This window comes from Leptolyngbya sp. FACHB-321 (genome assembly GCF_014695975.1).
In the GTDB taxonomy this organism is placed as follows: domain Bacteria; phylum Cyanobacteriota; class Cyanobacteriia; order Leptolyngbyales; family Leptolyngbyaceae; genus Stenomitos.
Genome location: NZ_JACJPI010000081.1, coordinates 288,357 through 346,027 on the forward strand (window position 1 = coordinate 288,357; position 57,671 = coordinate 346,027).

Below are 57,671 nucleotides of genomic sequence, written 5' to 3' on the forward strand. Positions count from 1 at the left end.
CTGGGTAATACAGGTGTGAATCCTGACGATGAAGAATCAGCTCACCCTCAAGTGCGAGGAACGATCGCCCGTAACGTTTGTTTTAAGCCTAGCAACTGGCGATCAACTCAATCCCTGCCTGATTATTTGAAGCAGCACAACATTCTGGCAATTTACGGCATTGATACCCGTGCCCTGACCCGTAAGCTTCGTTCTGCTGGAGCAATGAATGGGGCAATCTCGACGGAAATGCTAGATCCCGCAGAACTGCTGGCGTATGTGCAAGATGCACCTAGCATGGCAGGGCTAAACCTTGTGCGCGAGGTCAGTACTAAAGCTAGTTATGAGTGGTCAGACAGCACAGATGCAATTTGGGAGTTTGGACCGATTACCGAGTCTACCGATGCGGCACCACTTACCGTCGTTGCGATCGACTTCGGCATTAAGCGTAATATTCTGCGCCGTCTTGCCAGCTATGGTTGCCGTGTAATTGTCGTGCCAGCAAACACTCCACCAGAGGAAATCCTCAAGTACAACCCAGATGGCATCTTTCTTTCTAACGGACCGGGCGACCCTGCGGCTGTAAGCGAAGGCATTGCGACGACCAAAGCACTGCTAACCAGCCAAAAGCCCATTTTTGGCATTTGTATGGGACATCAAATTTTGGGGCTTTCGCTTGGGGCAGAGACGTTTAAGCTCAAGTTTGGTCATCGGGGGTTGAATCAACCCTGTGGACTGAATCAACAAGTGGAGATTACTAGCCAGAACCACGGCTTTGCGATCGCCGCCGAGTCTTTAACTGCTGCCGATGTCGAAATTACGCACCTGAATCTGAACGATCAGACAGTAGCTGGATTACGCCACAAATCGCTTCCCTTATTCTCGGTGCAGTACCACCCCGAAGCCAGCCCTGGACCTCATGATGCTGACTACCTGTTCGATCGCTTTGTGCAAACAATGCGTGCTCAAGTACCAATAAAAGCAACATAACAGCAGTGAGCAAACCTCCCTGCCGTCGATCGTAGCTGTGTAGTTCGTAGCCGTGTAGTTAGCTTTGCCCGTTGCCGCTCCATTTTTACTGTCAGCCTTGAATCTGAGTGGTGTGCCTGCTGACTTTCACCAGCTTTTCTTCGTTAATCCAGGCTTTTGTGTCTCTGATCTGCCACTATTCGCTAAAATATTGGCATTTAAGCGCCATATCCGCAGTAGCAAACTTGCTAGCCAGGATGTATACTTAAACGTCGAATCAAGGACTAAACAGCTAGGAGGGCTTTATTCCGGAACCACTAACCCTGACAGTCAGCTTAAGAGGCACGCGCGAAGTTAGGGACAATAACTACCAGTTATTTCGCCTCACCGGTCTTTTGGATGCTTTCTCAGAGCCTACCTTTCGTAAGGTGCTTACCAAATGTATTGAGGAAGGACCAAAACACATCATTTTGGATCTATCAACCATCGATTTCGTTGATAGCTCTGGTTTAGGTGCCTTAGTGCAGCTTGCCAAAAAAGCTCAAACGACCGAGGGAACATTGCAGATTGTTACCAATCCTCGTGTTACTCAGACGGTAAAGCTTGTACGTTTAGAGCAGTTTCTGTCACTTCAAACGTCGGTAGATGTAGCGATCGAAAACGTCAAAGTCAATTAATTGCCCGTTTCTCAATTGCTTCAACGGCATGGAGCTATGAGCTAGGCTCTTCATTAAGATGGAGTAAAGCAGTGGCTTTCTAGTCTCTGCCATTTTGATGCGGACAACGATTTGCCTGAATCGAAAGTCTGGACAACGTTAAAACCCTTTTGTAAACCAACTGTGTCTACTACGGTTTTTGGCAACTAGGCTTGTAAGGCTGGTTAACCTGATAAGCCTAGAGCAACATTGCCGCCGTCTCTCGACTTGGTGCCCAGATGTTCAGCGCTTATCGACCTCAGCACGAATGAAAGCAATGTCGATTTGCCACTCTTTTCACCAAATGCGGCAACAAAGCCGACCCAGGCTTATTAACCTCGCTCTAGGGTTGGTAGCGGCGATTGCGTTAATGGTTTGCCCAACCGCTGCTGCGATCGCAAATCAATCAACTGTTCCAACAACGCCTACACATGACGCTATGGCTACTCCTGCCCCATTATCTAAAGAAGAACTAAATGTGGCGTTGAGCCAAATTAGCGACTGGAGTATTAAGGATGGTAAGCTTCATCGTCAGTTTCAATTTGCGTCCTTTGTTGAAGCGTTTGGCTTTATGTCAAGCGTTGCGTTAGTTGCAGAAGCTGCTGGGCATCATCCAGAATGGTTTAACGTCTACAACCGCGTCACGATTGACCTGACTACTCATGATGCTGGTGGAATTACAAGCAAAGACATTGAGTTGGCTAGTAAAGTAGACAAACTGGCAAAGTGAGATCAGTGCAATTGTCTCCTTACTTACGGCTAACAAAATTGACTTGTACCGAGGGTAATGGCTCTGCCCAAAACATAACGGCTATAGCAGAGTATGCGAAGGTTGTAGCTACTGTCGGTTGACAGCAACGATCGCCAAAAACAAGAAAGAAGCCCCCGGAGGTCGCTGGGGGCTTTTGTGTGTGAAGAAGTAATGAAGCGAGTGGTTCAAATGTACTAAATTCGCTTGTACTTGTCAACCTTCTGTAAATTTTGAGGGGCAGTGCAATTTTCCAGGCAGGATGAAAAAACTGCGGAATGACTGCTACTGGGTGTGGAGAATTGAGAGACGGATTTCTTTCTGTTGTGATCGCTCTGCTTGCCCCCATCAAACTTTTTATGTCGTACCCCTCTTTTCAAGCCTCGCAGAATTCAGCGCTTCCAGTAGTAGCCGTGTCACCCCAGCCTGTACCCAATGCTCCTCTAATCGGCTTTCTCGTCATCGCGTTTGCTCTCAGTCTTGTGCTTACATCCTTTGGCTATAAGAAGTATCGTGCTTATCGGCGATCGCGTTTGCTAAAGCGACAGATTGCCATACTAGAAGCAATGTGGCGCATTAGCTCAGCGAAACGAGAGCGCTGAAACCTCTGACGCAAGTTTTACTACAGCGACACCTTAGTGTTCTGTCAAGCGTTTTGAAGGGTAGATGCCAGTGATAAAACGGTTAGTAACATACTGAATTCTATAAGAATGAAGGCTTTAAGCCTAAGCAGCCTTTGCCATTGCTAATCCAGTTTAGATTCGCATTCCCTTTATCCTGCATTGTTTAGTTAAGCATCTCTTGGTTAAGCATCTCGACAGTGGCTCTTGACGAGAACTGCTTACGTCGAAGCCTCACCCTAAGTTGTTGTAACGCTTTCCATTAGGAAAGGCGGTGGTACATTGGTTGCCCCTAACGAGGTTCGCTAGCTTCAGCTTTTTGTGGCAGGCTGATCACATAACGGTAGCCTGATTCAGGAGAGCTTTGAATAGTAATTTGTCCATTGTGCATTTCAGCGATTTGACGACTGAGCAGCAAGCCGAGGTTTCGATGGGGATTGGCTACTAACACTTCTTCCTGGGCATCGTGCAACCGAGTAACAGGCTCTGCTGTCTTCATGATCGATACCTCACTGATAGCAGCTTCTTTTTCTACTAGACGAGACGCACGGTGAATTTCTGGTGATTCTACAGTAGTGCTGCTAGCGATCGACAGAGGCAAGGGTAGCGAGGCACCATTCACCTCGCTGTACGGCAGACCTTCTCCTAACCAAGGATGGGACACCCATACAGAAATAGTAAGATTGCCACTCCGGTAGGACACATGGATACGAATATTGCTGCTAGTACTGGAGGCTTGAATCACGCTAAAGATCAGATGGTAAAGCATCTGACGGACTTTATCTTTGTCCAACATCCAAATGCGACGACCAGGTTCAACTGAGAGACGAATCTGCTGTTCGCGGCGACGCGCTGCCTGTTCTAGTGTGTTGATTGCCTGCTGACAGAGCATTTCAATATCTACAGAGGCAAGCTGTAGCTGATTGCTATCTCTAGAATTTGACAATTCTAAAATCTCATTGACTAGCGACAGTAGGTATTGTCCACTATGGTGAATGATGCCTAAATACTCTTTTTGTTTGCTTGTGAGGGGACCATAAATTTCACTAGTTAGCACGCTTGCCATGCCCATGACTGATGTCAGTGGCGTGCAGAGTTCTTGCGTCAGTTGGCTCAGGAGTTCTGCTTTAAGCTGACTGGCGATCGACGGACTGGCAGCAGTCGTAGTTGTGACAGTCGTTTTAGCTGCCTGCTTGCGAATATCGCTTTTGGCAACCGCTAATGCCATTGCCGCTCGGCTCACTGCTTGCTGGCGCTCAAATTCGCTGATGCTCCAGCGGGCAGTCAGCACTAAAAATTCGATTTCCTGATTAGTAAAGCTGTGGGGTCTTAAGTCCATTACAGCAAGAGTCCCAATGCATACACCACCCGATGTGATAAGCGGTACCCCTAGATACGCTCGTACGCCATATTGTTGCGTTAGGAGGCTATGAGCAAAAGCGGGATGGGCAAACGTGTCATCGATTGCTAAGACCTGGTGACTATCAACTACATGAGCGCAGAAAGACTCAGAACGGGGAAACTGGCGGGAGGTTGCCAAGTCATTCATTAGCCCTAGCCGAGACAAGCCAACAGAAGCCTTAAAATGTTGCTGCTGCTGATCCATCAAGCTCAGGATGCAGATGGGCGTATTGAGCGAGTGGACGGCTGTCTGAGTGGCTTCGTCGAAGACAGGGAGGGTTACGGTTTCTAAGAGATTTAATGCTGCGATCGCCAACATACGTCGCTGCTCTCGTGTTGAGACAGTTTCACCATCAAGGCGACAAAACAACCGATTGTCAGGATGTATCATTCCGACCTCTATCCCCCGTATGTCACCGTACAGCCCTCGCTAAACCTGAAGGGCTTTTAACTATACTCATCGTTCCCTAACATTTGCTGGGATGAACGCTGGTAAGGCAACGGAGATTACTGAACTTTCGACCTCATCGCTGTTTTCGGGCGGGAAGGAATACGGAGGGGACAAGAGATGGTGAATGTGACAAGCAAAGTAAAAGGTGGCGCTTAGAGTACAAGATAGCGCTCAAAATATGTGTAGTTACTCTCTACTGCCGCTATTTGCAATGTCTACTTCTTTAACGGATCGTTAAATCTAAAAGCGGTTGACCTGTTAGGCAAGCCCAATGGCACGCAAACAAATCAGGGGTTTGAACCTTGAGGCTGGCAATCGCTGGTGCTGCTGGAAAGGGAAATAGGCGATCGAAGCACACCGCGCCATCCTGCCAGCCAAACTGCATCAGGTAAACGGCAGGCAACGCATTAAGCGATCGCAACAATCGCTGACCGAGCGCATAAAGAGGTTGCCGTTGGTAATCTGAGAGATGGACAGGTTGTATGTATCCTGACGCTGATGCCGCGTTTACCAAGTCTGCACCCTGAGCGCTGCCGATCACTTCGCCATAGAGCGCGCCTTTTGCCGTAAGGACGATGGGTAGCCAGAATGTACCGTCACCCGTAATGTATTGCCACGCCTCAAGCTGTTTGCGTAAGCCAGCTACATCACGGCAGGCTGCATAAAGTGTCTGTGCTGGAAACACTAACTTCTCTGGTACAGAAAGTGTCAGTGGGCAAAGGAGATGAACGCCCACTATTCCAGCATCAACAGACAGATCAGAAGCTGAGATCACCTTCACATCTGTTGTCTCTAAACTAGTACTAGACCCAACACTTATGGCGCGTTCCAACGCAGACACTATCGTTGTAGTCTCTGCTGAACCGACAGACTCAACAACAATTAGCACCTGAGTCATTAAACCTTAAGCATTCCCAAAGCTGGGAAAAGCAGCATCCATGCCTTTTGGAAAGCTAGGTAGGTCAAGATGAGTTTGACGACGGGTTCTTACTGCCAGACGGTAGCTAACGCTTTGTAGCTCGGCATGAAGCTGACGATTTTCGCGCTGAATTTGAGTTACTTTTTCGCGAATGGGCACCATCCGTTCGGCAAATTTTTGACGATAAATTTTAGGCAGTTCCTGGACAACCTGCTCCAACATGCGGGAGCGATCGGTCAGTTCTTGCACCGATTGCCGTAACTGATAGACTTCTGCATCGCGATCGGCAATCTGTTCCTGATAGAACGTTACTTGTTGTTCTACACCTTGCAGTTGTTCGCGCAGGGCACGCACTTCGGATAAGTGGCGCTCTGACACTTCAGGGCTAGGCATAAAGCTAGCGTTGCCTTTGACTAGGCGAAAAAGCTCCTGGGATAGCTGCTGCACAAGGTTATCGCGCATCTGTAGCTCTTCGCGGAGGCGGGCTGCCTCAGTTTGCAGATTGGGTAGTGTTTGACTCTCAGAATAGGTCACAGCTTTAGAACTCCGGTTTCAATAGCATCAGGTTGGCTCAAGTTAGATTCCCAACGGCGCGGGGCAGAGGTGCGGCGAATCTCCCGCCAAATTGCGGTTGCAGCTAATGTACCATCTGCAACTGCAATTGATACCTGATTTATGCCTTCTTTTAAATCACCAACAGCAAAGAGGCGAGGATGAGAGGTGCGACACATCGTATCGGTAACTAAGTTCTCACCCTTCCACTGCAAGTCCAATTCTTTGAGATACTCGTTGAAGTAGTGCGAACCCATAGCCACAAGCCCTGTTTCTAGCTCTACCGTTGAGCCATCAGTAAGCGCAACACCTGTCATTTCGTGGTTATGCCCGAGAAACTTGGCGATCGGTATCTCTACTAATGGGTAGCCATGCTCTTGCAATTTTTGACGCATCGCTTCGCCCACCTCACACAGTCCTTGCGTAAAGACAGTGATGTAGGGTGTAAACCAGTTCAACACAAACGCTGTATTAATAGCTGCTTCAGACCCAACAAACAGTCCGCACTGCTTGTCGGCAATCTCATAGCCATCACAAATCATGCAGACGTGCAGATTGTAGCCTGCGTAGTCGTACACGTTTTGCATATCGTCAAGGTGGGGCAGTTGATCGATAATGCCGCTTGCTGCCACCACATACTTACTGCGAAACACAGGGTAGATGCTGTCTTGCTTGCCGACCTTTACCTTGACTGCAAAAGTTTCACCTTCATCGCGTACTGCTTCAACAAAACCAGCGAGGTAGTCACCCCCTAAAGAGAGTACGTGCTGCTGCCCCTGCTGCAAGAGTGTACGCCCAGGCGTATCAGGGGAAAGCCCCAGATAATTTCGTAAGTCCTGCATCCAGAACGATCGCCCTCGACCTTTCTCAATGACTAAGCAAGAAAGCCGATAGCGTTGCAAATACATTGCCGCCGCCAGCCCGCCCGCACCACCGCCCACGATAATGACATCATAGAGGTGGTCCAGCCGCTGATCCAGATTCTTTTTGGAAAGCTTCATGGGCTTACTGCATTTGAGAGACTGATTACGTTTAAAGACAATGAAGGTGAGGATTTCCCCTAACCTCTCCAGTGTAAGCAGTTTACAGCGATTTTGGGAGGCTAGAACTATGCCTCTACCGCTTCTGATTCAACTTCTGGAACTTCTTGCTTAATCGTAAGAAAACGGATCACTTCCTCGCTCAAACGCATGGCACGTTCTAGTAAAGCAACCTGGCTCCCATCACTCTGATAGTTGATTTGAATATAGATGCCTTCACGGTTCTTTTGAATTTCGTATGCGAGACGGCGCTTGCCGCGATGCTGTGTTTCTAGGACGTTCGCACCATTTTCACGCAGAATGGTTTGATACTTTTCGATCGCCTGATCAACGGCTTCTTCGTTCAGGTCGGGACGAAGAATATACATCGTTTCGTAGAAATATTCCATGTTCGTTAATCTCCTTATGGACTAATGGCTTCTTTAGACACGGCGAAGGCGCGAAGGCGATTCAGTGCAAGCACCACATAAGCGATCGCTGATTCCTGTTTTAGAAGCAAGGATCCATAATTCTATCGCCTTTCGGGCTGAATGGGGCAAGACGACAAACATCAGCTTAATGATGCATCACGAATACCACCATGCCGGAAACTGTAGTGATAGGTTTAAATACGAGTCTGCTAAGGCAGAGTGATCGAGCGATTCTGTCGTCAGTGTCGAACGAATAGTTTAAAGTTTTTCTCGATGTGTGAGGAATCGTCTGAGTTATGGCACAGCGCTACGTTCGGGTTCAAGCGGCAGATGGGCAGATTCACTACGGGCTACTCCAGCTTGGACGAGAAGTACAGGTGCTAGATGCGCCACCCTGGCTGAATGGTCATTTAACAGATTTAGAGCTGGCGGCGGAAACTTACAGCCTTCTAGCACCCTGTGCGCCCTCAAAAGTAGTGGCTGTTGGTAAAAACTATGCGGATCATGCAGCCGAAATGGGAACGCCTGTGCCTGACGAACCGCTGTTGTTTATGAAGCCATCCACCGCTGTCATTGCTACAGATGGCATCATTCTTTATCCCTCGCAGTCGCGTCGCGTTGATTATGAGGGCGAGTTAGCGTTGGTGATTGGCGAACGTTGTGTAGACTGCACGCCCGAACAGGCGCAAGGGAAAATTTGGGGCTACACGATCGCCAATGATGTTACTGCCCGCGATCTACAGCGCAAGGATGGTCAGTGGACACGCGCTAAAGGGTTTGATACGTTTTGCCCTTTAGGTCCGTGGATTGTGCGAGATGTAAGTCCTGGCGCTCGGCTACAAACGTTTGTGAATGATGCATCCAAACCTGTACAGTCTGCTTTTATCGATCAGATGGTTTTTCCACCAGACGTTTTGGTGTCTTACATCAGTCAAGCGATTACTTTACTGCCAGGAGATGTGGTACTAACGGGTACGCCTGAAGGTGTGGGAGCGCTGCAAGTGGGCGATCGCGTTCGTGTTGAGATCGAAGGCATTGGCTACCTTGACAACACTGTTGCGCTGCGATCGCCCGAGCCTCTGCTAGATTCTCAGCTACAAGCGGAAGACCTCTAATCGCTAAAGCTTTCCGCTTGTAAGCCGACTTGTTTGATTCTGACAAACCCTAACCCTTAACGAACCTGAGTATAAGCCGCATCCGAAATGGTTGGAATTTCAGCGTAGCGACCCATTGCCGACTGCACGACCGAGTAACCCACAGCCGCTACTACACCTAGAAAGATCGTGTTAAACAATGTCTGTTCTAGCAAGGTGCCTTGTAAGATCCCCGAGAGAGCATAGCGCCAGAGGATCGAAATTAAGCTCAACACGATGCCAAACAGAATTGACTGCATCGCATTAAAACGAATGAAATGCACGATCGACTCGTTTCTGACTACCAACAAAAAGAGTGCAAAAAAGATGATCAGGGGCATGAAGCCGCCAAAACCATAGTAGGCGCTTAAAAGCGGTGCAAGCGGCAGCGCAATGGCATTGAAAATTGGACTGAGGAAGGAGCCAGATCCAACTACTCTATAGACCATGCCAATCACGTCTAGCAGCGGTAACAAGTAAACTAAGCAAGCAAAGATCCGGTCTGTGGGAGAAATAGACCCGCGCCAAGCCATGTTGCATTCTCCAGAAATGAGGTGATTTTTGAGGCTTTGTTTCAAACTTCAGATATTGCTCAGGATAGCGTAATTAGCAATGGATGCCCAATTTTGACGGCTTCCTGAACAGTCTCACAAAGCTCGCTCCTACTGCGATTGTCCTTCATCATGCTGTTTGATTTTGAATGAGGCGATCGCTCCATTGACACTCTTGAGCGAGAGACGCGATCGCTCTAGCAGCAGTCTAACCGGGTCGCGCCAAGATACTTGGTCAGGTATGGCGAAAAGACCTCATAAATGAGCGTCAGCGGTTGACCGTGATGCCAGAACAAATAATGTCGCCCCCAGAGTGGTCCCGTTTGCCCAAATGCTAATTCCAACGGCGCTGAATGACCGTAGTAGATACCCTGCACATCGCGATACAGTTCTGTGCGTAGACGTGCGAGGCTTGCCCAGATGGGGAGCGATCGATTTTGCAAGTAGTCATCCACATGGCTGGCTTCCCACCAGGATGTAGCATAAGCGAGACGTTGCCCTGAAGCGGTTCGCAACCACACCTGCCGCCGTACACGCGGACCCGGCACTACCTGAAGTTGCCTTGGAGCATTGTCTTCATCCATCCCAATGGCTGACATATCAATTACGTCAACTTCTGTTGGTTCGCCAGTCAGGAGTTGCAAGTGGCGTGTGGGTGAACCGTCGCCCAGCATCAGCATTTGCCAGGTTGGTGCTAACTGGTGATGAGGGAGACCCTGCTGCACCACTTTGTCGTCTCCTTGCCAAAGGGGGTCGATCGGGTGCCAGATTGTTGGCAACGCAACGCTGTCAGGAGACTCAACCGTTGTAGACAATTTTCTTTACACAACTTAACCTCATTATAATCATAGCGTCCTGGGTAAAGAAGTTTTGGGAGGAGGCGATCGGAGTTATTTATTATTGATTCTTAGAGGAAGCGGAGAGGCAAGAGAGCAGGGGAGGCAGAGGCAGCAGCTACAAAACTAAAACTTTTCCGTTCCCTCAGTTCCCTACTTCCGCTCTGCCCAAGCTCGCATCTTGCCGGGATTCAGCAACCCATAGGGATCAACCCTTTCCTTAAAGCGCAACTGTTCTACGTCAACCGTCTTCCTGCCACCATCTTCTAAAACGAAGGTGTGTGGATTGGCAATGAAGGCACCATTGTCTTCGTGGTAGCGAATAATTTCTGCTAGGCGCTCTGGAGTGGTGTAACGAACAATCTGCAAGGCGGCAGGTATTGCTTCGCCACCCATCCGAATAAACTCCAGATGCATCATCACCTCATCGCCAAAATGCTGATACATCCGCTCCACCAACTTCAATTCCTTATCGGACGGAAACATGGTTTGCAGGTAGGTGAGAGATGGATCAACGCTGCGGGCATGGAGCGTGGTGTGATTCCAGGAGTACTCAACCAGTGTGCTTCCCCTGCTCGCTTCTTGGGCGCTTTTTTGCAAACAGATAGTGCCGTTGTACTCGCTCACCAGGGCTGCAAAGGGTTCTAGAGACGATTCTGCAACTAAAACTAAAGCGCAATGACTGCCAGCAGGAATCATATTGCGAAACGCGGCGAAATAGGTGGGGATGGGATCGGCGCAGATGCAGACGAGCTTTTTGATCATGCCATCACTATCGCTAAAGACTTGCCCAAACCGAGCCGCTGTCATGAAATCGGGGAAGGCTACAATTGCCTCTGCCCAGGCATAAGCTGGTGCAAGGGGAATTTCTAGCTCTGTGATGATGCCGTTGGTGCCATAGGCGTGAGCGACTTTGTAAACATCATCGCCGCGTAGCTCAATCACGCGAGGTTCATCTTCTACCGTAACGACTCGTACTGCAAGGAGGTTGCCGCGATCGCGAATTTGCCCATAAGTGATCGAGCCAATGCCCCCGCTGCCGCCACCAATAAAACCGCCAATCGTCGCTGTACGGTAGGTAGAAGGCAACATCCGAATCTCCCAGCCGCTACTTCGTGTCTCTTTATCCAGAGCCGCTAGCTTCACTCCTGGTTCCACACACGCGATCCCTGGTTTGACCCATTTCACTGCCTGCATTCTCGATAAGTCAAGAATAACTCCACCCTGAAGTGGCACACACTGTCCGTAATTACCTGTCCCTGCACCACGCACCGTCAGGGGGAGCCTCCGTTTAACGCAGGCGGTTACCACCTGTATGACCGCTGCTTCTGTTGTTGGGCGCACCACAACATCGCCTCGCTTGCCGTCTAGTAGCGGTTGCAGAATAGGGCTAAAAGTGTAGTAGTCCTGCGAAAGTTTTGTGAGTTGAGCCGGGTCAGTAATGATCTCTAGTCCAGTTAACTCGGCAGAAAAGCTTTCCAGATCAGCGGGTTGAGCGGTTGTAGAAGTCATTGGCGATCGTGCAAACGTCTAAAGAGCGTGATGGCAATTCGCTTTTGCTGATTCATTCCCAGCCCCATTAACAGCAGTAGGGGATTTTTTACCAGCATTCAGCATGACACAAAGCAATACAGGGCAGGTTGCTAGGGGAGCAAGTCTATCTAAGTCTTCCAGTATGTGCCTCTGTCCATTGTCTTTAACGATACGGTCTGGGCAAGCAGTACTCTTTTGACCCGCATAGGCTCTGAAGCTTGCTGCTGTTTACACAGAATATCCTGTCTTCCAGCTTAATTATCTGTAACGCTTCACCGCTTAAGACCCACACCAAAGGAGTTACACACTGCGGTAATGTGGAGGGAGTGACTTTTGAAGCTCGTTTCAAGCCCTGGAATTTATGTCGCCTACCGTAACTCCGATTGCCGCTCGTACGATTCGCATTGGTTCCCGCAAAAGTCAGTTAGCCCTGGTGCAAACCTATTGGGTGCAAGAGCAATTGCAAAAAGCCTTTCCAGAGAGAACCTTTGAAGTACACACTATGAGTACTCAGGGCGACAAGATTCTGGATGTAGCGCTGGCAAAAATTGGCGATAAAGGTTTATTCACGAAAGAGTTAGAAGTTGGCATGATCAATGGTGACATTGATTTTGCTGTTCATTCCCTCAAAGATTTGCCGACTCACTTGCCAGAAGGTCTGGTTCTAGGCTGCGTCACTGAGCGCGAAAACCCTGCCGATGCGCTGGTAGTTCACGAACAGCACAAAGACAAGCAGCTAGACACATTGCCACAGGGGGCGATCGTCGGTACGTCTTCGCTCCGACGCTTAGCGCAACTGCGACACCACTATCCCCATCTCAGCTTTAAAGATGTACGGGGAAACTTGAATACGCGGCTGGCGAAGCTGGATGCAGGCGAGTATGACGCGCTGATTTTAGCGGCGGCAGGCTTGCAGCGGTTGAACATGGCAGACCGCATTCATCAATTTATTCCTGCAGAAATCTCGCTGCACGCGGTTGGGCAAGGGGCGCTTGGTATTGAATGTCGAGGCGATGATGCTGAAGTATTGTTACTGCTTAAAGCACTAGAGCATAAGCCAACAGCCTACCGTTGCTATGCGGAACGCTCTTTCTTGCGATCATTGGAAGGCGGCTGTCAAGTACCGATCGGCGTGAACACTACTCTAGAGGGCGATCAGCTGACACTACTTGGCATCGTCATCAGCCTGGATGGACAAAAAGTGGCAAAAGATAGCGTGGCTGGCTTGGCAACAGAGGCTGAGGCGCTAGGTCTGGAGCTTGCTCAACGTCTTCGCCAACAGGGCGCACAGGAGATTCTCGACGAGATTCTGGCAACGGTACAGCGAAGTTAAGAGCAGTTCTAAACCTGCAAATTTGTGTGCCACAATCGGTAGCAGCGCTGCAACTGCTCACTCAGGATGCCCTTTTTTCGCAGCCGTGAACTTCATCAAGGCTGGGCTATATGATGGGAACCCTGCTAAACGGACGTTTCAGAATCATTCAGGTTTTGGGCAGTGGTGGTTTTGGGCAGACCTATATTGCAGAAGATATTCTGCAACCCGATCGTCCTCAGTGTGTCATTAAGCACTTTAAGCCCGCTTATCAAGAACCAGGATTCTTGCAGATCGCACGTCGCCTCTTTGCGACCGAAGTCGAGACCTTGCGAAAGTTAGGTAGCCATGACCAAATTCCTACGCTCTTAGCTGATTTTGAGGAAAACGAGGAGTTTTATCTAGCGCAAGAATACGTTGAAGGGCAGCCGTTAAGTGATGAACTGGCAGCGGCAAAACGGCTTGAGGAAGCAACCGTGACTGCTCTCCTCCGAGACGTGCTGCAAGTTCTGACGTTTGTGCATCAAAACAATGTCATTCACCGCGATATTAAGCCCGGAAATTTGATTCGGCGGCAGCGAGACGGCAAGTTCGTGCTGATTGACTTTGGCGCTGTTAAAGAAATTCAAACGCAGATCACAAGCATGGTGCCGGGTCAGACCGAACTGACTGTAGGCATTGGCACACACGGCTATGGACCGAGTGAGCAAATGATGGGCAAACCGCGCTACAACAGTGATTTGTATGCGCTGGGCATGACGGCAATCACGGCACTGACGGGCTTACAGCCCTTTCAACTGCCAACTCATCCTGAAACAGGCGAAGCAATTTGGTGTGACCAGGCGCAGGTAAGCCCTGGCTTGGCAGCCATTTTAACGAAAATGACGCGCTACCACTTTAGTCAGCGTTATCAGACAGCTCAGTCAGCACTATATGCCTTAGATCATCCAACTGAGATCGTTGCAGATGACACGCAGCTACCTATGACGCTGTCAACGTACCTGCCAACGGAGGTTCTAAACCGTGCCCTTGATCGTGCCAGTCAGCCTCAAACGGATCAACTAGCGTTAACGCACTCGCAGCCACTCTCAGAAAGCGTGTTAGGCGTTGACAATAGACCAAGGGGGAAGTTGGCAAGGGTCGCTGTGGGCATTGCCAGCTTTGCAATCACGGGGTTGATACTCGGTCTGCGCCAGTTGGGTTGGTTACAACCGCTAGAGTTGGCGGCATATGATCGCTTGGTGCAGGTTAGCCCAGACCCCGGTTTGGATCACCGCTTGCTGGTGGTGGGCATTACCGAGGCTGATATTGCTGCTCAAAAGCGCTTTCCGGTCGCCGATCATATCCTTGCGCAGGCAATCACGACACTTCAGACTGCTAAACCTAGAGTGATTGGGCTTGATCTATTACGCGATATTCCCCAACCGCCAGGTCGTACAGAATTTTTGGCTGCAATCAACGCACCGAACGTTATTGCGATTACCAACCTGGGCAGCGCGGCTACACCGGCAGCACCAGCGCCTCCAGGAGTGCCTCTCGATCGTATTGGGTTCAACGACTTTGTACTTGACCCAGGTGATGTATTGCGGCGTAACCTGCTGTTTGCTGACAGTGCCGTAAATCACACTGCGACTGTCGATAAACGTCCCACGACCTTTTATTCTTTTTCGTTGCGGTTGGCGCTGACCTATCTTGCCAATCAAAAACTTTCGCTTCAGCCACGCTCCAATGATCCTGGCTTGTTTCAGCTTGGCAAGACACAGTTTAGTCCGTTAGAGAGTCAGGCGGGTGGCTACCAGGCGATCGATGCTCGCGGCTATCAAGTTTTGCTCAAATACCGGGGACGGGCGATCGCGCGGCAGGTCAGCCTAAGCGATGTTCTTAACGGCAAGGTTCAGCCTGATTGGGTGAAGGATAAAGTCGTCCTGATTGGCACAACGGCACCCAGCGGTAAAGATCTCTTTTCTACCCCCTATAGTGCTGCTAGTGACGAGACGCCCCGCATGGCTGGAGTGTTGCTGCACGCACAGATGGTTAGCCAGCTTTTAGACGCAGCTCTGGAAGGACGATCGCTCTTCTGGTTTTGGTCTGAATGGGTTGAAGCATTATGGATTGCAGTCTGGGCAGCGATCGGTGGCGCACTAGCATGGTACATCCGGCAACCGATGGTGTTGGCATTAAGTGGTACGTTGCTCTTACTCAGTTTGGCTGTTATCGTCTTCAGCCTTTTTTTGCAACAAGGCTGGATTCCGCTTATAGCACCTGCGTTCGCAGCGACAGCGACAGGCGGTCTTGTGATTGCTTACCGTGGGTATTGGTCACAGCCGTCAGACAAGGTTGGTCGCTCGTGAGCCGTCAGCCGTTAGCATAAAATTCAAGCTGATTGTTCTACAGCAACGTCAGCTCTTTAGAGGCACAGAAACTTTGATGAGATACCATCTGTGAGTCTTGATACTTACCAAAAGTAAGGACATCAAATGTCGTGTGTCGATCAACAAAAACTTTCCAAAGGTCGCCGTGATCCTGGACAATCAAAGCGATCGACTTAACGAATTTTGATGGACCCTCAACTCGCGCAATTAGTTGTTAATGGCATTGCAGTGGGCAGCATTATTGCCCTGGCATCGATCGGTTTAACCCTTACCTACGGCATTCTGCGTCTTTCTAACTTTGCCCACGGCGATTTTATGACCCTGGGTGCCTACCTGACGCTGCTGGTCAATACAGCGGGACTTAACATCTGGCTCTCCATGCTAGTAGGCGCAGGGATGACGGTTCTGGCAGTGCTATTAAGTGAGAAGCTTATCTGGTCGCCTATGCGTGCCCGTCGCGCTAATTCGACCACGCTAATCATTATTTCGATCGGTCTAGCGCTATTTCTTCGCAACGGCATTATTTTTTTATGGGGCGGCGGCAACCAGCGCTATAACCTACCCGTTTCTGAAGCGATCCCCGTGCTGGGGTTGCGGATCGCTTATTACAATCTTGTCGTCATGGTGCTGGCAGTTGTGGCGATCGCAGCTCTTCACTATCTCTTGAAAAACACCCGCATTGGTAAAGCCATGCGTGCCGTTGCGGATGATATTGACTTGGCTCGCGTCACGGGGATCGATGTCGATCGCGTAGTTGTCTGGACTTGGATTATTGCGGGTGGTTTGACTGCGCTCGGCGGCAGTATGTTGGGCTTGGTTGAAGCAGTACGCCCCAACATGGGATGGTTTCTGATTTTGCCGTTGTTTGCGGCGGTCATCCTAGGCGGTATCGGCAATCCCTATGGCGCGATCGCTGGAGCATTCGTCATTGGCATTGCCCAAGAAGTCAGCACGTACTGGCTAGCATCAGAATACAAGCTTGCAGTCGCCCTGGTGATGATGGTGCTGGTCTTACTGTTCCGTCCGCAAGGCATCTTCAGGGGCACCCTTTGAGAGAGGGGCGATCGTGCACGAACGCTTATGTAGGGGCACTACACCTAATGCCCCTACCAGTGAACTGAATTAAATGTTCAGATAGCCTGCATATATTGCCGCCACCACAAAATTGACACCTAGCAGCAACAGTGCCCAAAAGGTGCGAAACGGATAAGGTGGTTTACCTGTTTTTGTTACGGGAGAAGCTGGTTTTTTAGCCCGAGCAGTCATAAATAAAATCTCCTTAAGTGTCGTTTTTAAGACATACCAAAGAATTGCTAACGTTGGTTATATCCCTGGGTGAATCTTAACGTCTTGGCTGTGCGTCTTCTTCTCCTGCATGGTAGGAACTGCGAACCAGTGGACCCGATCGCACATGGGCAAAGCCCATTTCACGGGCAATTGCTCCCAGATAATCGAACTCGGCGGGTGTCCAGTACTTTGCAACAGGCAAGTGCTCTAGTGAAGGGCGCATATATTGCCCGATCGTGAGGCGATCGCACTCTACGGCACGTAAATCAGCTAATGTCTCCAGCACCTCTGCCTCTGTCTCACCTAGCCCCAGCATCAGCCCCGATTTCGTGGGGATCGCTGGATTCAATGCTTTGACGACACTAAGAACACGCAGCGATCGCTCATATTTTGCCCCACGTCGCACCGGACCTTGAAGCCGCCGCACGGTTTCAATATTATGGTTGTAGCAAGCTGGTTGGGCACTTACGACCCTAGCAATGCGCTCCTGCTGTAAAGCATCTGGATTATCTCGTCCACCCCAAAAATCTGGAGTTAGCACCTCGACCTTCGTCTCTGGATTCTGGTAACGAATTTGGGCGATCGTCTGTGCAAACCAGCCTGCGCCCTGGTCGGGCAAATCATCGCGTGTCACTGATGTCAGCACCACATAGCGCAGTCTCAACAAACTCACTGACTCAGCCACCTTTCGCGGCTCGTCTGGATCTAGAGGCATCGGTGCATGTCCTTTATCCACCTGACAAAAACCGCACGATCGCGTACAGGTAGGACCCATTAGCAAGAACGTTGCCGTCTTTTGGGCATAGCACTCGCCTCGATTGGGACAACGCCCCTCTTCACAAATTGTGTGAATCTGACGCTGCTTGATAATCCGCTGCACCGTCGAAAGCTCGCTTGCCTTTCCGATTGGACGTTTTAACCATGCTGGCAGGTTCTCTAGGGACGAAGCGCGACGGGCAGCTACAGAATCAAGGGCATTTGTTTCAGCAGGCATAAAGTTGGGCACACTACATTGGATGAGACATTGCTGTCTCAAATTCTAAAGGATTGCTCGTTAAAGGATTCGAGGCAGCAGTATGACTGCCCTAAATCGACGTAGCACCCTTAATCAGAAATAATTCTGACCCGTTGAGGCTATAAACTAGATGGTGCTACAGCAGGATTACCGCTCACCCTGGATACATTTTCTTGTTTAGTTGTTACTATCTAAGTCTTCATCCTTAGCAGTATGGTTGCTAGTCCACCTTCAGCTTCTAAGCTGTCAAATGGATTAAACAATCACACTGAAGCAAGTCACACTAAACACTGTGGCGTTTCACCTTACTCATTACTCATTCACCTTGCAGTCGCTACCAGAGGAGTTCAGTTGTGGCAAGTCACAAGATCCTGGTCATTGATGACAGCAACGTCATCCGAAACATGGTTCGGGATATGCTGCCAAAGGGCAATTTTGAAGTCCTTGAGGCTAAAGACGGCGTTCAGGGACTCAACCTAATCCGTCAGGAACGTCCTAACCTAATCATGTTAGATTTCTTGCTGCCACGACTTAGCGGTTGGGAAGTTTATCAGCAAATCCAGATTCAACAAGACTTGCAGGCGATCCCACTGGTGCTGATGTCTGGTCGCAAGGAAGAGGTCACTGAAAAACTTCAGGAACCATTTGAATACTTTGAATTTGTTCAGAAGCCGTTTGACCAAAAAGAACTGATTGATGCCATCAAAGCCGCAATGGCGAAGTCAAAGCGTCGCCCTGCTGCGGTTGCTCCTACTCCAGTAGTGGCTCCACCAAGCACTGCTGCTGCTCCGGCAGGCGATATTGAAGCATTAAACGAGAAAATTGTGAAGATGCAAGCTGAAATTGATGGCTTGAAAAAGCAAATGAGTCAAATTCTCAACTTCATCCGCCAAAAGCTGAAATAGCAGTTTTACACTGGTGCGATCGTGTTTCAGGGGGCTAGGGGCTTAAAAAGCTACAAGCTTACCGCTACCTCTTAAATAAACAGTTTTTAAGGCGCTAATCAATTGCTTGATTATGTGCCAGGCAGGTCTGCCCTAAAGCTGGGCAGTGCTGAATTTACTCGTCAAGCCGATAAAGTACCTGCACTTTATTGCCTGATGACGGATCGTCGGCTGGATAAACACCAACCTGGCTAGTTCCACGCTCTGGGCGGATGAGTATTTGTACGTCATTTAACTGAAATCCCCTCTCACTACCACCTGGAACATCTGTACTGCGTTGCGGTGATAATGGCACAGGGGCGTTAGGTACTGGTCTTGTCACCGAGCGTTCTTCCAATCCATCTAAGGCTGCGGCTGAACCCATTGGTTCTGCTTGGGCATAGGCAGCAGAGCCAAAACTGCTTAGCATCAAAACGGTACCAAACACTGCGATCGCTTTGAACATCATGGCGACTCCTGACAGGATACTGTTTTACGTTGGCATTAAAGTGTCTCTAACGCTTCAGGTCATGGCACTAAGCCTTAAAACCTTTTACCTTACAAAGGGGTTCTGGGTATAGAAAGTAGCAACATGCCGCTACCAATTGATATAAGGGCTTAATGATCATTAGTAAACTTGACTAAGATTTAATAAAATGCTCTGGAATTAGCATCACGCCTACGGCAGATTAAGCCACTTATAAAGTGATAAATGAATGTCAGGATGTAGAGTTTGAAGACGCAAGCGCTACTTTCTTTAGCTTTGGTCTAGTTTGCAAGATGCTAGCGCGTTTGAATCTTAACGCTAGCTGCTAACTGCTTATACAAGTGGTTGCTCCTTTAGGATGGCTAGATTTAGTGCTTGGACTTGAGACAATCGATCGTAGACTATAGACTGGGGCATCTGGGCAAAGCTCAAAGATTCAACTAAGCCCAACGATTAACGTCCAAAGTCTAGAGTTTCAAGTCCTATGGCTGCATCCTTTTCCTTTGATGTCGTAAGTGAGTTCGATCGTCAGGAGTTAGTTAACGCCCTGGATCAAGCAACGCGCGAAATTCAGAGTCGTTATGATCTGAAAGATACTAAAACGACGCTTGAGTTAAGCGAAGACACAATTACAGTCAGCACTGACAGCCAATTTACCCTTGAAGCTGTTCATAACCTGCTGAATATGAAGGCTGCTAAACGTAATTTGTCGCTAAAGATTTTTGAGTACGGCAAAGTTGAATCGTCTAGCGGCAACCGTGTACGGCAAGAGATTACCCTGCGAAAGGGCATTAGCCAGGAGATTGCCAAGCAAATTTCCAAGCTGATTCGGGATGAGTTCAACAAAGTGCAGCCATCGATTCAAGGTGATTCGGTACGGGTGAGTGCTAAGGCAAAAGACGATTTGCAAGCTGTAATGCAGCGTCTTAAGCAAGAAGAGTTACCCGTCGCGTTGCAATTTACTAACTATCGGTAGGGGTGACTGCGAAGTCTAGGGTGTAGGGTAGAGGGTGTAGAGTAAAGAACTACGGGTGCCCATGTCGGATCACCAGGCTGAAGCTCACGAGGTACATAAGGGACGTTTGCGGCTCTGGTGGGAAACGCTTTCTCCACTTGCAAAGGCGTTACTCATTCTGTTAGCGGCTCCGCTGTTGGTGCTGAACGGTTGGGCGCTCTTTGCGATCGCTGATTACTTCCATTCTCTCATTGTCATCTTGGTAGCGGCCTCGCTGATTGCTTTCCTGCTTAACTACCCTGTCAGCCTTATGCAGCGACAGGGGGTGCCACGTGGACGAGCCGCAATCGTTGTATTCTTGCTGGCATTGTCGCTCTTGTTAGCGGGTGGCATTACATTACTGCCGAGTGCGCTTGATCAAGCCCGTCAACTGGTAGCACGCTTACCTGAATGGTTTGACTCAGGACAGCGGCAACTCATTATCCTCAATCAACAGCTAGAAGGGACAAACCTACCGCTTGATTTAAGCCTCTTGGCAGAACAGGTAAACGATCGCCTTAAGAGTCAGTTGCAGCTTATTGCGGCACAGGCGTTAAGCGTTGCTGTCTTCACTGTTACCAGCTTGTTAGATGTGTTGCTCACGCTGGTGTTGACATTTTATCTGTTACAAAATGGCGATTTGCTCTGGGAGAGTCTTGTAGAATGGCTACCTGTAAGAGTGCAAAAGCCGTTTTCAGAAACGCTGCGCTTGAGCTTTCAGAACTACTTTTTAAGTCAGTTCATCCTGTCCACTTGTATGGGGTCAATTTTAACCCTCATCTTTTTGTGGCTAGCCGTCCCCTTCGGGTTGCTGTTCGGATTAACGATCGGTGCGATGGCGCTTGTGCCTTTTGGTGGCTCTGTTGGTATTGCATTGGTAACTCTACTCGTAGCCCTGCGAGACATCGGCTTAGGCGTTAAGGTGCTAGCCGCGTCGTTATTAGTGCAGCAGATTCTCGAAAATTTAGTGGCACCACGAGTACTGGGTAGTGTTACTGGGCTGAATCCAGTCTGGATTTTTGTCTCGATTTTAACGGGTGCGCGTGTCGGTGGACTCTTGGGCGTGATTGTAGCCGTACCAACTGCTGTCGTTCTTAAAAATATTCTTGTGGCGATGCGATCGTCCAGAGGAATGGGTGTCAGTCAGTCGCATAGCAGCCAGTCTAACCCTGCGATAAATGGTGAATCGCCGACTCAACCAAAAGAGACAATCGCGCCTCTCGACACATCCCATATTGAACTTGTAGAGCCTGAGGAATCGATCGTTCGTGATGCACCTACACTCAGAAATTAATTGGTATTCCGAGAATCGGAGTAAGGGCTGTTGTATGGAATGCACCTCTGATACTTAGCATTCGCACGGCAGCGCTCTTAAACTGATTTTTGCACTTTAGCTTTTAGCTTAACCGTCGGCTGTAATTTGGGCGATGAGCGCTTTTAGTGTTGCTTCTGCCCGATCGTTTTCTACTTGGCAAGTACCAGCATTGGCGTGTCCACCGCCACCATAGGTAAGCATTAACTCACCAATGTTCGTCTTAGACGAGCGATTAAAGATCGATTTTCCGGTAGCAAAAACGGTATTGAGCTGCTGCCGTCCCCACATGACATGAATTGAAATATTGGTTTTTGGAAAGAGTGCATAAACCATGAATCGATTGCCAGCGTAAATCACCGCTTCATTACGTAGATCAAGCACGACTAAATTTTGATGGACTGTTGCACACGCTTGAATTTGAGCCTTGAAGCGTGACTCTTGTTCAAAGTACAGTTCAACCCGTTCTTGTACATCTGGCAAAGTGAGAATTTCGTCGATGGGCTGTGTTTTGCAGCAGTCAATTAACTGCATCATTAAGTTGTAGTTAGAAACGCGAAAATCCTTGAAGCGACCTAAACCTGTCCTCGCGTCCATTAAGAAGTTTAATAATGTCCAACCTTTGGGATTGAGTACTTCCTCGATCGAAAATTGAGCAGAATCAGCTTTGTCAACGGCTGCCATCATCAGCGGCGAAACATTAGGAAAGCGCTCGTGCCCACCAAAATGCTCGTAAACGACTCTGGCGGCTGAAGGAGCGTTGGGTTTGATGATGTAATTCTCTTTTTGCCCCTGATTTCTCAGCGTTTCACTGGAGTGATGGTCAAAGACTAAATGAGCACTTTCGACGTAGGGTAAATTGGTCGTGATGTCATTTGCCGTAATCTCAATCTTGCCATCCTGCATATCTTTAGGATGAACAAACTTGATCTCATCAATCATGTCCAGTTCCTTCAGCAGAACAGCACAGACCAGCCCATCAAAGTCGCTTCTAGTCACTAACCGATACTTTGTATTCGCTGATATCATGTGCGTCCTCTTTTCTTCAGCAATCATCTATTTTCAAGGTTCCCAAGATGCTGCTGGTTTGCACACCCTTGAGAAACTCCTGGGAAGCAGCAGCACTGAAAACAGACAAACTCTAGTCGATTAACTGCAAGTTCTTGTTGGGTGATGCGTCGGTTAAAGGATAGTAAGTATAGGCAAGCAGAAATGCTGTGAGCCTCATTGCAGAAGCGTTATGCCAGCACGATCGCTAACCCGCGGGACTTTTGTCAGGCAGCACCTCTTTAGTCCTTTACCGATCGACATCACGACTAAGCAGCGATTACTGTAACTCTGCTAGAGTTCTCGCATTTGCCGACGTAGATTATCTAGCTCTCGATCGGTTTCAGAGTTGTTAGCTGTCTGGCTTGCTGGAAGCTGAGCCGTTGGAGAACCGCCAGTGAGTTGGTTTCTCATTGCGGCAAGTTCGGCTTCTACTTCGTCGGCTTCCCCAAGGGCAGCAATACGTTTTTCCAAATCATCAGTGCCAAGTTCAGCAACGGCTTCCGATTGGGCTTCAAGCTGCAAAACTTTTTCTTCCATACGCTCAAAAGCCGAAATTGCGCTGCCTGTGCCAACTCGTCCCATCATGTCGTTAATCTGCTGGGATGCTTTTGCCGATCGCGCTCTAGCAATATACAAATCTTTCTTAGTCTTAGCTTCAGAGATTTTGCTCTCCAGCTTCATCATGTTTTGTTTAAGCTGAGTCACGATCGTGGATTGCTGTTCAATCTGCGAACGCATTGCCTCTGCCGTATCCTGGTAAGACTTTCGTCGCGTTAATGCTTCTCGTGCCAGTGTCTCTTCGCCTTTTTGCAACGCTAGCTGTGCCCGACGGTACCATTCATCAGCCGTTGTTTGTGCCTGAGAGCATTGTCGTTCTGTGCGCTTTTGGGTTGCGATCGCTTGTGCTACAGCCTGCCGCAGTTGGATCAAATCCTCCTGCATATCCAGCACGGCTTGCTCCAGGATTTTCTCCGGATCTTCGGCACCGCTTACCAAGCTGTTCAGGTTAGCGCGAATCACCCGCATGATTCGGTCGAAAAGTCCCATATGCTCTCCGGAGATAATAGTTTCGAGTTTTGAGTTTCCGTTGGTGTGGTAACGCAGTTCAATGCAAGCCTTCCCATACCAAACTCAAAGCGTTTCTCAATCCTACCGTACCTTTTCAGTTCGTACCTCCTACCGTTTATAGACCTCAGTAGAAGAGAGCCCCTGATCACGTAAGCGTTCCACGTTTGCTTTCAGTTCAGTTTCGTTGCGGGCTGCCCCAACCTGCACGATCGTTTTGCCATCCGGCAAGGTACGGACAAAAGCATCAGGTACAACTTTTCGGGCATTTTCTAGCGTCTGGTCGTTTTCAAAGGGAATTCCAACTTTGTATTGATAGGCGCTAGATGCCTCTCCTGTAGACTGGCTGCTAGCGCTTGCGGCTGGAGCTGTAGTTGTGGCTGGAGCCGTAACTGCGGGCGCACGACGCACGGGTGCAACAGGTGGCTGCACTGGCTCTGGGGCACGGAGCGGAGCGGTTTGGGGTGGTTCGCTAGTGCGTGCGTAGGGACGGCTAGAGTTTGAGGTTACGGCTGGAATGGGTACTTGTGCAGCAGGCTCGTTGCTGGATTGAGATTCTACAGGTGCAGTCGTTGTTACCGTTGGCTTACTGCTAGGCGTAGCCGTAGCCTGTTTGCTTAGAGCGGTAGAAGACGGTGCTCCTGGACTAACGTTAATGGTGCCCAGATTGTTCAAATTTAGCTCTGGGAGTTCCCGTTTGGCTAGATCGGGCTGTGGTGGAGCGATCGCCCTTTGACCAGCGGCTGGTTCTGGAGACAAACCAGCATCATTAGTCCGTTTTGCTGTTAACCACGGCAAACTAGACGGATTCATGATGACGTAGCCAAACATAGCGCTAGAAAGCAGTAACAGCAGCATCGCGCCCACCCCTAATGGTGTAAGCAAACTTTGCATAAAGTGACGCTCTGCTTGCACTTCGGCTTGCTGGTCTGCAAGGCTACGTAGCAACTCTTCAGACGACTCCAAATAATCGTCCAAGTCAGGGTTGCCAGCTTGAGCTAAGGCATGGGCATCCTCTCCGCCAGACAGCGATACGTCGTTGGCGTTGTCTTGGGACTGCTTGTCCGTTCTAAGGGCGATCGCGCCGTCAAACGGTTGGGGGGTGGCTGTAAAAGCGGGTATTGGCTTATATGTATCGGGTACAGCCGCTTGTCCAGCAACATCTGCTAGGCGCTGATCTAGCAATGGTACTGGCTTTGCGGCAGGTGTGTTGACTCCACCCGCCGTTGCTGAAACTGCAATTAGATCAAGGGACTCGGATGAGCGCTTGCGACCGGGTTGACGTACAGTACGTCCAGCAGCCGTCCGTTGCCGCCTATAGCGCACCAACTCATCTTCAAGCTGAATGTCCAGATGTGCTAAAGCAGTACTTAAGACTGGATGAAGCGCGATCGGCTGAGGTAACTGATTCGGTGGCTCTACTTTAGGATTTTGACGCATTACTCACCTTCTACTAATACGCTTACTTAATGTTGGTTTTTGAAGCGAACTATGATTGAGCCGCTAGCTTGTTTTAAATTGCTCAATTAAAAAACTTCTTGTTTGAACGGCTAGATTGCTCTCTGCCGCCTGTTATGCATTCAGGCTATAACATTTGAGACTATATATAACTCTGGCTATCAACCTTGAGTGTTCTGTAGATGCATTGTCGCCCAATTTTTCTGCTTGCTCGCAGTTTACATTAGGCACTGAGCTAACGTTATACACTTTTTTGCACGATTCTGCACTCCTTTCATACTTTCATTGACGCTATGTCTTTCAAGTCTATTGATCACGTTTTAGATCAACTTGGCGATCGCTATCGGTTGCGCGACCAACAGTATTCTCAACGGCTGCTCAAAGCTTGGGTTGAAGCGGTCGGTCCAGTAGTGGCAGCTCAAACTCGACCACTCTCAATGCATAACGAGGTGCTGCGAGTAGCAACATCAAGTGCTGCTTGGGCACAGAATCTAGTTTTCGAGCGTCAACGCATTCTGGCAAAACTCAACGTGTTACTCTCGGCATCGCTGACGGATATTCGGTTTTCTAATGCTCAATGGCAAACACAATCTCGATCGGCGTTTAATGAAGAGCTACAGACAGAACTCTGGCAGCAGCACCCTAGCCGTCTGACGGATGCAGTGCGATCGCCTGGCGTGCCGCAGTCAGAGCGCTTAACAGACCCGCTGCTTGCTTTCCAGCACTGGAGAAAGATTATGCGGACACGTACTCAAAATATGCCGCTTTGTCCGCAATGTCAGTGCCCTACCCCCTCTGGTGAACTAAAGCGTTGGGCGCTCTGTTCGCTTTGTGCCGCGAAACAATGGTAAGAGTGACGACTCAGCTGCATTGTAATAATTTCAGATGCTTGCTTTCTATCTGAACTGCTAAATGCTTTGAGCAAATGTACGAACATGCTTTTCTAGCAAGCTTGGGACGGGGATCATCCGTTGAATTACATACAGATAGTTATAAGTTGACAACCCAGTTGCTTAATTTTACGGACTCTGTGATGCTCTTTTGAAGCTTCGCTTGAGACAAAAAATGTCCTGATATAAAGTGAGGTTGGTTTGTATAGCCTTTGATCCCTCTGGCGTTTCAAACAAAATGCAGCCCTTTTGTAAAGAGACTAAGTCAGATCCACTATTAAAAATGTTGCTCTTGATTTCATAAAAGTGAAAACAATCTAAAACCTGTTTTGTAACCGGGATCGCTCAGATTCAATAGCCATCCTGCCTCTAGCGCTTTATCAAGTAAATGTCAGAAAAAAGCTGCATCCAAAATGGAGTGAATAACACCTTTAAAAGCCTCATATATGAAATCCTTGTCTTCCTCCATATCCGTTTGTCGGCGTTGCCAATACTACGCGCCAGAGGGTCGGCGTGGGGGACAATGCCAGCAGCTTGATGTTGCTGTTCAGGGTGCCTGGACTGCTTGTGCACTAGCGATCCCACCCTTTTCTCCAGCATGGGAAAACCTGGAGGATATTATGGCGTGGCAGCAAAAAAATCTGGTTGCAATGCAAGCGTCAGCGGAGTCAGCTATGACTGAGGCTTTGTCAGACACTCCAAGAGTCGGTGCTTCAAGCTTGAGCGAGAGTATGACAATACGCTGTTGCGAATCAGCAGAACCTGCTTGTAACAGTGCTATCTCTACCCATACGGAACAGGCTCACATAACACAACCTCATGTGACACAGCTTCTGCCAGTGGCGCACGTCCAAACGCTTGGGATAAAAGCTTTGTGGATGTGAGACTGACTCCTCTGCCGAATCTAATTGACGCTATCTTCTTTAAACCTTACACCTAGCTTTAGGGTCATTAGACTGACCACAACATCAGCACAGATACAGAAGGTTGCTATAACGATGACAACAGTGTGCCACTGCTGATGGGAACGATTAAGTATGAGCCGTCACCTTACTCACGACGTGTAGTAGGTCTGTAGTCGCTCGGTTCTCTAGGATTACAGCGGCTTAAGTAGTCCTAGAGAATGTTAAGCACAGCTTTCTCCTGCTCTTTGTTCTCTCGCAAATTATGTAGCTCTGCCCAGAAGAGGGAGAGCTACTAACCACCAAGGATTAAACTGCTGTGTCAATCTAGCGCGACTGTGCAGCGATCGTCCGTCTCCTAAACAGCAAACGCATTCAACCCTAGACGGATCGTTTTAATAGAGGTAGTTGCGTAAGTAAGCACGAGTGCAGCCAGTAGGTTCGTGGATGAACAATCTTGCTACAAATAAATGTATTGCAGACCGTTCTTCCGTGCAGCAATGTTGCTGTGCGATGTCTTGCAATAACTGAACTGGACGAGGCGTCGTGCCTCAGTGTTATTGCCCTCTCAAAACCTTGCTTTTAAGTTGAGGGCTTTAATCCTAAGTGCAGTGGAAAGCTTAGGAGTGCTAGGAGATTAGGATTTCAAATTGCTCTTGGAGTTGGAGCAATAAAGAGACGATTAAGGAACTGCTGCATATTGGAGCCAGAGCTTATTACCGTGTATCTGCTGAGGTCAAGTGAGTTTTATCACTCTACCATCGCTCTTTAGGAAGATTTAAATTCAAGAAGCGTGAATTTTTATGAAAAAAAGTTTGTGTATCTTGCTACAATGATGTCTAACCGGGGGAATACTAAAAAGTAGTAACTTAACTGTACGTTTGGGAGCGCGCAGGCAAGTTTCCTTCCATTTGAGAGAACAACGTATGTTTTGATCTGACCAGCCTTAGTGCTGGTCTTTTTTTTGAAACGCTGCGATCGCGACAGTTATGTCTGTCGAGCCTTTCGTAAAAGGTCAAATTCCCTTCAAAAACAAATCGTTCACTTGTCTTTCTCTCTGTCACGGCAAAGCTGACGGACTAGGAAACCGATCGATCGCAGCATTCGTCTGTCATTCGTCTATAGTTGCACCAGAACAAATCGTTAAACGCTGTAGGCAAGGCTGCTGTGGCATTGAAGTATGCGCTGGTGCATGAATGGTTAACGCCCAAAGCTACGGGTGGTTCCGAATTGGTTGTGCAGGAAATTCTCAAGAGTGTAGAGGCTGATGTCTACGCGCTGATTGATTTTGAATCGACTAATCCTGACAGCTATTTGTTTAAACGCACGATCGGCACCACATTTTTACAGCAGTTCCCCTTTGCCCGTAACGGCGTGCAAAAGTATCTGCCATTGCTGCCGTTGGCGATCGAGCAACTTGACCTACGTGGTTATGACGTGATTCTCTCATCTTCTCATGCAGTAGCAAAAGGCGTTTTGACAGGAGCGAATCAACTCCATGTCTGTTACTGTCATGCGCCTATGCGCTATGCATGGGATATGACCTTTGACTATTTGCATAGCAGTGCTGCTGGACGAGGGGCACAGGGTCTGCTTACACGCTACTTGCTCCACCGTATACGGCAATGGGATGTACTTTCAGCAAATCGCGTCGATTACTTTATTGCCAACTCTAACCATACAGCGCGGCGGATTTGGCGCTGCTATCGTCGTCCCGCAGCAGTCATCTATCCACCCGTTGATACCGAGCGGTTTTGCTTTCAGCCGCAGAAGCAGGATTTTTATGTGACAGTCTCGCGCCTCGTCAGCTACAAAAAAATCTCGCTGATTGTTAAAGCGTTCAATCGGTTGGGTAAACCCTTAGTCGTTATCGGTGATGGTCCAGAGCTAAAGCAGATTCAGCAGCTTGCTCGCTCAAATGTACAGGTGTTGGGCTGGCAGTCTGATGCCGTGGTGGAGCAATACATGACGCAGGCGAAAGCGTTTGTCTATGCGGCATTTGAAGATTTTGGCATTGCCCCAGTAGAAGCGCAGGCATGCGGTACTCCTGTCATTGCCTATGGACTGGGGGGAACTTTAGAGACGGTGCGTGATGTCAAAGAATATGGTGAGCTGGGCACTGGAGTCTTATTTTATGAGCAAACGGAAGGCGCGATTGTGGATGCCGTTAAAACGTTTGAACGGTATCAATCAGCACTGAATTTGGAGGCTGTACGATCGCACGCACTCTCGTTTAGCCCTACCGTTTTTCAAGATCGCTATCGATCCTTTATCGAGCGTTGCTATGGCGAGTTTCAGCAGCATCCTTCATCTACCAATAAGAGGGCAGACGAATATAGCCAGTCGACAGATATATGAGATAGAACGCTCACGGAGCAAGCCTTTATTGCTTTGTCCGTCAGCACTCATAGCTGCCCTTTGGATACTAGTAACGAGCTGCCTCTTTTTGCGATCGCATCATTTTTTAACTGAATTGGCAGCAAAAACTGCGTAGAAGGGGTGAGTGGCTTTATGATAATGACTGTGTGGTGTGGTGTGGATGTGTGAAGGAGTAAAATGACTGCCGAAAGCCAATTAATCTCTGGCAAGACAATTCGTGCATTCTTAAGGCGTGGTTTTACATCGCTGCTTGAGAGAAGCTTAAACGGAGAGTTTGCCAAACGGCTGTTTGATATTACATTTTCCCTGACTGTTCTAATTGTCTTTTCTCCGGTTTATCTTCTGCTGATTGCGTTGATTGCGTTCAGCTCCCGTGGTCCCATTTTTTACGTTCAAGAGCGCGTTGGCAGAAACTACAAACCGTTTGGCTGCATTAAATTCAGAACGATGGTACGAAACGCCGATGAGGTGTTGATGGAGATGATGGAGACCTCACCTGGTCTGCGTCAAGAGTTTCAAAGCAATTTCAAGCTGCGACGTGATCCTCGCATTACAAGCATTGGTCGTTTCTTGCGAATTACCAGTTTGGATGAATTCCCGCAGTTTTTAAACGTCCTCAAGGGAGATATGAGTGTCGTTGGACCACGCCCAGTCGTGACTGAAGAATTAGAACGGTACGGTAATTATGCCGATCGCGTTTTCAGTATTCGTCCTGGCATTACTGGTCTATGGCAGGTGTCTGGGCGAAATGACATTCCTTACCCTAGACGCGTTCAAATTGATGTCTATTACGTCAATTGCCGGAGTCTTTTAATGGATTTGGGTATTGTCGCTCGGACGCTTAGCGTTATTCTTTACCCAAAAGATAACGGGGCATATTGACTGCCTGCACTAACGGCTGTACTGCAAACTTCATGGAAAGCAGCAGTGCAGTTAACTAGAGATATTGCGTGCGCGACTTGAGCAATTGGTTAATCTAATGGTGTTGCTGTCACTAGCTTGGTAGCAGCTACTTTGGATATCCTTATGAGTGCTGGCTAATGCCGTTTCCAGTCACGTTCAAATCGATCACTCTGCTGCTCACTCCCAAGCGACTGGCAATTCTTGAGGCAATCCTAATTGGTCTCGTTGCCGCACTGGCAGCCGTGCTGCTGAAGCAAAGCATTCAGTGGGTAGGTGGCTGGCGGCTAAAAGAAGCGATGTCACAGCCAACCTGGTTGCTGATACCAACAGTAGGTTTGATCGGCGGGCTTTTGGTTGGCTTGTTGATCGAGCGGGTGGCTCCAGAAGCTTTGGGCAGTGGTGTTCCTCAGGTGAAAGCTGCGTTGGCATATGTGCCGACTGCACTTAACCTTCGCGTTGCTGCCGTCAAGCTGGTCAGCACAACCTTAGCCTTGGGTTCTGGGTTCGCGCTGGGGCGCGAAGGTCCGACAACACAAATTGGGGCATCCCTGGCAGCACAGTTAAGCCGTTGGTTGCCAGCATCGCCTGAACATCAACGCCAACTGATTGCAGCCGGAGCCGCTGCGGGTTTAGCTGCTAGCTTTGACGCCCCGATCGCGGGCGTGATGTTTGTGATTGAAGAACTCCTTCAGGATTTCTCCAGTCTGACATTGGGTACAGCTATCCTGGCATCGTTTATTGGTGGCGTGACATCGCGTGTCTTAGCAGGACCAAACCTGCATCTAGGCATTGACCCACTCCGCTATCAGGCAAGCTTTGCACTGTCAGAAATTCCTTTCTTTCTGCTTTTGGGGCTACTGGCAGGTATGCTAGCGGCGCTGTTCAATCACAGTATTCTCTACAGCATTCGCTGGTGCCGTCGGATGATGCCCTGGAGTCCCATGTGGCGTATCGGTCTAGCAGGGTTAGTCTCTGGTACAATCATTGCCCTCTTACCTGTGCCCTTCCGTAGCAGCTATACCCTAGAAGCCTTTCTCACTAGCAGTCAGTCTGATTGGCGCATGGTGGCTTTCGCCTTTATTGTGCAGTTTGGCTTAACGATGATTGCCTGTGGTGTGGAAGTGCCAGGAGGTCTTTTTGTTCCCAGTATGATCTTAGGCGCATCGCTGGGACATCTAGTGGGTATGGCTGAAAGCGCGTTTCTGGGCGGCGACCCGGTGATTTATGCTCTGACGGGGATGGGAGCGTTCTTGGGCGCGGCCGTTAGGGTACCCATTACAGCAATCGTCGTTGTCTTTGAAATCACAACGAACTTCAGTCTAGTGCTGCCTTTAATGATTAGCGCCGTCACAGCGTACCTTGTAGCAGAGCGGCTGTTTCCAGGTTCAATCTATACGCATCTTCTGGAGCTTAAAGGTATCCGTATTGAGCCAGCCGCTATCCAGGACGGATTATGGGCAAGGCTAACGGCCGCCGACGTGATGCAGCAAAAGGTCGAAACCCTGGCGAGTCAAATGTCCTTAGATGAAGTAGTGCAGGCATTTGCGCGATCGCACCACCGTGGTTTTCCAGTAGTGGATGACAGTCGCTTGGTCGGCATTGTCACCTTAACTGACCTTGATAAGGTGGCGCAGCGACAGCTATCAAACACCGCCTCCTTAAAAGCGATCATGACGCCGCAACCTATCACGGTTAGCCCGTCCGATACGTTGAGCCACGTCCTTTATTTGCTTTCTCGCTACAAGCTCTCTCGCCTACCCGTGACAGATCACCGCAAGCTAGTGGGAATTATCACCCGCAGCGACATTTTACGGGTTGAGTCGGATCAGCTAAGGGGCGGCGATCGCTTAGGAGGACGAGCAGAACCATCCTATGTAGTTTACCAAACGCGATCGCCCGCTACCGGACGGGGACGCTTACTGCTGCCACTTAGCAACCCTCAAACAGCAAACGGGATGCTCCAGCTAGCCTTTGCGATTGCCCAGGAGCACCATTACGAAATCGAATGTTTGCAGGTGATTTCTGTGCCGCGCCATAGTTCACCGGCAGAGGTGGCAGTAAACACTACATTAAGCCGTCGCCTTTTAAAGGAAGCAGTCAGGCAGGGAAATGCCAAACAAATTCCGGTGCATACTCAAATTCGAGCGTCACACACGATCGAGCAAGCCATTTTAGAAACAATCGCTGATCGCCACATCAATGTGCTGCTAATGGGTTGGAAAGGCAGTACCACTACCCCCGGTCGCATCTTTGGTAGCGTTGTCGATACCATCATTCGACAGGCAAGTTGCGATGTGGTGCTAGTTAAAAGTGGCGAAGGTTTTAGTAAACGCCAAACAGAAAAGCATAGTGCTTACCGTGAACTTATTGGTGCGCATCGAATCGGCAAGAATGCCCCAACAGCAGGCAACGAACTGAACCAAGCATTACTGCCGTTGGAGCGCTGGCTGCTGCCGATCGCCGGTGGACCCAACTCACAGCACGCACTCAAGCTCCTGCCAGCTCTTGTTGCCCTCAGTAAACAGCCTGAAATTCGTTTGTGTCAGGTGTTCCATCCCTCTGATACGACTCAAAGCGAGGTCTTACTAGATGAAGATGCCCGCTTCCTCAGACGGCAGCTTCAAGCCAATGTGATTACACTGCCAGTCTGTGCCAATTCAGTGTCTGATGCTGTGATTGATATGGCACAGAAAGACCAGTGCGATGTGGTTGTAGTCGGCGCAAGTAGAGAAGGGCTACTCCAACAGGCAATTCAGGGCAACATCCCTGAGACGATTGCCCGTCACTGTTCCTGCACGGTAATCTTGGTCAGAAAGGCGATCGTCAGTAGTTGATAGGCAATGCTGCTGATTCAAAGTAACGCGACGTGCAACTAATGTTCTCTCACCGTCGCCCTTGTCTCTTAAGAATAGAGAGAGCGGTCGAAAGCCCTTGGGTGCTTGACCATGTGAGGCGATCGCCTGCTACCTCAAAGCTCTTGAATCGTCTGCCGCACAACGTCCTGTTAATACTTCCCATAGGGGATTAATAAAGTTAAGATTTTTACTATGGTTGACTCTTAGCTTCAGTCTTTAAACGAACCATTAACACGTTGCGGGAAATCTATGGAAACTTTTGCCTATCTGCATACTGCTTGTGTCTACGAAGAGCCTGAAGCAGAACTAAGGTTAAATGTCGATCAACTGAACTTAAAGCTGTTGTCTACCCAAGCGGGTTTATTGCTGCTGCAACTGCTGGTGCCCGCAGCAATCTTAATTGTTGCGGGTCATGCCTCTGCACTTCAGGTCGGCGATCGTGGTGCTTCTGTAACCAACTTGCAAGACCAGTTGCGATCGGCTGGCTACTTCAACCGTAGATCCACTGGGATTTATGCCTCCATTACAGCTGATGCAGTGAGGCGCTTTCAGGCATCACGTGGGTTAACCGTTGATGGTATCGCTGGATCCGCTACGTTGCGGGCACTAAGAGGTGGATCCCTGCCAGTTTCAGGAAACGTTCGCCCCATCAGCTATGGTGGCGGCTTGCGACTTGGCAGTAGAGGGGCAGAAGTTAGTGCGCTTCAGCAACAGTTGAGCGATCTGGGTTACTACGTTAGTGTTGACGGCATTTTTGGTCCAGCTACTGACCGAGCAGTACGTAGTTTTCAGGCTTCTAATGGCTTGTCAGCAGACGGTATCGTTGGTTCTGCGACACGAAATGCTCTCGCTAGCGGCGTGAATGATAATGGCGTGAATATCAGCTTTCCTCAGCCAACTTATCCCACCAATCTATCTGACAATACTTCAGCCGTTTCAAGTAGTAATCGCAGACGCTATGTAGTAGTCGTTCCAGCGAGTGGTATCAGGACGCTGTCACAGGTTCGCGCCGTTGTCCCTAGCGCTGTTTACACGACTTCTAACCTTGGTAAATACGTACAGGCAGGCGCCTTTGATCAGCGCGGCTTTGCAGAAGCTCGAGCAACACTGCTTCGTGCTAACAAACTGGATGCTCAAGTGCGTTATTTCTAGTGCTGAGCAAAGAAGTTGGCGTACAGCTACTTTAACAGGGGTAGAAAAGGCATTAAATCGGCAGAAGCGATCGCTGACAGGCAGGACACACTGCATGAATGGTGAGCTGACAATCCAGCAGATGGTAGCCTTCTTTCTGCGTTGTTTTGACACCGACTTTAAGAATGGAATCACTCTTAAACTCGATCGTTTTGTTGCAGCGAACGCAGATTAAGTGATGGTGATGGTAAGCAGGCTGATTCAGCTCATAGTGCTTGTGCCCTTCTGCCAGCTCTAATTCTCGTAGAATGCCCATCCGTGCCATTAGTTTGAGCGTCCGGTAGATGGTTGAGAGACTGATTGCTTCTCCCTCACCTTCCAAAAGGTTGTAAAGATCTTCAGCGCTCAGGTGATTGCCCTTAGACAGATTCTGAAAAACCTGCAAAATGGTCTCCCGTTGTGGCGTTAATCGCCAACCCTTTTCGTTTAGTTCTGCTTTGAGTGAAGTGACTGTGTAAGGAGCTGCCATAGTCGTCTTCTCAATAACTCTAGATTAATGAGAATGATACACAATAAAAAAATTATTTTCAAGTAGCTCGTCTTATTGAGAATTAATCTTGAGAAAGAGGGTAAGGCGACCGCCCATTTGTTTTAGAGGGGACACAATGACGATGTTTAAGCAACCCAGAGGAGAAAACAGCTCCCAATCTCTCTAGAGAGATTGGGAGCTGCTCAACAACTTGCAACTGTAGGTGAAATTCAGTGAGTGAGCTTTAGCTTAAAGACTCCAGGTAGTCACGTACTCGGTTGCGACGTTTGGGTTGTCGCAGCTTTTGCAGTGCCTTTGCCTCGATTTGGCGGACTCGCTCGCGTGAAAGATCAAGCGCACGACCAATTTCAGCCAGCGAGTAGGGGTGCCCATCGCCTAAGCCAAAGCGCATTTGAATGACATCCCGCTCACGAGTCGTCAGGTCTGCCAGGAGTTGTTGAAGATCGCGACGGAGTGCCTCACGCATCAGCGTATCTTCGGGTGAGACATCGTCCGTTTCTAGCAAATCCCCTAGTTCTGTATCTTTCTCTTTGCCAACTTTGGTTTCAAGCGAAACGGAACGGGGGACACGCAGCAGCACGTCACGCACTTGAGGCGCAGTCATCTCTAGTTCTAGCGCAATGTCTTCGATCGAAGCGGTACGCCCTTTTTCTTGAGAGATTTTGCGCTGAGCCTTCTTGATTTTGTTCAGCTTTTCGGTAATGTGGACAGGCAAGCGAATCGTACGACTTTGAGTCGCGATCGCTCGTGTAATGCCTTGACGAATCCACCAGTAAGCATAGGTGCTGAACCGATAACCTTTGGTGGGGTCAAACTTTTCGACAGCCCGTTCCAGTCCAAGGGTGCCTTCCTGGATCAGATCGAGCAGTTCCAAACCGCGATTCTGATATTTTTTAGCGACCGAGACAACTAGGCGCAGGTTCGCCTTGATCATGTGCTCTTTTGCCTGCACACCCTCAGCCTGAATGGCTTCCAGTTCTTCAACCGTTAAGCTGGCAATTTCTGCCCAGAGGCGTTTTCCTTCTGCTAGGGTAGGCTTTAGATCTACGACAGTAATACCCGCTTCGAGTGCCCATCGCTCTAGAGACGGACGATGCCCCAGGTGAGAGGCAAGGCGATCGTGCGCTTCAACAAGCTGAACGTAGAGCTGAATCGGACCATCTGCCTTTGCAGCCGCTTCTGCCCGTGTCTCAAGTAGTCGCATGTAGCGCTGGACTCGTTGCGCTTCCGATACTTCTTCGTCGCGACCTAACAACCGAACGCGACCAATTTCCTGGAGGTACAAACGAACCAAATCAGTGGTGCGACGGCTCACACTACGCTGGAGGTCAGCCGCTTCGGCATACTCCATTTCCAAGCTGATGAGGTCATCCACTGTATGCTCTTCATCAGCCCGACCCGGTCGAAGGTTCTGGGCGCGTAGCTGTTCGTCGTATTCTGCTTCAGCGTAAAAAGAAGATGCTGGCATAGTGCTCGTCTCAGTTGCTCCAGGTAAGAGTGGGCTTCAGTCAGCTTGCTAATAGTGTTCCCGCCATTCACGACTAAAGAACATCCCTTAGAGTTCCGTTACGTTCTCTAGTACGTTGGCGTTTGGATGCATCTTCCGGTTAATTAACTACAGAGCTTGCGATCGTGATTAGGCTGTATCAACTTGATGGGTGTCAGTATAAGTACAAGCTTGCAGATAAATGAGTGACCCAAATCAGTTGCTAGGTTAACCTACATCACTTGTAGGGCAATTTCCTGATGTTTTTGAAGTCTGATGTTCATCTTCATGAAGGCTTTGAACGACTACTTGTTTCCATTACAGGGGTGTGAAGCTGAAATCCAGAAAAATTGCTGTAGGTTTATGGAAGCTTTACTTACAGCAGCACTCAGAAAATCTTAGTCAAGCGTTAAAAAAACTATTCAGAATTTAGAGCACAGGAACTAGATATTAGGAGCTAGAAAGCTGATCACACAGGCTCTCAATCTCTAAGATGTATTTCCTTTAGCGATACTATTTGATGGCTAAAGAGTTGTTAGCAGGATCAGTTTCGTTACGCTCTCAATACTTCCTAATGTTTTACGTAAGCTAGTTAGGAAGCAAGCAGGGATCACTCGTTAAGGGTTTTTACTGACACTGTGCTTTAGCTACATGGCACGGAAATAAGCAAGAATTGATCAAGAAAGACCCAGGTTCTTCAAGTATCTGAGGATCTGCAACACCTTGAAGTAGTGGCATCTCTCCCTAGAACGCAAGTCAATTTCATAGCAAAAGCTAGTCACGAGAGAACGTACCGTGACTAGCAGTTTTGTAATTAATTCAGTGTTAGTCAGTGCGCGGCAACGTGGTGTTACTAAACCGCTACAAAGTTTACGATGCGGGCGAAACTGTCTGGTTGCAAGCTTGCCCCGCCTACTAATGCACCATCAATTTCAGGCTGCTGTATGATTTCGTCAATGTTATCGGGTTTGACCGAGCCACCATATTGAATCGGCACGTCAGGATTAGTGAGCTGTGCGCGGATTAGCCCTATGACTCGGTTTGCTTCAGATGATTGACACGTTTCGCCGGTGCCAATCGCCCAAATTGGCTCGTATGCAATGACCAAATTCGTCTGATCGATCGCACTGAGCGCACCTTCAAGCTGGCTCAAGATAACAGATTCCGTTTCACCACTGTCTCGTTGCTGTTTTGTTTCGCCCACACAGAGAATAGGGGTCAAGCCCGCCGCCTGTGCCGCATGCAAGCGCAAATTCACTGTTGCGTCTGTTTCCCCAAAATACTGCCGCCGTTCGCTGTGTCCCACAATGACATAGCGGACTCCAAGCTCAGTGAGCATAGGGGCAGCAATCTCTCCTGTATAGGCTCCAGATGTTTCCCAATGGACATTTTGGGCACCTAAACGAATCAAACTGCCGTGCAAAGACTGGGACAGACTGACCAACGCCGTGAAGGGAACGCACAGCACGACTTCTCGATCGTCTGCCATCTCGTTAAGATGAGGCATCAAACCCTGGAGAAACTCCATTGCTTCTGCCTGGGTTTTATACATTTTCCAGTTGCCAGCTATAACAATTTTTCGCACGGTCGTTGTTTGGGGGTGAAGGCATCATTTATTGCATCCTCCAGTTTAAGGCTTCGTGTGCCCAACGAACCAGTTCGCAACGAGCTGTATAAGCACACCACCTATAACAAGTAGCTAAAGATAGATGCTACAGAGCTAGAAGCAATGGGCTGCGGTTGCCAATCTTTACTACCGCTGCACTAAACTACTGCTGCACCAAAAACTTTTGTAGAACCAAAACCTGAGTCTGACGGATAGGAGAGCGCCAACGCACTTAGGCAACGATCGACTGCCCGTTCAAGATCTTCTAGGAGGTAGGGCTTAGTGACGCAATCACTACAGCCTGCTTGCAGCAGCTTTCGGTGATCATCTTCTCTTGTAAGAGCCGTCACGGCAATGACGGGAATCTTCGCTGTGATGACATTGCGGCGTAAATGGTGCAAAACATCGAACCCACTTAAATCAGGTAGTCGGATGTCAAGCAGAATCAAATTCGGTTGCCGGGTTTGCGCTAGCGTTAAGGCAGTCTTACCATCAGGCGCAGCTAGAAACGATCGATCAGCACGTGCCAATGCTTGTGTGAGCAGCAACAAATTGTCATCATCATCATCCACTGCCAGAATCAGGTGTGTGGCGACAATCGTCTGGTGAAGGCTGTGTGAGCGAAAGTCCATACGTTTCAATAAGAAAAGAGCAGTAAAGCAGAAGCAGAGAGAGACATTGCGAACGCAAGCATACGCTGACAGAAATCTTTGTGTGCTGAATGTGCCTATGCTGAACTGTGGCTGCTGAAAGGGCAAAAGCAAATGCTTTTTTACAGTCTAATGCTAAATCTTAATTTTTGTTTAATTTTTGAAGGCGAATGATTCGCTTTGTTTTTGCTAAGAGATCCTGCGACATTGAATCTATAGATATGCTATTAGAAGGTGATTCAAAAAATTCTGTGTACAGAGATACCAAAGCAGATTTATTGCTCACTTTAGTCGTGCCGTCGTCGCTTCATTCACGATCGCTACTTGACAAACGTGATAGACGGTTAAGCGATTGAAAGCCAGATAGAAAGAGGCATGATCGCTCGGAGGACATGAATTTGTTGTCGATCACCTTTTCAACCAGGGAACTTAAAAGGGAGAACGTTTATGGCTATTGCTACGATTAATCCGGTAACCGGAGAAACAGTGAAAGTGTTTGAGGCGCTAACAGCTCCACAAATTGAACAAGCGTTAGCGCTGGCACAACAGACATTTGAGCAGTATCGGCACACAACTTTTGAGCAGCGATCTCAGTGGCTCCATGCTGCTGCTCAGATCTTAGAGGCTCAAGAAGAGACGTTTGCCAAAGTGATGACCCTAGAGATGGGCAAACCACTGCAAGCTGCGATCGGTGAAGTGAAAAAATGTGCGGCTGTATGCCGTTTCTATGCCGATCACGCTGCTAAGTTTCTGGCTGACGTTCCAGTGCAAACTGATGCCAGTCTTAGTCTTGTGCGCTATCAACCGATCGGTGCTGTCTTGGCTGTCATGCCCTGGAACTTTCCTTTTTGGCAAGTGTTTCGCTTTGCGGCTCCCGCACTTATGGCAGGCAATGTGGGCTTGCTTAAACACGCGTCTAATGTGCCTCAGTGTGCGTTGGCGATCGAGTCCATTCTTCACCAAGCAGGCTTTCCAAAGGGCGCATTTCAGACCTTGTTGGTTGGGGCAGACCAGGTTGCCGAGCTGGTCAGGGACGATCGCGTCAAAGCCGCTACCCTTACAGGCAGTGAACCCGCGGGCGCAAGCCTAGCAGCCATCGCCGGAAAGCAAATTAAAAAAGTTGTGTTAGAGCTAGGCGGTAGCGATCCCTTTATCGTGCTAGCCAGCGCCGATTTAGAGGCAGCGATCGCCACTGCTGTGACAGCGCGGATGCTCAACAGTGGACAGTCGTGCATTGCTGCCAAGCGTTTTATCGTGATAGACAGCCTCTACGACGAATTTGAGACACGACTGGTTGAGAAATACCAGGCGCTCCAGGTCGGCGACCCCATGCTGCCTGATACTGACATTGGTCCCCTAGCAACGCCTGGTATTCTCAAAGACCTGGATCAGCAGGTGCAGACCGCCATCCAGCAAGGTGCGCAAGTGCTAATTGGTGGTAAACCACTGGGCGGTGCAGGCAACTTCTATCCGCCGACGATTCTGACAGAAATTCCACTGGATAGCTCTACGGCTCAAGAGGAGTTGTTTGGTCCTGTTGCAATGCTATTTCGTGTGGCGACCCTGGACGAGGCAATCCAACTTGCTAACAGCACTCCCTTTGGGTTAGGAGCTAGCGCCTGGACAACTGATGCCGCAGAACAAGAACGGTTAACCCATGAGCTTGAAGCCGGATCGGTCTTTATCAACAGCATGGTTAAATCTGATCCACGCTTGCCGTTTGGTGGCATTAAGCGATCGGGCTTTGGACGCGAACTTAGCATTCAAGGCATCCATGAGTTTGTCAATATCAAAACCGTCTGGATGAAGTAGGCGAGAAGGGAGAGGGAATGAAGGGGTAAGGGAGTGAAAGGGTAATGGAGTGCGACGCAACGCTCTATTACCCTTTCTAGCTTCTGACTGTTAAAGCAAATGTCAGCGATGCACAACATTTTCCCTTTTATAACTGTGTTCTTTGTAACAGAATAAAGGGGCGATCGTTTGAAACGTGTTAAGACAGGGGTTGGGGTCGATCGCTGTTTCAGCAGACGAGTGTGTGGACAGATCGTTAAGGGTTAGGTGATCGATTAAGCGATACGTCGAGAGCGCGTAACGGTTCGGTGAAGGGCATACTTAGTTTTTGTGATGAGGGCAAGAATCATGGGTCAGATGAATACTGCTGAACTGCTAGTGCGCTGCCTAGAAAACGAAGGTGTGCGCTACATCTTTGGGTTGCCGGGCGAAGAAAACCTGCACGTGCTGGAAGCCCTAAAGCACTCGTCGATTCAATTCATTACTACCCGCCATGAACAGGGAGCCGCGTTTATGGCAGATGTTTATGGACGGCTGACAGGCAAGCCAGGGGTCTGTCTCTCGACGTTAGGACCTGGCGCAACCAATTTAATGACAGGTGTTGCCGATGCGAACCTCGATCGTGCGCCTCTAGTTGCTATTACAGGACAGGTGGGCACCGATCGCATGCACATTGAATCCCACCAATACCTTGATCTGGTGGCGATGTTTGCTCCTGTAACTAAATGGAACGCCCAAATCGTCCGCCCCAGCAACACACCAGAGATTGTGCGGAAAGCGTTTAAGATTGCTCAGGCAGAGAAGCCGGGAGCCGTTCATATCGACCTGCCAGAAAACATTGCAGCAATGACTGCGCCTGGTAAACCCCTTTTGAAGGACAACAAAGAAAAAACCTATGCCTCGTTTCAAAGCATCGAAAAGGCAGCAGACTTTATTTCGCGGGCGGTAAATCCGCTGATTCTTGTCGGTAATGGTGCCATTCGAGCCAACGCTAGCGAGGGGCTGACCGAATTTGCTACACGGTTAAACATTCCGGTTGCCAACAGTTTCATGGGCAAAGGTGTTATTCGCTATACCCATCCGCTTGCACTGTGGGCAGTAGGCTTGCAGCAGCGTGACTATATTAGCTGTGGGTTCGATCGCGCTGATCTCATTATTTGTGTTGGCTATGACCTGATTGAGTATTCGCCCAAAAAGTGGAATCCCGATGGCTCTATTCCCATCATCCATATTGGAGCAATGCCAGCTGAAGTAGACAGCAGCTACATTCCTGCTGCCGAAGTAGTCGGCGATATTTCAGATTCATTAAGAGAGATCTTGTACCGTGCCGATCGCGCCAATAAGCCAGATCCTCACGCGCTAGACCTACGCACCGATATTCGCAACGACTACGTGCAATATGCGAAAGATGATGCTTTTCCTATCAAACCGCAAAAGGTCATCTACGATCTGCGGCAGGTTATGGCACCCGAAGATATCGTCATTTCTGACGTCGGCGCTCACAAGATGTGGATGGCACGGCACTATCACTGTGAGCAACCCAACACCTGCATCATTTCTAATGGCTTTGCCGCAATGGGCATTGCGATTCCAGGGGCGATCGCCGCTAAACTGGTGCACCCCGAACGGCGGATCGTTGCTGTCACGGGCGATGGTGGCTTCATGATGAACTGCCAGGAACTCGAAACAGCGCTGCGGATTGGCACGCCTTTTGTCACACTCATTTTTAATGACGGTGGCTACGGCTTGATTGAATGGAAGCAGCAAAATCAGTTTGGTAGCTCTGCCTTTATTAAATTTGGCAATCCCGACTTTGTAAAATTTGCCGAAAGTATGGGCTTAAAAGGCTACCGCGTCGAATCCTGCCTAGATTTAATTCCCATTCTTAAAGAGGCACTAGAACAGGATGTGCCTACGGTCATTGATTGCCCTGTGGACTATCGAGAAAACCTCCGCTTTACTCAGCGCGCTGGTGATTTAAGCTGCCCAATTTGAGAGCCAGTAACGTTTAATTGGTCAGATCAAATTGCAGCGTCGCTCCCCTACTGCAACAAGTGAGCAGTGACTTTTGCACGCTCTGTCAGTTCCCAAAGCCTTAGCAGCAGGAACTTAGAAGCACTAGATGCGTCTACTTTGCCATCAGGGAATTGTCGATCGCAGTCCTAATTCCACTGCATAGCACTCGATCGACGGCAATTAACGTGATGGCTAACTAGAAGGCTAAAGCAATGAGTACAACAAAAGTTTTGGGATTAGCTGGAGTGACAATGGCAACATTCATCACTTCAGTAGCGCAGCCTGCAATGGCGCAACGAGTCTGCGTTGAGTCAGAGTCAAATGGCAGAATTGTTTGTGGCAGAGTTGTCAATGATTATCGTTACAACAACCGTAATGATGATCGCTACAACGATCGCTATGACAGCCGCTACAACAATCGTGGTAACGATGCCAGCAATTTTGATGAGCGCTTCTATTTGATGGCTTATCCAGATGTGAGAGCAGCCATCCAGCGTGGACAAGTGAGAGATGCGTACACGCACTATCAACGTGCTGGGCGGTTTGAGGGTCGCTTTCCACGCTTTAATGAAGCGAGCTACCTGGCAAGAAACCCTGATGTTGCAGCGGCTGTAAGGCAAAGAAGTGTTCGCAGCGGCTACGACCACTGGCTCAGAGTTGGGCGTTTTGAGGACCGCAAACTTTAGAGAATGTCCTGCTATCTGCTCTTTTCCGTTGTAGTAGCTGTTATACAAGGTTCTACTCTTTCATGTGTTCTCTGCTGCCCACCTCATAAACCAGTTTGGCTTTTTGGAGCTTGAAGAGTAGCATGGCATCTATGCATAAGGTTTGAGGACTTTGTGCAGCAACTGCTGCATATGTTTTGAGTATGACTAGAGAACCAGGAACACCCGACCGTAAGCCGTTGGGGCGATCGCCAAAGCCTAGAGATGAAACGTTGCCGAAGCAGCCAGCTTCTCAGCGTTTGCCTGTGACTTCGGTGTCTCAGCCACGTTCTCAGGCAAATGGAGCGGCCCTACCCACACGATCGCGTGCTCTGCCACCTCCACCGCCTAGACCGTCTCAACAGCCAAAGCCCCGATCGGTTAACTTACCCGAGCAAGAGCGTTCGCCGTTGGGTCGTAGAGCGAGGCGAACCAGGTTGCCGCGCCGATGGCTACGCTGGCTGTATAACTGGAAGTTGTGGCTTTTGGTAACAGGTATCGGTTCTGTTGGCACAGGGTTGCTGGCGCTAGCTTTGTTGCTGCAAATGCCCGGTTTACCTAACTGTCCAGCGATTTTTTGGCCCTTGGCTTCGGCTTCCTTGCGCTTTGAATGCGCGCGGCTGGCAGCTAGCAAGCAGACCTCAAACGATTTACTGGAGGCGATCGCCCTCATCGATTCACTGCCTGCTGATCACCCGCTACGAGATGAAGTCGATCGACTGGTCGAACTATGGTCGTTAGAAGTATTGAAGCTGGCAGAAGCAGCTTTCAACGCAGGCAAGCTGAATGAGGCGATCGCGGCAGCCCGACGAATATCGCCTAAGGTTTCTGCCTACGAACTGGTGGAAGAGCGGGTCCAACGCTGGCAAACTATTTGGTCTAAAGCAGAGGCACTTTATCGTAAAGCTGAAGAGTCCTTACGTGAACTCGATTGGCGAGAGGCGTTTTCTTCTGCTGTGCGCTTGCTAGAAGTGGAGAATACGTTCTGGCAAACGACCAAGTATAACGAGCTAACGGGTAAAATCAACGGTTCGCGGGACGATGGCAATACGCTGGGTCAAGCGCACCGACTTGCCGATGAGGGTGGACTCACCAATTTGCTAGAAGCCATCAAGCTAGCACAGTCTATTAAGCAGACTAGCTATGTGCATCAAGCTGCCCAGAAGGCGATCGAAGAGTTTGGGCAGAAAATGGTTGTCCTGGCACAAACGATGCTCGATCAGCGCAATTTGCAGGGCGCTTTGAATGTACTGAGCAAGATTCCTGATATCGCCAAGTTAAAAGAGCAAGTGAAAGACATGACGGTGCTGGCAAATGCTCAGTCTCAAGCCTGGCTTAATACAATACCCGATATCGAAGAAGCCATTGCCCAAGCACAGCGCATTCAATCAACTCGTCCGCTTTATCGCAAGGCACAGCAGTTCATTGTTCGCTGGCAGCTTGAGATTGAAGCGATCGCACTACTGGAAAAAGCGCGGATTCTTTCGCAACCTGGCACTGTTAATGATCTAACAGCCGCGATCGCCGAAGCCTCTACCATTCCCCGCTCCAATCCGCGTTGGAACGAAGTACAGCAGCAGATCCAGACCTGGACAGCGCAGATTCAAACCATTGAAGACCGTCCTATTCTCGATCAGGCAGATCAAATTGCAGCGCAGGGCGATCTTGCGTCCTTGCAGGCAGCCGCTGCTCAAGCTAATCAAATTGCTCAGGGACGCGCACTTTATAGAGAAGCGAGGGGAAAAGCGCGTATCTGGACAGGGCAGGTTCAGCAGATTCAGGATCAGCCACTGCTCGATCGCGCTAGAGACTTTGCCAATGCTGGCGATCTAAGCTCTGCTATTCGGACTGCCGAACAAATTGGAGCTGGGCGATCGCTCTATGCCGATGCCCAGAGAGACATGAAGCAATGGCGCAGTCAACTCCTTGCCCAGGAGCTTCAGGTGCAAGCGCAGCAAAACCTCCAAAATGCTCGTCAGCTAGCTAATTCAGGCTCTCCAGAAGGGTTGGCAAATGCAATCAAGGCTGCCGACCAAGTGCCGACCAGTAGCGCGCTGCGATCGGAGGCTGACAATGCCATCAACGAATGGAGCGCTCAACTTTTGCAAGTGGCAAGAAGCCAAGCAGTCTATGACGTGCCAGGCGCGATCGCAGTTGCCCAAAAAATTCCTTCCCGCTCTAGCCTTTACGCTGAAGCTCAGCAAGAAATTCAAACTTGGAAGAACACGACTGGGCAGTAGGTATGACAAACGTGATGTGACCAATGTTTACCGAATATTACTGAATCTTTGGGTTTAAGCTACCAACTATCCTGTTGCAAGCCGTGAAGTCTACTTACTTAGCAACGTGTGAAGCTGTTGTGTTTGCCGGAGCACCTGAAAGTGGACATCACCTTTTGCGAGGGCACGATACAAAGGGGCATTGAGCTTAATTGCCCGTTGGAGGTAGCCTATGGCAAGTTGAGTATTGCCTTTCATCGCATAGCAACGGGCTTTGCTATACCAAGCATCTGGGTTGTTTGGTTTGCATTGCAACGATTGATCGAAACTGGCGATCGCCTCATCATAGTGCCCTGTTTGAGTCAGTACAGTGCCTCGGTAATTCCAGGCATAGTAGCAAAAGGGGTTGATGGCAAGCGTTTTATCGAGACTGGCAAGTGCTAAATGAGGCTTATCCATGCTGGTAAGCACTTTGCTGCGGCTATACCAGGCTTTGTAATCATCAGGGCTTGACTCTAGAACACGATCAAAGCTAGCGAGCGCTTCTTCATAGCGGTGCAGGCGTGCTAAAGCATTACCCTGGTTGTAACGAGCTTTAAGGTCAGTAGGAGCAAGCTTGAGTGTTTTGTTGAAGCTAGTGAGAGCCTCGTCATAGCTCCCCAATTTTGCTAAAGCAATGCCCTTGCCATGCAATGCCAGCACAAATTCAGGGTGAATGCTCAGCGCCTGCTCAAAGCTAGCCAGTGCTTCTTTGTAACGGCTCAGGTTTTCGAGCGCATAGCCACGATTTGTCCACACCTCATAAAGGTCAGACTGGGTGGCTAAAACCCTGTCATAGCCAGCGATCGCGCCTTCGTAGTGCCCCAAACTGTAAAGAATATTGCCATGACTGTACCAGGCAGCAGAGTTCAGATCATGATCCATAAACCCCTAACCCCAAGAACTCCTGTTCCTAGAGTTGCCAAACAACGGGTAAATTCTCTCATGCTTGTCTAAGTTTCCGTGAATTTACGCCTCTAGTTTGTGAAGCTGCTAGCAAGCTTATTGTCTTGCATAAGACAAAACTGCTTGAAAAGAAGCAAAAATTGATGACGTGCCCATAGCATTACAGTCAGCAGAAGATTTTAAGCTGCCTGCTGACATACACGTTTGCCATGTAGTTTACTGATCCTTATAGTGCAACAATGCCTTACTTCATCATTAGCTGACGGCTGTTTGCTGAATAAGACAAAAGGTCTGGTAATGGGCAAAGACAAAGAAGCATCTGAGTGAAAAAATAGCTTTATGCCATTCTGTGCTGCCGCTGCCTTCACGCTGTCAAGAGAGACTACAGAGTGAATTATTGATATACATGGAATGTGCACAGCCACTTATTGTGATCGTACTAAGGGGTTTTTATTTTGTAACGCTGAACTAATAGTTTGTTCAATCCTTCTTTGCCTGGTCTCTAAACGTTTCGCACTATTAATCCAGGCTAAAATGTTCTTTTTTGAGGAGTTGTTAAACGTTGCAAAGTTGCTGCTGGCGACTTTATTTCTGTCCAGAGCTTGCTGCAAGTCTATGGGAATGATCAACGCTTCGATCGCATCCAGCATCTGCCATGAGCCATCTTGCTTAGCTGCTTCAATTTTCTTCAGCCCTGTTTCGGTCATTAACCCTTGTTCAAGCAGTTCTTCAATATATTGCTTGTTTAACTTTGACCAGACACTTTGGGGTTTCCGTGGTGTAAAAATCTGCTTGTAGCGGTCTGCATCCAACGATTTAACTTTGCTGTCAATCCAACCAAAACATAGGGCTTCTTTGACTGCTTCGCTGTATCGCACGCTGGGTTGACCAGATTTGACCTTGTAGTAAATTAACCAGACGCCGATCGAGGTGCGATGGTTGCTTTCCAGCCATTGCCTCCATGCCTTGCGATCGCTGGCATAAATCATTTCTAGCTGATCGTCAAATTTTGGCATCGCAAGTTTTGGCATCACAAGCGTCTTATGACAGCTTTACGGGCACGTCCCTGCACAACCAACGGTCTAAAACCAACTGTCTAACTAGGTGTCCGTGGCAGCGATTGGAAGGCTGCTTTCGTCACTGGAGGATGGTCATCAAAAGGAGATTCCTCGCCCGTGCGCTCTTCAGCGATCCTGCCTTCTCTAGCGCTGGAGCGGGGTAAGGACTTAAGCGACTGGTTGTTGTCGAGTGCCAGCGCGCGGCGGCTTTTAGCATCGGGAAAGTGAGGCTTAATTTCCAGTGCTTTATCATAGCTAGCGACAGCCGCTTCATAGTCACCTAAATGACCCAATGCTGCGCCTCGGCTGTACCAGGCAGAGTAGAAGCCAGGATTAATGCTGAGTGCGCGATCGTAGCTTTTGATTGCTGCTTCGTTGTGCCCCAAGTGACCTAGAGCAATGCCGCGACAGTACCACGCTTCAGCCATATCCGGTTGAAACTGCACCGCTTTGTCGTAGCTGGCGATTGCTTCAGCATAAAGCCCCAACTTACGAAAGGCAGAACCACGGCTAAACCAGGCTTTGGCAAAACTAGGATTTAGTTCGATCGCCCGGTCGTAGCTGACAACTGCTTCGCGATAGCTACCAGATTTGTACAATGCGCTGCCCCAGTTGTACCAGGCTTCACGCAGATTTGGCTTTAGGTCTAGCGCTTTGCGATAGCTGGCAATCGCTTCACCATAGCGCCCTAGCGCATCAAAAGCGTTGCCCTGGTTGTACCACGCTTCATAAAGAGTGGCATTGATTGCCAGCGCTTTGTTGTAGCTGTCGATGGCTTCTTCATGCCGCCTCAGTTTGTGCAGCACATTGCCTCGGTTATACCAGGCTCCATACCATTCAGGCTTGATGGTCAAAACGCGATCGTAGCTAGCAAGTGCTTCCTGGTATCGACCAAGCTGATTGAGCGTGTTGGCGCGGTTATACCAGGCATGGGAATAGTGCGGTCTGTGTTTAATTGCCTGGTCATAGCTATCAATCGCGGCTTGATAACGCCCTAGCTTGTAAGACATGATCCCTCGGTTGTACCAGGATTTAGCGTAGTCTGGTTCAAACTCCAGGGTCTTTTCGTAGCTCTTGAGTGCAGCTTCGTAACAACCTGATTTGTCAAGCGCATTACCGCGATTGTGCCATGCCTGGTGAAAATCTGGTTTTAGCTTGATCGCTTTGTCATAGCTAGCGATCGCCTCTTCGTAGCTACGCAGGTTGTAAAGTGCCATGCCACGACTATTTAAGGCTTCTGGATAGTTCGGTTTCAGGTCAAGCGCCTGGTTAAAACTTGCGACGGCTTCTTCATAGCGCCCTAACTCAGACAGCGCTACCCCACGGGTATGCCAGATATGATGCCAGTCAGGGTGAAGTTGCAAAACCCGATCAAAGTTGAGCAGAGCATCTTCAAAAGCCCCGGCTTGATTGAGCTGTAACCCTTGCTGCAAGAAAAATCCTGCTTCTGAGTCCGATGGCTGGGACATATCAATTACTCAACAGGGAATGATCATGAACATTAGCAGTGAAGGATGACATCACACAAACCTGCATAGCCACGAGATATAAAACCGCGATTGCAAAAGCATGAGTGTGGTGTACAAGAGCAATACGATCGCACTAACGACCCTATTAAGCTGATGAAAGATCTATGACAGACCGACTGGACAGACCAATAACTAACGCTTTCGCGTCAAACAGGAGCCTCGTTAAGGCACTATAGGACTCCATACAAGAGCAGTTGCCCTATGTCCAGATAGCTAATAATTGTAGCTCGAGTTTGAGGTGAGATTGGGTCTACATCTCATCTACTCCTGCAGGTGCTACAACGCTAATATGCGATCGCTACTTTGCTTAGGGTTGGCGCTTAAAGCATTCTGGGGAAGCAACTTTAGATAAGGATATACATCTGCTTCCACCGATTGACCATTAACACGATGGCACTGCAAAGTGTGTAGAAGCTACTAGCAGTCGGGAGCTTGCAAGATAATTAAGTTGTTGCAGTCAAACTAAAGGCGCAGTCACTGCGATAGCCTTATCGTTTACGAATGAACCGATAAGAATCTAGAAACTAACTGATAAAAAAGTCTTATGTAATGCCCAATAAAGCAAGTGAACGGAGTTTCTTAAAAACAACTTTGAGACCAATTGGCACTCTTCACTTAAACTATAAAGAAATATGTACTTCTCGAGGGGGATGTGATTGCAACTGATATTCCCGTATTAAAAGATAAATCTTTTGAATCACTGCTATCAGTAGAAGGATTCGTGTCGTAAGCGTTAACCCAGACTTTAAATACAGGCTTGTCGCTATTAGTTACTTTTTTCTAGGGATGACGTTCGTAAGGGGATATGAGTTTAAGCGTGTTCCTTTAAGTGAACTATCTGCCTTGAGTGGTGCTGGCAGTAAAGGCTTACTGGCTATGTGTAGTCAACCATTAATGGCTCAGTCTATTACTCTTGCGTCATGCACGGCTTAGAAATACTCCTGTTTTCTTTTTTATCAGTAGAAGAGCTTTGAGACGTTTATGACTAATTTAAAAATGCCTCGATCGCAGCGTCTAGCATGGCTCGAAGGAATTCGCATTTTTGCGGCAGTTTTGCTGCTGCTTTACCACTCTCAACTGTTGTTTACGGGCTATGCCTACACACCACAGCCTACTGGTTTGGCAGATAACCTACGACAGTTAGTAACACCGGTGGAAGGGGCGATCGATCCAGGTTTACTACTGCGATTGCTTGGCATTCCTGCCTGGTTTGGCTTTCAGTTTGTGGATGTGTTTGTGCTTATCAGTGGCTTTAGTTTGGTGCTCTCTCTCAAGGGGCAACCGCTAGAAGTCGGTAAGTTTCTCAAGCGCCGCGTCTTACGAATTCTGTGGCCCTTCTGGACAGTAGCGTGGCTCTCATACCCCATACTCTGGGCGATCGGAGTTGCAACCCAGAGCTACATACCCAGCCTATGGCATACCTTTGCTGGAGCAACGTTTCCACTACTCTTTGACTATGGCGGAGAGCTACTTTTAGCAACGAGCGGTCCGTGGTGGTTTGTGCCCCTGATTCTGAGTTTTACGCTGTTGTTTCCGTTTCTGTGGCATCTCCTACAGCGCTGGGGCGCAGCAAATTTACTCTTAATGAGCACGCTGTTAACAGTTGCATACCGCGCTATAGCAATCTACAAGTTCGGAGGGCACCCAACCTATGTCATTCTGGATACACCTACAGATTGGCATCCCTTCCTGATTTTCCTTTCTAAGCTCAGTACATTTGTGTTGGGCATGGTGGTAGCGCAGCTTTATATGCAGGGCAAAGGACCACTTTTTTGGCGGTCTCATCGGGCTTTGCTGCTAGGTGTACCTGTTTATGTACTGGGGTTTGTGTGTCAGTTTTATACTGCTGGTTGGGTGTTGGTCGATTTGTTGCTACCAATCGGTCTTACCCTTTGCTGTATGGTACTGTTTCGTGCGATCGCTCAGCCGCAACCAATGCAACGAGTGCTGTTATGGTTGGGTGCTCATAGCTATACCTACTTTTTGATTCACAACTTTGTGGTCGATCGTACTATCAGACTTGTAGTGCAGGATGATTTGTCTCTGTACTATTGGCTACTGCCTTTGATGGTCTTCGGTACGCTGCTTCTGGCAGTGTTGGCAGATTATGCTAGCCCCTTACTTCAACGGTTAGTTATTGGTGTTTTGCGTGATTTAGACTATGTTCTGACCCCTACTAAAGTGCTGCATCGTCGAAGTTGGAGTCCGTGTGTAGGTGATACGGTAATCTACCAGAGTAAAGTAGGTTGGACGGTGTTGAAAGTCGAAAAACTGCTGGACGAGCGGGAGTTTTTCCTGTGTCAAATTAGTGATGGACAACGATCGCTGTGGGTGAATGAAAATGATCTGGAGCCTGCCGTAAAGTGGTCGTCCCTAGGGGAAGTCAATAGAAACTCAGCTTTCTTTTGACCAGGGCAACTGCTTGCCAAGATTTGATACACCGAACCTTGATGATTGGAGGATGGCTAAAGTGAGGAAATGGACGGGCGATATTCCTAAGGTGGTTTATACCCATGTTTTGTTGATCGGTGTTCCTACGATTTTCTACTATTGCTTGCGAGTAGGCGGAATGCCGCTGATCAGAATCCACATGGCGATCGCCGCGTTTTTTCTCCTCAGCTCTCTCATTATCTTTTTGGAAGCTACTAATGCGTTGTTTCGACGCTTTGCTGTCAAAAATAAACGTTCTGATGCCAATCGTTTTTCTCAATTTAAGCAGTCTGCTAAGTCAGTGTTAGGGGTCAGCGGCAATACCAGCTACTTGTCCACGAAACCTTTGCCACGCTGCTCTTTTCTGGTGGCAGCTTATCTGCCGAACGAGCAAGATATTATTCTCGACACGCTCAAGCATATTCTTAGAACTGTGCAGCGATCGGCAGACGGACTAGAGGTGATTCTTGCGTACAATACGCCTATTGATCTGCCTGTTGAAGATGACTTGCGACGGTTAGCCCTGGTTCACCCAGAGTTACGTTTGTTGCGGGTTGAAGGTAGTCACTCTAAAGCCGAAAACTTAAATGCAGCACTGCACATTGTGACAGGCAAAATTACCTGCATTCTTGACGCTGACCACCTTCCAGCAGCCGACTGTTTTGTTCGCGCTTGGCGTTGGCTAGAGCATGATTATGATGTGGTGCAGGGGCGCAATATTATTCGCAATCACCGCCACAGCTTACTAACGCTAAATATCGCGATCGAGTTTGAAACACTCTACGGTGTCAGCCATGCAGCAAAATCGTTTTTGACTGACTCCAGCATTTTTGGTGGCTCAAACGGCTATTGGCGCACCGAAGTCTTACAGCAGATTCGCTTTAACCCGGCAATGCTGACCGAAGATATTGATGCTTCAATGAGGACATTGTTAAGTGGCTATCGTATCCTGCACGATCGCAGTATTGTCACAACTGAATTAGCTCCTGCTGACTTCAACTCTTTCTGGTTTCAGCGCAAGCGGTGGGCACAGGGTTGGCTTGAGGTTAGCTTCAAGTATCAGCGTCGAGTGTGGAAGTCTGTGCACTTTACCCTGTGGCAAAAAATCTATTGGACATATCTGCTTTACTTCTGCGTACTTTACTCGCTGATTGCCCTCCAAATTCTGCCGCTGCTCATCAGCTTGTTTCTGTATCAGGGCGATCTTCCTGCCTCAGAAAACCCCTTCCTTTGGTTGAGTACGGTCATTACGTTTTCTAGTGGTATCTATCAAACGCTAGTTACAATGAAAGTCGCAGCCGTGCGCTACCCATTGTTCTACTTCTTACAGCATGCTGTGACTATTTTTCTGTATACCATTTTGAAAAATATGATTGCTGTTGTCGGTCTTTATGATCATCTGCATGGTCATAACAAATGGGTGGTTACGCCACGGGGGGTCAAGCAAAAACGTCGTACTTTGGCAGTCCGCAAGGCTCCTGTTCTGGCTCCGAGTGCAGCGGGCGTTGGTTCAGTAAAATAGGGGCCGCACTCTTTAACTTGAGGCGGCAATTACAACATACGTTAGGTTCTACCGTTCTTTTATTGGTGGTAGCCGATCGCCTCAAGATTGTGTCAGGATCAGGTGTTGCTTAAATCAGGTCTGCCATGCTGGTGCAAACGAGTGTTTCTTCGCTGCCGTTCCTAGGTTCTGATGTCGCGGCGACCTACGACAACGCCAAAGTTGTGATTTTGCCTATTCCTTATGAAGCGACAACGACCTATCGTCGGGGCTGTGAGCATGGTCCAGATGCCATTCTCAATGCGTCACAGCAGGTCGAGTATTACGACGAAGAACTCGATCGTGAATTGTGGGAGGTTGGGCTTTACACGCATGAGGCGATCGCTGATACCCGTAACGCTCAGAAAGTTTCCTCTGAAGCAATGCTCCGCGTGACGCAGGAGACGGTTTACAAGCTCGTTTCAGACGGTAAGTTCGTGATCTCGCTGGGTGGGGAACATAGCATCACAACGGGTGTTGTCGAAGCGTATCGGCAGGCAAATCCAGGAGAAGCCTTTACAGTCGTACAGGTGGATGCCCACGGCGATTTGCGCTATGAATACGAAGGTTCCATCCACAATCACGCTTGCGTCATGCGGCGGGTTGTCGATATGGGTTTGCCAACATTACAGGTAGGCATTCGCAGCATCTGTAAAGAAGAAGCAGATCTCATTAAAGAGAAGCAGCTTCCTGTCTTCCGGGCGCGGGAAATTGTTGCCCAACCAGACTGGATCGATCGCGCCCTTGCCAGCATCAAAACTGAGAAGGTCTTCATCACAATTGATCTTGATGGTATCGATCCTACGCTCATTCCCGGTGTGGGTACCCCCGAACCCGGTGGCTTAAACTGGTATAACCTGCTCACCTTTATTCAGCGCATCTTTGCGGCTCATGATGTTATTGGCTGTGATGTCATGGAGCTTGCTCCTATTACTGATTCTGTTGTCTCAGAGTTTACGGCAGCTAAACTGGTCTATAAACTAATTGGTTATCACGCGATCGCGCAAAGTTGGTAATAGCTATTAGTTTTTAGTCGTTAGTTTTTAGAAGAAGTCAGAATTTAGGGAGTAGGAAAGAGGGCTTAGGGAAAGCAGATGTGCAATTCAAAATTTTCTCGCCTCCCCAAACCCTCTTGCTCCGCTAACAACTAAAACTACTCCTTAACGACGCCTCTATCCCCTTCGTTTCACCAAGATTCACTGCATGGAAAAAATGAGTACCGTGATTGGCTGCTATGCTCCTGACTTTGAGATCCCAGGCATTGATGGCTCCGTTCATCATCTGGCACGCTATCTTGAGCGGTTTCGCGCTGTAGGGGTTGTATTTATGTGCAATCACTGCCCCTACGTGCATCGCCATCTCGATCGCCTCAAGCAGATTCAGGCAGAATTCCAAGACCAGGGCGTGACCTTAATTGGTATCAATGCGAACGATGCTGATCGCTATCCTGATGATAGCTTTGACAATATGAAGCAGTTTGCCGCTGCCAATCAACTGAACTTTCCCTATCTGCGGGATGTGACGCAAGAGGTTGCCCAAAGCTTTGGCGCTGAAAAAACACCTCATATCTTTCTACTGAACCAGCAGGGTGTGCTGTGCTACAGCGGCTCGGTAGATGACAGCCCCAACGATCCTGATTCTGTGCAGGTACAGTATCTGCGTGACGCGATCGCTCAAATTTTGAGCAATGCCCCGATTACGCCAACCTCTACCCAGCCTGTGGGTTGTTCAGTCAAATGGCGTGCGTAAATTGGGATACAACCATACCTGCCCTCTTTTCACCTGCTCAGTAGAAGAACTTTGAGCCATTTCTGATGCTCTCTCCTAACCTAAGAGGGCACTTATGGCGCGTCAGTCTTAGCCTTCAAACTGATAGTCGCCTGTTTTGCCGCCTGTTTTACTAAGCAAGTGGATATTTTCGATTTGCATTGATTTGTCGAGCGCTTTTGCCATGTCATAGAGAGTCAAAGCCGCGATCGAAACAGCAGTAAGCGCTTCCATCTCGACACCCGTTTCAGCTTTGGTTCTCACAGTCGCCTCAATGCGGTAGCCCGGTAGAGTTGGTTCTGGCAGCAATTGAACTTCGACTTTATGCAGCGGTAGGGGGTGGCAAAGGGGAATCAGTTGAGCCGTTTGCTTGGCTGCCATGATGCCTGCGAGTCGTGCTGTACCTAACACGTCGCCTTTAGGAGCATTGCCTGCCGCAATTGCCGTAAAGGTCGCAGGCAGCATTCGTACCTGCCCAACTGCGATTGCTTCTCGAACGGTCTGCTGTTTCGTAGACACATCAACCATCTGCGCTTGTCCCTGAGAATCGAGATGCGTTAGGGCTTGATTGGCAGGAGAAGCAGGAATATCAGAGAAATTTTGTATCATTGCTATAGTGTATGATAACATTGTGATCTTGCAGGGGCTTGTAGCTCAGTGGACTAGAGCACGCGGCTACGAACCGCGGTGTCGGGGGTTCGAATCCCTCCTAGCCCGTCCCTCAAAGAATCGCCGTGTCATTCTACTACGATTGGCACGGCGATTTTTATGCCCCTATGCTTTTATAGCTAGCAGCTTTTGTCATATAGCGGCAGTCATGTTTCATGTTTTCGTTTATGGCACGCTGAAGCCAGGTGAAAGTAATCACCAAATCTGTGCGAGTAGCGTTTTAGAAGCGCGTCCTGCAATCGCGCAGGGTCAATTGTACGCCTTACCCTTTGGCTACCCAGCGATGGTGCTTAGCACGACAACATGGGATAGAAGCTCGATTGTTCGTGGCATCCTATTATCCTTTGCAGATTCAGGCATTTTGGACGTTCTAGATACTTATGAGCAGCATGATCCAGAAATATTTCGTTGTTACGTCCCCCATTTGGTTCTAGCGCAGCATCAGTACGATCGTATGCAAATAAAAGCATACGACCAGGCTCAACGCTTTTTAGGATTTGCCTGGTCGTATGTGATGTCGTTAGAACAAATTAAACGATTGGGTGGCACTTACTTGCCAAGTGGTCAGTGGCAGCAGGCAGAGCAATACTATGCCGAGTTACCGCCAACTTTAAACTAACCAATGGCGCATACTTACAAGACTCTAGTTTAAAGGGTTTAACCTGGCAACTGATACTCGCTCAAATACTAGGGAGTACTTGTGCTGGGAGCCTCAGGGATCGTCGCTTCCTTGCTAGAAGCATTAGGCACCACAACGGGCGTTTTGGGAATATCTACTAAGGGCTTATCGAGTGCGACCAATAAGACCTCGTTAGCATTTCCTTGAGGACGGTCGATTGCTGTTGGCTGCTGCGTTTCTTTAGCAAGCTGAGGGAGGGGAGACTGCTGATCGGGTAGTATGCTGCTTGCCAGTGCACCAATAAATAGAGCGGCGATCGCTGCACCACCCCAGATAAGAGACAGCTTTGGCTTTTGGTCTACGCGAGCCAACACTTGACTCACTGTTTGTTCTGTAGCCTGAGGCGACGAAACTGGTGCAGGCAAACCTTGCAGACCATGACGCAGTTTCAACAAACGAGCATAGAGGCGCTGTACCGTTGGTTCGTTGTCCAACCACTCCTCTACTTGCTTGCGTTCGGCTGCAGTCACTTCCCCATCTAGGTAAGCACTGAGCAGTTCAAACCGATCGCGCTGGATCGAATTGGGTGAGCATGAAGACGAATTTTGACCATTCATGGGAGGCGGCTGACGGTGATCGTTTGAAGGGTTGAAGTTAGAGGACATTGGGGCACCACGTCGTGTGTTGAGAGAACGCACCTAGAAACTGAGAAACAAGCAAGGAGAGAGATATGAGTTGGAAAAAACAGAACGAATCACCAGAAACGGTATGCTACCTAGTCATTAGTAAAGCTTAAGTGACGGGATTAGGCGATAGTCTTAAAGAAGAAGTTGTTAACTATCGTTGCTGTCATTCGTTTCCATCTAAATAGCTTTGAAGTTGAGATTGTAGGCGCAAGCGCGCTCTCGCAATTCTTGACTTTACCGTTCCTAACGAAACGCCAGTGATCTCCGCAATCTCTTCGTATGCCATGCCTTGAATTTCGCGTAGCACGATCGTTGTGCGGAAAACGTCTGGCAAGTCAGCGATCGCAGACTGTAGCTGATCGTAAAACTCTCGTGTTGTCAGAGTCTCATCTGGTCCCGGCGTATCCGAGGCGATCTCCCAATCCATTTCACCATCCTCAACCGCCAAACGGGCATCCAGCGATAGCGGCTGGCGATGACGCTTGCGCTTACGCAACTCGTCATAAAAGAGATTGGTAGCAATACGGCTTAACCACCCCCGGAACTTCATTGGCTCTTGCAAACGCTTGATGTGCCGATAGACCCGAATCCATACTTCCTGCACTAGGTCTGACCGATCTTGCCAGTCAGGCGCTAAGTAGTAAAGCACCCGTTCAACATGGGACTGATGACGACGGAGCAGTTCTGCAAAAGCCGCTTTGTCTGGGCTATGCCCAAGCTGACATTGCAAAACCAGGTCAACGTTAGAAAGTTTTTCGGCTGGTAGTGATGGTTCGGCAGCTCTGGGCAGTGACCAAGAGGTAAAAACGGACTGGTTCATGGACTGCGTCGTTCTTAGACATTCCATACTCAGTGACGGTTCTGCTCTGGCTAAAGTTCCCATAACAAGCGTTAAACCGGGTGCGCTCAAACCATGTTTTTACTGGAACAAACTCCGCAGAAGCGGGCTATCGTGCAGCGCCTGGGCGACATTAACAGAATGTGGGGCTGCCTGAGCTACGACAGTAGGCTGACTGGGAGACTGAGCACCCATACCGATAAAGATATTGAGCGAGAACGTAATTGTGCCAGCTAGTAGTAATTTCTCGAACATAGTCGCTCCTCTTGCATTCAAACCACACCACATGGTTCTTGGACAAAACTAAGGTTCAGTTACAGGAAACCCGGCTGGTATTCCAGAAGGCTCTTACATCACTTCAACGAAATCCTGTTCATAATGTGCCCATTTTGATGA

Annotated in this window: 51 protein-coding genes and 1 tRNA gene (1 of these 52 only partly in view); 27 read left to right on the top strand and 25 right to left on the bottom strand. The window is 48.9% G+C overall.

The features are described from left to right. The 4 genes from carA to H6F76_RS24740 form a co-directional block, all read left to right on the top strand. A protein-coding gene (gene carA, locus H6F76_RS24725) for a glutamine-hydrolyzing carbamoyl-phosphate synthase small subunit (protein WP_190512242.1) crosses the window boundary here: on the top strand, positions 1-969 show its 3' portion. Its footprint begins 186 nt before the window's first position; the window shows 969 of its 1,155 coding nt (coding positions 187-1,155); its start codon lies off the left edge, out of view; it ends in the stop codon at positions 967-969. A 284-nt stretch (positions 970-1,253) separates the two neighbouring features. Continuing rightward, complete coding sequence (locus H6F76_RS24730; RefSeq protein WP_190454381.1) at positions 1,254-1,625, top strand: anti-sigma factor antagonist; 372 nt, start codon at positions 1,254-1,256, stop codon at positions 1,623-1,625. Between the two features lie 286 nt (positions 1,626-1,911). Beyond that, positions 1,912-2,373, top strand: coding sequence for a 4a-hydroxytetrahydrobiopterin dehydratase (locus H6F76_RS30720; RefSeq protein WP_242036831.1), 462 nt, complete (start codon positions 1,912-1,914; stop codon positions 2,371-2,373). A 377-nt stretch (positions 2,374-2,750) separates the two neighbouring features. Further along, the gene (locus tag H6F76_RS24740; protein ID WP_190512244.1) at positions 2,751-2,993 is read left to right on the top strand and encodes a hypothetical protein; all 243 of its coding nucleotides are present in this window, start codon (positions 2,751-2,753) and stop codon (positions 2,991-2,993) included. Between the two features lie 310 nt (positions 2,994-3,303). On the opposite strand, the gene H6F76_RS24745 is transcribed toward H6F76_RS24740, so the two are convergent. The 5 genes from H6F76_RS24745 to rpsF all read right to left on the bottom strand — a co-directional run bounded on the left by H6F76_RS24745 (position 3,304) and on the right by rpsF (position 7,763). Then, complete coding sequence (locus tag H6F76_RS24745; protein WP_190512246.1) at positions 3,304-4,803, bottom strand: GAF domain-containing sensor histidine kinase; 1,500 nt, start codon at positions 4,801-4,803, stop codon at positions 3,304-3,306. A gap of 283 nt (positions 4,804-5,086) precedes the next feature. Continuing rightward, entirely contained in the window at positions 5,087-5,761 is a 675-nt protein-coding gene (locus H6F76_RS24750) for a hypothetical protein (protein WP_190512248.1), read from the bottom strand. Positions 5,762-5,767: 6 nt separating this feature from the next. Continuing rightward, positions 5,768-6,316, bottom strand: coding sequence for an Npun_F5560 family protein (locus H6F76_RS24755; RefSeq protein ID WP_190453586.1), 549 nt, complete (start codon positions 6,314-6,316; stop codon positions 5,768-5,770). Next, positions 6,313-7,335, bottom strand: a complete 1,023-nt coding sequence (locus H6F76_RS24760; RefSeq protein WP_190512250.1) for an NAD(P)/FAD-dependent oxidoreductase — start codon at positions 7,333-7,335, stop codon at positions 6,313-6,315. The genes H6F76_RS24755 and H6F76_RS24760 overlap by 4 nt, the downstream gene beginning before the upstream one ends. A gap of 107 nt (positions 7,336-7,442) precedes the next feature. Further along, entirely contained in the window at positions 7,443-7,763 is a 321-nt protein-coding gene (rpsF, locus tag H6F76_RS24765) for a 30S ribosomal protein S6 (protein ID WP_190453579.1), read from the bottom strand. 317 nt (positions 7,764-8,080) lie between these two features. On the opposite strand from rpsF, the gene H6F76_RS24770 reads away from it, so the two are divergent. Then, a complete protein-coding gene (locus tag H6F76_RS24770) occupies positions 8,081-8,899 on the top strand; it encodes a fumarylacetoacetate hydrolase family protein (protein ID WP_190453572.1) in 819 nt (272 codons plus the stop codon). A 56-nt stretch (positions 8,900-8,955) separates the two neighbouring features. Here H6F76_RS24770 and H6F76_RS24775 read toward each other — a convergent pair whose 3' ends face one another. From H6F76_RS24775 to H6F76_RS24785, 3 genes are all read right to left on the bottom strand, one after another. Continuing rightward, positions 8,956-9,450 carry a Tic20 family protein gene (locus tag H6F76_RS24775; RefSeq protein ID WP_190453568.1) on the bottom strand — a complete coding sequence of 165 codons (495 nt, stop codon included), beginning with the start codon at positions 9,448-9,450 and terminating at the stop codon, positions 8,956-8,958. A gap of 215 nt (positions 9,451-9,665) precedes the next feature. Continuing rightward, positions 9,666-10,283 carry a chorismate lyase gene (locus tag H6F76_RS24780; protein ID WP_190512252.1) on the bottom strand — a complete coding sequence of 206 codons (618 nt, stop codon included), beginning with the start codon at positions 10,281-10,283 and terminating at the stop codon, positions 9,666-9,668. A 174-nt stretch (positions 10,284-10,457) separates the two neighbouring features. Next, entirely contained in the window at positions 10,458-11,816 is a 1,359-nt protein-coding gene (locus H6F76_RS24785) for an FAD-binding oxidoreductase (RefSeq protein ID WP_190512254.1), read from the bottom strand. A 382-nt stretch (positions 11,817-12,198) separates the two neighbouring features. On the opposite strand from H6F76_RS24785, the gene hemC reads away from it, so the two are divergent. From hemC to H6F76_RS24800, 3 genes are all read left to right on the top strand, one after another. Next, on the top strand, positions 12,199-13,170 hold the full coding sequence (gene hemC, locus H6F76_RS24790; protein WP_190512256.1) for a hydroxymethylbilane synthase: 972 nt from the start codon (positions 12,199-12,201) through the stop codon (positions 13,168-13,170). Between the two features lie 110 nt (positions 13,171-13,280). After that, positions 13,281-15,500, top strand: a complete 2,220-nt coding sequence (locus tag H6F76_RS24795) for a CHASE2 domain-containing protein (protein ID WP_190512258.1) — start codon at positions 13,281-13,283, stop codon at positions 15,498-15,500. 207 nt (positions 15,501-15,707) lie between these two features. Next, positions 15,708-16,574 carry a branched-chain amino acid ABC transporter permease gene (locus H6F76_RS24800; protein ID WP_190512260.1) on the top strand — a complete coding sequence of 289 codons (867 nt, stop codon included), beginning with the start codon at positions 15,708-15,710 and terminating at the stop codon, positions 16,572-16,574. 69 nt (positions 16,575-16,643) lie between these two features. Here the strand turns inward: H6F76_RS24800 and psaX are convergent, their stop codons facing one another. Continuing rightward, a complete protein-coding gene (gene psaX, locus H6F76_RS24805) occupies positions 16,644-16,787 on the bottom strand; it encodes a photosystem I protein PsaX (RefSeq protein ID WP_190453549.1) in 144 nt (47 codons plus the stop codon). Between the two features lie 76 nt (positions 16,788-16,863). After that, positions 16,864-17,802, bottom strand: a complete 939-nt coding sequence (gene lipA, locus H6F76_RS24810; RefSeq protein ID WP_190512262.1) for a lipoyl synthase — start codon at positions 17,800-17,802, stop codon at positions 16,864-16,866. Positions 17,803-18,176: 374 nt separating this feature from the next. Between lipA and H6F76_RS24815 the strand changes: the two genes are divergently transcribed. Continuing rightward, positions 18,177-18,728 carry a response regulator gene (locus tag H6F76_RS24815; RefSeq protein ID WP_190453544.1) on the top strand — a complete coding sequence of 184 codons (552 nt, stop codon included), beginning with the start codon at positions 18,177-18,179 and terminating at the stop codon, positions 18,726-18,728. 154 nt (positions 18,729-18,882) lie between these two features. Here the strand turns inward: H6F76_RS24815 and H6F76_RS24820 are convergent, their stop codons facing one another. Next, entirely contained in the window at positions 18,883-19,215 is a 333-nt protein-coding gene (locus H6F76_RS24820) for a hypothetical protein (RefSeq protein ID WP_190453541.1), read from the bottom strand. A gap of 502 nt (positions 19,216-19,717) precedes the next feature. On the opposite strand from H6F76_RS24820, the gene H6F76_RS24825 reads away from it, so the two are divergent. Then, the gene (locus tag H6F76_RS24825; RefSeq protein WP_190453538.1) at positions 19,718-20,209 is read left to right on the top strand and encodes a YajQ family cyclic di-GMP-binding protein; all 492 of its coding nucleotides are present in this window, start codon (positions 19,718-19,720) and stop codon (positions 20,207-20,209) included. Between the two features lie 61 nt (positions 20,210-20,270). Further along, a complete protein-coding gene (locus H6F76_RS24830) occupies positions 20,271-21,521 on the top strand; it encodes an AI-2E family transporter (RefSeq protein ID WP_190512264.1) in 1,251 nt (416 codons plus the stop codon). 108 nt (positions 21,522-21,629) lie between these two features. Here H6F76_RS24830 and H6F76_RS24835 read toward each other — a convergent pair whose 3' ends face one another. The 3 genes from H6F76_RS24835 to H6F76_RS24845 all read right to left on the bottom strand — a co-directional run bounded on the left by H6F76_RS24835 (position 21,630) and on the right by H6F76_RS24845 (position 25,094). Continuing rightward, on the bottom strand, positions 21,630-22,568 hold the full coding sequence (locus H6F76_RS24835; protein WP_190512266.1) for an exopolyphosphatase: 939 nt from the start codon (positions 22,566-22,568) through the stop codon (positions 21,630-21,632). Between the two features lie 312 nt (positions 22,569-22,880). After that, a complete protein-coding gene (locus H6F76_RS24840) occupies positions 22,881-23,636 on the bottom strand; it encodes a PspA/IM30 family protein (RefSeq protein ID WP_190512268.1) in 756 nt (251 codons plus the stop codon). A 129-nt stretch (positions 23,637-23,765) separates the two neighbouring features. Then, a complete protein-coding gene (locus H6F76_RS24845) occupies positions 23,766-25,094 on the bottom strand; it encodes a hypothetical protein (RefSeq protein ID WP_190512270.1) in 1,329 nt (442 codons plus the stop codon). A 311-nt stretch (positions 25,095-25,405) separates the two neighbouring features. On the opposite strand from H6F76_RS24845, the gene H6F76_RS24850 reads away from it, so the two are divergent. The 6 genes from H6F76_RS24850 (at position 25,406) to H6F76_RS24875 (ending at position 34,193) form a co-directional block, all read left to right on the top strand. Continuing rightward, positions 25,406-25,963 (top strand): DUF721 domain-containing protein, encoded by a 558-nt coding sequence (locus tag H6F76_RS24850; RefSeq protein ID WP_190453521.1) that lies wholly within the window; start codon positions 25,406-25,408, stop codon positions 25,961-25,963. Positions 25,964-26,448: 485 nt separating this feature from the next. Next, on the top strand, positions 26,449-26,886 hold the full coding sequence (locus H6F76_RS24855) for a hypothetical protein (RefSeq protein WP_190512272.1): 438 nt from the start codon (positions 26,449-26,451) through the stop codon (positions 26,884-26,886). A gap of 1,185 nt (positions 26,887-28,071) precedes the next feature. Then, positions 28,072-29,262: a glycosyltransferase gene (locus H6F76_RS24860; protein ID WP_190512274.1), complete on the top strand. Its 1,191-nt coding sequence runs from the start codon at positions 28,072-28,074 to the stop codon at positions 29,260-29,262. 198 nt (positions 29,263-29,460) lie between these two features. Beyond that, positions 29,461-30,165 carry a sugar transferase gene (locus tag H6F76_RS24865; protein ID WP_190453511.1) on the top strand — a complete coding sequence of 235 codons (705 nt, stop codon included), beginning with the start codon at positions 29,461-29,463 and terminating at the stop codon, positions 30,163-30,165. Positions 30,166-30,323: 158 nt separating this feature from the next. Next, positions 30,324-33,020, top strand: a complete 2,697-nt coding sequence (locus tag H6F76_RS24870; protein WP_190512275.1) for a chloride channel protein — start codon at positions 30,324-30,326, stop codon at positions 33,018-33,020. A gap of 270 nt (positions 33,021-33,290) precedes the next feature. Next, positions 33,291-34,193, top strand: a complete 903-nt coding sequence (locus H6F76_RS24875) for a peptidoglycan-binding protein (protein ID WP_190512276.1) — start codon at positions 33,291-33,293, stop codon at positions 34,191-34,193. A gap of 52 nt (positions 34,194-34,245) precedes the next feature. Here H6F76_RS24875 and H6F76_RS24880 read toward each other — a convergent pair whose 3' ends face one another. The 4 genes from H6F76_RS24880 to H6F76_RS24895 form a co-directional block, all read right to left on the bottom strand. Beyond that, entirely contained in the window at positions 34,246-34,701 is a 456-nt protein-coding gene (locus tag H6F76_RS24880; protein WP_190453502.1) for a transcriptional repressor, read from the bottom strand. Between the two features lie 244 nt (positions 34,702-34,945). After that, positions 34,946-36,190 carry an RNA polymerase sigma factor SigC gene (gene sigC / locus H6F76_RS24885; protein ID WP_190453499.1) on the bottom strand — a complete coding sequence of 415 codons (1,245 nt, stop codon included), beginning with the start codon at positions 36,188-36,190 and terminating at the stop codon, positions 34,946-34,948. 871 nt (positions 36,191-37,061) lie between these two features. Next, entirely contained in the window at positions 37,062-37,793 is a 732-nt protein-coding gene (gene tpiA, locus H6F76_RS24890; RefSeq protein ID WP_190453495.1) for a triose-phosphate isomerase, read from the bottom strand. A 179-nt stretch (positions 37,794-37,972) separates the two neighbouring features. After that, positions 37,973-38,446: a response regulator gene (locus tag H6F76_RS24895; RefSeq protein ID WP_190512277.1), complete on the bottom strand. Its 474-nt coding sequence runs from the start codon at positions 38,444-38,446 to the stop codon at positions 37,973-37,975. 465 nt (positions 38,447-38,911) lie between these two features. Here H6F76_RS24895 and H6F76_RS24900 point away from each other — a divergent pair, with 465 nt between their 5' ends. From H6F76_RS24900 to H6F76_RS24915, 4 genes are all read left to right on the top strand, one after another. After that, on the top strand, positions 38,912-40,276 hold the full coding sequence (locus tag H6F76_RS24900; RefSeq protein WP_190512278.1) for an NAD-dependent succinate-semialdehyde dehydrogenase: 1,365 nt from the start codon (positions 38,912-38,914) through the stop codon (positions 40,274-40,276). Between the two features lie 336 nt (positions 40,277-40,612). Further along, positions 40,613-42,250, top strand: a complete 1,638-nt coding sequence (locus tag H6F76_RS24905; protein ID WP_190454377.1) for an acetolactate synthase large subunit — start codon at positions 40,613-40,615, stop codon at positions 42,248-42,250. A 233-nt stretch (positions 42,251-42,483) separates the two neighbouring features. Then, positions 42,484-42,957, top strand: a complete 474-nt coding sequence (locus tag H6F76_RS24910) for a hypothetical protein (RefSeq protein ID WP_190512279.1) — start codon at positions 42,484-42,486, stop codon at positions 42,955-42,957. 182 nt (positions 42,958-43,139) lie between these two features. Then, positions 43,140-45,215: a chromosome segregation ATPase gene (locus tag H6F76_RS24915; RefSeq protein ID WP_190512280.1), complete on the top strand. Its 2,076-nt coding sequence runs from the start codon at positions 43,140-43,142 to the stop codon at positions 45,213-45,215. 90 nt (positions 45,216-45,305) lie between these two features. Here H6F76_RS24915 and H6F76_RS24920 read toward each other — a convergent pair whose 3' ends face one another. The 3 genes from H6F76_RS24920 to H6F76_RS24930 form a co-directional block, all read right to left on the bottom strand. Continuing rightward, positions 45,306-46,118, bottom strand: coding sequence for a tetratricopeptide repeat protein (locus H6F76_RS24920; RefSeq protein ID WP_190453480.1), 813 nt, complete (start codon positions 46,116-46,118; stop codon positions 45,306-45,308). Positions 46,119-46,564: 446 nt separating this feature from the next. Continuing rightward, positions 46,565-47,155 (bottom strand): YdeI/OmpD-associated family protein, encoded by a 591-nt coding sequence (locus tag H6F76_RS24925; RefSeq protein ID WP_190512356.1) that lies wholly within the window; start codon positions 47,153-47,155, stop codon positions 46,565-46,567. Positions 47,156-47,235: 80 nt separating this feature from the next. Beyond that, positions 47,236-48,666, bottom strand: coding sequence for a tetratricopeptide repeat protein (locus H6F76_RS24930; protein ID WP_190512281.1), 1,431 nt, complete (start codon positions 48,664-48,666; stop codon positions 47,236-47,238). Between the two features lie 1,041 nt (positions 48,667-49,707). On the opposite strand from H6F76_RS24930, the gene H6F76_RS24935 reads away from it, so the two are divergent. The 4 genes from H6F76_RS24935 (at position 49,708) to H6F76_RS24950 (ending at position 54,445) form a co-directional block, all read left to right on the top strand. After that, positions 49,708-51,135 carry an acyltransferase gene (locus H6F76_RS24935; protein WP_190512282.1) on the top strand — a complete coding sequence of 476 codons (1,428 nt, stop codon included), beginning with the start codon at positions 49,708-49,710 and terminating at the stop codon, positions 51,133-51,135. Positions 51,136-51,187: 52 nt separating this feature from the next. Continuing rightward, on the top strand, positions 51,188-52,678 hold the full coding sequence (locus H6F76_RS24940) for a glycosyltransferase (protein ID WP_199305544.1): 1,491 nt from the start codon (positions 51,188-51,190) through the stop codon (positions 52,676-52,678). A 125-nt stretch (positions 52,679-52,803) separates the two neighbouring features. Further along, on the top strand, positions 52,804-53,712 hold the full coding sequence (gene speB, locus H6F76_RS24945; protein WP_190512284.1) for an agmatinase: 909 nt from the start codon (positions 52,804-52,806) through the stop codon (positions 53,710-53,712). Positions 53,713-53,899: 187 nt separating this feature from the next. Continuing rightward, positions 53,900-54,445 (top strand): thioredoxin family protein, encoded by a 546-nt coding sequence (locus H6F76_RS24950; protein WP_206756118.1) that lies wholly within the window; start codon positions 53,900-53,902, stop codon positions 54,443-54,445. Positions 54,446-54,553: 108 nt separating this feature from the next. Here the strand turns inward: H6F76_RS24950 and moaC are convergent, their stop codons facing one another. Then, positions 54,554-55,072, bottom strand: a complete 519-nt coding sequence (moaC, locus tag H6F76_RS24955; RefSeq protein WP_190454369.1) for a cyclic pyranopterin monophosphate synthase MoaC — start codon at positions 55,070-55,072, stop codon at positions 54,554-54,556. A gap of 34 nt (positions 55,073-55,106) precedes the next feature. Between moaC and H6F76_RS24960 the strand changes: the two genes are divergently transcribed. Both H6F76_RS24960 and H6F76_RS24965 read left to right on the top strand, forming a co-directional pair. Further along, positions 55,107-55,180, top strand: a tRNA-Arg gene (locus H6F76_RS24960). Between the two features lie 100 nt (positions 55,181-55,280). Next, positions 55,281-55,751 carry a gamma-glutamylcyclotransferase gene (locus tag H6F76_RS24965; protein WP_190512291.1) on the top strand — a complete coding sequence of 157 codons (471 nt, stop codon included), beginning with the start codon at positions 55,281-55,283 and terminating at the stop codon, positions 55,749-55,751. 68 nt (positions 55,752-55,819) lie between these two features. Here H6F76_RS24965 and H6F76_RS24970 read toward each other — a convergent pair whose 3' ends face one another. From H6F76_RS24970 to H6F76_RS24980, 3 genes are all read right to left on the bottom strand, one after another. Further along, the gene (locus H6F76_RS24970; RefSeq protein WP_190512294.1) at positions 55,820-56,416 is read right to left on the bottom strand and encodes a zf-HC2 domain-containing protein; all 597 of its coding nucleotides are present in this window, start codon (positions 56,414-56,416) and stop codon (positions 55,820-55,822) included. 184 nt (positions 56,417-56,600) lie between these two features. Continuing rightward, positions 56,601-57,257 (bottom strand): sigma-70 family RNA polymerase sigma factor, encoded by a 657-nt coding sequence (locus H6F76_RS24975; RefSeq protein ID WP_190512358.1) that lies wholly within the window; start codon positions 57,255-57,257, stop codon positions 56,601-56,603. A 99-nt stretch (positions 57,258-57,356) separates the two neighbouring features. Further along, positions 57,357-57,530, bottom strand: a complete 174-nt coding sequence (locus H6F76_RS24980; RefSeq protein ID WP_190454470.1) for a hypothetical protein — start codon at positions 57,528-57,530, stop codon at positions 57,357-57,359. Positions 57,531-57,671 lie beyond the last annotated feature (141 nt).

Coding starts and splice junctions, on each gene's coding strand:
- H6F76_RS30720 (WP_242036831.1), top strand. CDS start 1,912: ATGAAAGCAATGTCGATTTGCCACTCTTTTCACCAAATGCGGCAACAA.
- H6F76_RS24740 (WP_190512244.1), top strand. CDS start 2,751: ATGTCGTACCCCTCTTTTCAAGCCTCGCAGAATTCAGCGCTTCCAGTA.
- H6F76_RS24745 (WP_190512246.1), bottom strand. CDS start 4,803: ATGATACATCCTGACAATCGGTTGTTTTGTCGCCTTGATGGTGAAACT.
- H6F76_RS24750 (WP_190512248.1), bottom strand. CDS start 5,761: ATGACTCAGGTGCTAATTGTTGTTGAGTCTGTCGGTTCAGCAGAGACT.
- H6F76_RS24760 (WP_190512250.1), bottom strand. CDS start 7,335: ATGAAGCTTTCCAAAAAGAATCTGGATCAGCGGCTGGACCACCTCTAT.
- rpsF (WP_190453579.1), bottom strand. CDS start 7,763: ATGGAATATTTCTACGAAACGATGTATATTCTTCGTCCCGACCTGAAC.
- H6F76_RS24770 (WP_190453572.1), top strand. CDS start 8,081: ATGGCACAGCGCTACGTTCGGGTTCAAGCGGCAGATGGGCAGATTCAC.
- H6F76_RS24775 (WP_190453568.1), bottom strand. CDS start 9,450: ATGGCTTGGCGCGGGTCTATTTCTCCCACAGACCGGATCTTTGCTTGC.
- H6F76_RS24785 (WP_190512254.1), bottom strand. CDS start 11,816: ATGACTTCTACAACCGCTCAACCCGCTGATCTGGAAAGCTTTTCTGCC.
- hemC (WP_190512256.1), top strand. CDS start 12,199: ATGTCGCCTACCGTAACTCCGATTGCCGCTCGTACGATTCGCATTGGT.
- H6F76_RS24795 (WP_190512258.1), top strand. CDS start 13,281: ATGATGGGAACCCTGCTAAACGGACGTTTCAGAATCATTCAGGTTTTG.
- H6F76_RS24800 (WP_190512260.1), top strand. CDS start 15,708: ATGGACCCTCAACTCGCGCAATTAGTTGTTAATGGCATTGCAGTGGGC.
- psaX (WP_190453549.1), bottom strand. CDS start 16,787: ATGACTGCTCGGGCTAAAAAACCAGCTTCTCCCGTAACAAAAACAGGT.
- lipA (WP_190512262.1), bottom strand. CDS start 17,802: ATGCCTGCTGAAACAAATGCCCTTGATTCTGTAGCTGCCCGTCGCGCT.
- H6F76_RS24820 (WP_190453541.1), bottom strand. CDS start 19,215: ATGATGTTCAAAGCGATCGCAGTGTTTGGTACCGTTTTGATGCTAAGC.
- H6F76_RS24825 (WP_190453538.1), top strand. CDS start 19,718: ATGGCTGCATCCTTTTCCTTTGATGTCGTAAGTGAGTTCGATCGTCAG.
- H6F76_RS24830 (WP_190512264.1), top strand. CDS start 20,271: ATGTCGGATCACCAGGCTGAAGCTCACGAGGTACATAAGGGACGTTTG.
- H6F76_RS24835 (WP_190512266.1), bottom strand. CDS start 22,568: ATGATATCAGCGAATACAAAGTATCGGTTAGTGACTAGAAGCGACTTT.
- H6F76_RS24840 (WP_190512268.1), bottom strand. CDS start 23,636: ATGGGACTTTTCGACCGAATCATGCGGGTGATTCGCGCTAACCTGAAC.
- H6F76_RS24845 (WP_190512270.1), bottom strand. CDS start 25,094: ATGCGTCAAAATCCTAAAGTAGAGCCACCGAATCAGTTACCTCAGCCG.
- H6F76_RS24850 (WP_190453521.1), top strand. CDS start 25,406: ATGTCTTTCAAGTCTATTGATCACGTTTTAGATCAACTTGGCGATCGC.
- H6F76_RS24855 (WP_190512272.1), top strand. CDS start 26,449: ATGAAATCCTTGTCTTCCTCCATATCCGTTTGTCGGCGTTGCCAATAC.
- H6F76_RS24865 (WP_190453511.1), top strand. CDS start 29,461: ATGACTGCCGAAAGCCAATTAATCTCTGGCAAGACAATTCGTGCATTC.
- H6F76_RS24870 (WP_190512275.1), top strand. CDS start 30,324: ATGCCGTTTCCAGTCACGTTCAAATCGATCACTCTGCTGCTCACTCCC.
- H6F76_RS24875 (WP_190512276.1), top strand. CDS start 33,291: ATGGAAACTTTTGCCTATCTGCATACTGCTTGTGTCTACGAAGAGCCT.
- H6F76_RS24880 (WP_190453502.1), bottom strand. CDS start 34,701: ATGGCAGCTCCTTACACAGTCACTTCACTCAAAGCAGAACTAAACGAA.
- sigC (WP_190453499.1), bottom strand. CDS start 36,190: ATGCCAGCATCTTCTTTTTACGCTGAAGCAGAATACGACGAACAGCTA.
- H6F76_RS24895 (WP_190512277.1), bottom strand. CDS start 38,446: ATGGACTTTCGCTCACACAGCCTTCACCAGACGATTGTCGCCACACAC.
- H6F76_RS24900 (WP_190512278.1), top strand. CDS start 38,912: ATGGCTATTGCTACGATTAATCCGGTAACCGGAGAAACAGTGAAAGTG.
- H6F76_RS24905 (WP_190454377.1), top strand. CDS start 40,613: ATGAATACTGCTGAACTGCTAGTGCGCTGCCTAGAAAACGAAGGTGTG.
- H6F76_RS24910 (WP_190512279.1), top strand. CDS start 42,484: ATGAGTACAACAAAAGTTTTGGGATTAGCTGGAGTGACAATGGCAACA.
- H6F76_RS24915 (WP_190512280.1), top strand. CDS start 43,140: ATGACTAGAGAACCAGGAACACCCGACCGTAAGCCGTTGGGGCGATCG.
- H6F76_RS24920 (WP_190453480.1), bottom strand. CDS start 46,118: ATGGATCATGATCTGAACTCTGCTGCCTGGTACAGTCATGGCAATATT.
- H6F76_RS24925 (WP_190512356.1), bottom strand. CDS start 47,155: ATGCCAAAATTTGACGATCAGCTAGAAATGATTTATGCCAGCGATCGC.
- H6F76_RS24930 (WP_190512281.1), bottom strand. CDS start 48,666: ATGTCCCAGCCATCGGACTCAGAAGCAGGATTTTTCTTGCAGCAAGGG.
- H6F76_RS24935 (WP_190512282.1), top strand. CDS start 49,708: ATGACTAATTTAAAAATGCCTCGATCGCAGCGTCTAGCATGGCTCGAA.
- H6F76_RS24940 (WP_199305544.1), top strand. CDS start 51,188: ATGGCTAAAGTGAGGAAATGGACGGGCGATATTCCTAAGGTGGTTTAT.
- speB (WP_190512284.1), top strand. CDS start 52,804: ATGCTGGTGCAAACGAGTGTTTCTTCGCTGCCGTTCCTAGGTTCTGAT.
- H6F76_RS24950 (WP_206756118.1), top strand. CDS start 53,900: ATGGAAAAAATGAGTACCGTGATTGGCTGCTATGCTCCTGACTTTGAG.
- moaC (WP_190454369.1), bottom strand. CDS start 55,072: ATGATACAAAATTTCTCTGATATTCCTGCTTCTCCTGCCAATCAAGCC.
- H6F76_RS24965 (WP_190512291.1), top strand. CDS start 55,281: ATGTTTCATGTTTTCGTTTATGGCACGCTGAAGCCAGGTGAAAGTAAT.
- H6F76_RS24970 (WP_190512294.1), bottom strand. CDS start 56,416: ATGTCCTCTAACTTCAACCCTTCAAACGATCACCGTCAGCCGCCTCCC.
- H6F76_RS24975 (WP_190512358.1), bottom strand. CDS start 57,257: ATGAACCAGTCCGTTTTTACCTCTTGGTCACTGCCCAGAGCTGCCGAA.
- H6F76_RS24980 (WP_190454470.1), bottom strand. CDS start 57,530: ATGTTCGAGAAATTACTACTAGCTGGCACAATTACGTTCTCGCTCAAT.